Below are 57,671 nucleotides of genomic sequence, written 5' to 3' on the forward strand. Positions count from 1 at the left end.
CTCGTTGCCGAGGACCCCGCTATCGCCGAGTACTCCGGTGCCGGTGTTGGTGCCGGTTTCGAGAATGGTGGCACTGGCGTCAGTCACAGTCACCGGGACAGCGATCGCGCCCGTTTCTGCAACGCCAGTTCCACTGGTTCCGCCGACTGCTACGCCATCGACGAAGGCACCTGTATCGAGGCTGGCCACGCTGGCGTCTGCGCCGGTGGTGTCATTGCCCAGGACCCCGCCGTCGCCGAGTACTCCGGTGCCCGTTTCGAGGACGGTCACGTTGGCGTCCGTGACTGACGCGGGGGCGGCAATATCACCTGTTGTGAGAGTCGTATCCGCGTTGGCCGCGGTTGCGCCGAGGGCCAGAAGCCCTCCGGCGAAGAGGGTGCCAAGCAGCCCTCTTCGAATGTTGGAGTTCATATCGATTTCTCCTGAAAAACTAGTTGTTTGGGCATTCATCCAGAGATCGGAGTGCGCCCATAGGACCTTTTGCCGCAGCCGGAATATTCCAACGCGGCACGGTCAGGCAACTAGCCGGGAGAAGAACCGGGGTCGAACGATACCGGCTTGATATGTCGCTCGCCCTCTACGGACCCTGTAATGGTCCACGTTGGGGGTGGGCTGACAACGTTTTCCTGGATCCATGCTGCTGATGAAGCGGACGGATTCACGGCGCTGCTGCCGGATCCTGTGGCGTGGCCGTCAGGCAGAAGCGGCGGACCTGTAGGAGATCCCTCTTCCTGCAGTCGTGGCTCGGTAGGATGTACCGTCGTCGCCGGGCTGGCCCGTCCCGAATGGAAGACGCGATCAAAGGAATATCCGGGAACGCCCGCCGCGTTGGTGGCAGCCAAAACGGCGCCGACGGCGGAAGCGGAACCTGCCGTCAGCAGGGAGGGAACCGCCTCAGGGTGGCTAAATGACCGTTGCAAGAGTGGTTCGACGACGTCTTTAGCGGGGTCGGGAATAACATCAATGACCTGATCGACCAGCGGCTCGATCGCCTCATCGATCGCCGGAGCCAAAGTGCCTATTGTTTCGTCCACGGCCCCAAGCACAGGATCAGAGACGGGAGAAAGTACTTCGGAAACTTCCGGAACCACCTCATTGATGACCGGAGCTTCCGCGACGAGAAGATCTATCGTGCCTGCCAGCTCCGACACCACAGGCTGGAGTTCCGGCACGGGAATGCTCAACGGTACGACGGCGGGCAGTTCCGGGCGCGGAACTTGCTGGATCACTGACGGTGGCTGCGGGAGGGGACGCGGCTGCGGTGCGGGGGGCACGGCTGGCGCGGCCGGCTGTTCCTGCGTCACGGACGGAAGCTGGACCAGACCCTTGGGAATGGAGTCCCCAGAACGATGGACAGCCTGCGTGGCTGCAGACGTGACCGGCTTGAGCTCATCAAGAATTCCGGATCCGGAATCGGCGCTAGCGCCGTTCGCCGATAGGGCGAGCCACACAACACTCCCGGCTCCGGCGAGCAGGACTGAGCGGAGAATACGGAGAGCGCGCGGTCGTGTGCGCTCATCGTTCATCTCGACACCCCCCAGCGTCACCGGCAAACCGTCGGTCGCCTACATCCTAAGACCGGTGAAAATCGTTAGTCCAGAGGTTGCGGGCGTTCTGACGGAACTTTCTGAAGCAAACTTACTATTTCTGGTAACAACGCATACAGTGCCCGTTCCTAACGTGCGTCGTTAGGGTAACGGATGCCCAGCTGGGACCGAACACCGTCGAAGATGCGCATTGTGTTGACGGAGTGTTCCAAGGGCATCACAGGGCTTTCCGTGAGGCCTTGCTGGATGCAACGAGTCACTTCGCGGAGCTCATACGTGTAGCCGATGCCAACCACATCGAACCGTTCCGTCCGGGGCTCGTCCCAGCCCGAACGCACAGAGATTCCCCTCGGATTGTTGATGGATCCGTTGGTCTGAAGGAATCCGAGTGAACCGGCGACAGTAGCATTCCGTGGGCCATGGGCCAGCAGCGAGGAGGTCAGTTGCGCCTGGGCGCCATTCGCGTAACTCAGCGTCAGGGCATTCTGCGAGTCAACGCCGTCGTCGTTAAGGCTGGCGACGGCGGTGACCGCCTGTGGGAAGCCAAGGGTTCCCAGCGCCCACAGCATGGGGTAAACAGTGATGTCCAGCAGGGCACCGCCGCCGGCGGCCGGTGACCAGAGCCGCGCGGTGGGGGAGTAGGGCGCGGGAAAGCCGAGGTCGGCGCTGACCCATTGGACGTCGCCCAGTTCGCCGGATGCTGCAATGTGGAGGGCACGCTGGATGCTTGGCAGGAAGCGGCTCCAGACCGCCTCCATCAGGAAGAGCTTCTGCTCCTGGGCGAGTTTGGCCAGCGCGGCAGCTTCGCGCGCGTTGATGGTCAGAGCCTTCTCGCACAACACGTGTTTTCCGGCAAGCAGTGCGGCCTTCACAATTTCGAAGTGCTGGGCATGGGGAGTGGCGACGTAGACGACATCCACGGCCGGATCGTCGAACAGGCGCTGGTAGCCGGGCACACCGTCGTCGTCACTGTACGCCTTGCCAAAGCCTCGCGCAGTCGCGAAGGCAGTGGCTGCTTCCTGAGTGCGGGAGCTGACAGCGTACAGCTCAGCATCCTCCAGCTGCGACAGGTCCTCGGCAACCAAGTTGGCGATGGCGCCGGTGGCGACGATACCCCAACGCAATTTCTGTCCAGTGGCGGAACGGGGATCCTGGTTCAACTGACTGAACAACCACGGCTTGGGAATGTGCGCACTCATGCCGCCTATCCTGCCATTGCCCGGGTCCTTGGCGTCGACGGCGCCTTCAATATGAAGACCGCAACTGACTCGCAGTTGTTGTCGCTATGAGGGCTCATAACGACAACTAATGCGAGTCAGTTGGGTGGGGTACGGCGTTGGGTGGGGTACGGCAGTTGGGTGTGCTGCCTTATCCGGCACAGCCTCCGACACTTGCGGCCGTCCCTGCCTGGGCCGGAACTCCCTCGCTATCCAGGGAAGTTTCCCGTACACCGCCACGGACGGTTTCCTCCGACAGCCTGCCTTGTTGTAGGCGGAACCGGCGGTCGGTCTTGTTCGCCAGCCCCCTGTCGTGGGGCACCACGAGAATGGTGGTGTTGTGGTCCCGGCTGAGCGACTTGAGGAGCTCGACGATGTGTTCGCCGGTTTGCTCATCGAGGTTGCCTGTGGGTTCGTCCGCCAGGATGAGCTTGGGCTCGTTTGCCAGCGCACGCGCGATGGCAACGCGCTGCTGCTCGCCCCCGGAGAGCCTGTTGACGCGGCGGCCGTGCTTGTCCTGGCTGAGCTGCACCTGCTCCAGGAGCTCGCCTGCCCTTTGCCGCCTGGCCACCTTGCGGACGCCGGCGAACTCAATGGGGAGCATGACATTGTCCACGGCGGAAAGGTTGGGGATCAGGTTGAACTGCTGGAACACGAACCCGATATCCCGACGCCGGTACTCGGTCAGTTTGCCGTCCGGCAGCCCGGCGAGGCTCATGCCGTCGACGACGACATCGCCGCTCGTCGGTTTGTCCAGCGCCCCCAGGAGCGACAGGAGGGTGCTTTTTCCGCTGCCGCTCTTCCCCACGATAGAGGCCAGTGTGCCCCTCTCAAGTCCGAAACTGACGCGGTTGACGGGCTTGATGGTCCGGTCTCCGGATTTAAACTGGCGGACAAGGTCCTTGACGACAATCATGGCTACTCTCCTCGGAGGACTTCGATGGGGCGGATGCGGGCGGTCAGAAGCGCGGGGACCAGCGCGCCGATGATGGCGACGCCGAACACTGCGGCAATGCCGGCCGCGATGACGGGCGGGGAGGCATTGGCCGAGACCGACGTCAGGAGCTGTGTCGTGCCACTGAAGGGACCGCCTTGGGCGCCTCCCGGGAACCCGCCTCCCATACCCGCACCCCTCGGGGTGGCCGCTGCGGCCGTGGCGCTGTTGGAACTGATGAGGGCCGAGGCGATCCCGCCGCTGGCGAAGGATGCCACCGCGGCGCCCACGGTGCTTCCGAGGGCAACCAGGACCAGCGCCTCCAGGACGAACTGCAGTCCGATGGTGCGGTTGCGGGCGCCGATGGCTTTGAGGACGCCGATCTCGCGCCGACGCTCACGGACCAGCATCACCATGATGAGCAGGATGATGATCCCCGCGGTAGCGAGGGCCGCTACGAAGGCTATGAGCGAGATGCCCTTGACGCTGTTGAGCGAACTGGCGGCGGTCTCGAGGTTCCGCTGGCCCTGGGTGACATCGGCCTTGTCCGTGCCCAGTGCGTTCTCCAGCGCAGTCTTGGTGCTCTCGACGTTTTCCATGCTGTCGACGGTGACGATCATGCTGGAAAGTTCACCAGGCAGGGCGGCGAGGTGTTGGGCGTCAGCCAAGGACAAGTACAGGGCATTGTTCCCGAACGCTGTGCCGGAATCGAAGGTGCCGGCGACTGTGAAGGCCTGGCTGTTGATGGTGAAGGTGGAGCCGACCGTGAGCCCGTTCTTCTCAGCCAATGTGGTGCCGAGCAGGGCCTTGCCGGTTGTTGCGCTGTAGTCGCCCAGGCCTGTGCCATCGATGATGGTGAGGGCCTTGCCGGTGCTGTCGACCTCTGCGCCGATGCCCGTGGCCGTGATCGGCAGGGAGAAGGCAGGGGCGGTTTGCGTGCCTGTCGTCCCGGTGTTCGTGCCGGTGCCTCCGGCGCCGTTGCGGTTCCCGAGGGTTCCGGCGTCGATGGCCGCCTGCAGGCTGGTGGTTGCTGCCGCCGCCGACTGGCCTCCCGGTCCGCCACCGCCCGGTCCAGTGGGCGGGGTTCTCCCGGCGTTAGTTCCCGACGTCGTTGCCGTCTCAGTCCCCAGGCGCAGCGCCTTGGTGCCGACCACGGAGGCGACGTTGGGAACGGCGGCGGCCGTGGCGGCCTGTTCCTGGGTTAGGGGTTCGCCGCCCCCTTCGAAACCCTGGCCTCCTGCAGGGTTCACGGTCAGGACCGTGCCCACTGAGGCGTTGAGTTCCTGGACCTTGGCGGCGACGGCCTGGTTGGCGACGAGCATGGCCAAAGCCAGGCCGATAGCCACGGCGAGGACGGCCACAATCGCCGCCGTTCTGATCTTGTTACGGAAGGCATTGCCCACACTGCGCGCAAGGACGCTCACTGTACTCCTACGGAACCGGCGCCCGCACCTGTCCGGCGGGCTGTTGGCTCCAGGACTTCCGCGGCCTCCTGTGTGCAGGGGAGGGCGGAGCTATGTGTTGGCTGTGAAGGTCCGGCCCTCAGTTGGGCCCTTGACACGTGCGCCCCTTGTCGAACCGGGCCCTTGACACGGGCTTGAGGTTCCGGGACATAATGGATTCGCTGAGAAACCGTTTTCTCTCATTGCATTTCCCTGGTCGGGAAAACGGGAAGGCAAGCTGCAGCATAAGCACCTCCGCTCATTCACCCGCTCATCCTCAACCAGGCATGCGCGCTATTCGGCATGCCGGAAAACAGGCCAATGAAGTCCACACATGCACGTCCTAAACCCGGCAAGACCATGAGTCCAGTGAAGACTGTGAGCGCGACGGCGGCACTCGCCGTCGCGCTTGGAACACTCCTGGCGCCCGCGCCGGCAGGAGTCGCCGATTCTGGAACCACGGCCGGCTCAAGCACAGCGTCCGTCCACGATGCGGCGCCAACCGGCTGGGCCGCCGTCGGGCCCGGAACCAACGGCGGCTCCGAGGCGCCCCCGGAGAATATCTACGTGGTCAGCACGCTCGCCGAGCTCAAAGCTGCGGCGGCCAACCACGGCGCGCCGACCGCCCCGAAAGTCATCTACGTTCGCGGCACGATCAACGGCAATGAAGCTGCCGACGGCCGCATCCTGGGCGAGCAGGACTATGGCCCCGGCTACGACATCGCCAAGTACATGTCGTGCTTCCTCGACGGCGGCAGGACCTGGAGCGACCAGGCCTTCGGCTACTGCAAGAGGATGCGGCAGCTTCGCCAGCAGGGCAGCAATGCAATGAAGCGCCAGATCGAGGTGAACCTGCCTAGTAACACAACGCTCCTTGGACTTGGCGACGACGCCGGACTGATCGGCGCCAACGTGGTCCTGCACGTGGCCAGCAACGTGGTCATCAGGAACCTGAGCATGGAGGCTCCGGTGGACTGGTTCACATCCTGGTCTCCAGACGACGGCGACGGCGCCTGGAACGCCCGCTTCGACGCGTTCTCTGCGGTGACATCCGACCACATCTGGATCGACCATGTGCTGCTCAGCGACGGCCGCTTCCCGGACAGCGAAGCTCCGCGGGGCTTCCGGAACGAACCGGTCATTCGGCACGACGGGCTGCTTGACCTGAAGGACGGCACGGACTTCGTGACCATCTCCAACAGCCAGCTCCGCGACCACGACAAGACCAGCCTCCTTGGCTCCGGGGATGAACATGTGGACAAGGACGGCGGCAAGCTGCGCGTCAGCTACATCTCCAACCTCTTCCAGAACACCCAGCAGCGTGGACCGCGGGTACGCTTCGGGCAGGTGCACATGCTGAACAACTACTTCGTGGGCAGCACAGTGGACCCCGGCTATCCCATGATCAGCGAGGCCCAGGGCGGTCACAGCTACTTCATGGGAGCCGGCTACGAGTCACGGATCTTCTCCGAATACAACGCCTTCGATTACACGGGTCCGAACGCGGATGAATCGATCATGGTCAGCAGCTACAACGGACACATGTTCAGCGACCGTGGCTCCTGGTTCAACGGTGAGGCCGCCGACCTGGAAGCAATTGCCGGTGACTCCTTCGAGAAGCATAAAGCCGAAGCGATTGCCGAAGCCGAGGCGGCCGGCACCCCTGCTCCGGACTGGACGCAGCACTCGTTTACGTCCGACGTCGGGTGGGACCCCGCCGTCGAATACCGGTACCAGGCGCTGAAGTCGCCGTCGGCAGTGCGTAACGCCGTGCTGAACTTTTCAGGACCCGGCGTAATCAAGGTCGAGGAAGGCAAGTAGTCCCAGCTTGGACGGGGTCCAGCAACAAGAAGCCCCGGAGGCAAGAAGCCCCCGGGCAGGAAGCCCCGGTCCGCCAGGAGGCGGACCGGGGCTTCGGTGGTGCTGAGGGATTACTTGGTGATCGGGCCCAGGATCGGGTCGTCCACGTAGGCCGTCTTCACGTTTGCAGCGGTGACAATGACCGGTTCCAGAAGGTAGGCCGGAACGGTCTTGACGCCGTTGTTGTACGACTTGTCGTCGTTGATCTCAAGTTTCTTGCCCGCCTGGAGGTCCTTCACCATGGTGATGGCGTGCTCTACCAGCTTGCGGGTGTCCTTGTTGATGGTGGAGTACTGCTCGCCAGCGAGGATGGACTTGACGGACTCAACCTCGGAGTCCTGACCCGTGATGACCGGAACCGGCTTGCCGGCGGCCTTGACAGAGGTCAGGATTGCGCGGGCCAGAAGGTCATTCGGGGACAGCACACCATCTAGGGAGGCCGTGCCATAGCTGCCCGCCAGGAGGGTATCGGCGCGCCTTTGCGCGTTTTCGCCCTTCCATGCCTGGGTCACTGCCTGTTCAAAGGACGTCTGGCCGGACAGAACCTTCAGGGTGCCATCGTCGATCTTCGGCTTCAGGACGCTCATGGCGCCGTCAAAGAAGACCTTCGCGTTGGCATCGTCGGGGGACCCGGCAAATAGTTCGATGTTGTACGGTCCGTCGGGCTTCTTTTCCTTGAGTCCGTCCAGCAGCGCCTGGCCCTGCAGTTCACCGACCTTGAAGTTGTCGTAGGCCACGTAGTAGTCCACGTTCTCCGTGTTCAGGAGCAGGCGGTCATATGCGATGATGGTCGCGCCGGAGTCCTTGGCCTGCTTCAGCTGGCTGCCAAGCTGTGAACCGTCGATGGCTCCCACGATAAGGACCTTGGCACCCTTGGTGACCATGGCGCTGATCTGGTTCTGCTGCTCGGAAACGCCACCGTTAGCGAACTGTACGTCCGGCTTGAACCCTGCCTCGCTCAGTCCGTCATTGAACAGCTTTTCCGCCAGCACCCAGTTCTCACTGGTCTTCTGAGGAAGGGCGACGCCGATCGAGGAGTCCTTGGGGAAGGCTTCTCCGCCGCCCGTGGAACCGCCAGTTGTGCCGGTGTCCGTGCGACCGCAGGCAGTCAGCGCCAGTGCTGCGATTGCGGCTACTGCTGCAGCCTTTCCTGCTTTACGAAATGTTCGCATAACTTGGTTCACTTTCTTTGTGGGTGGGGTGGAGCAGTTGTTGCGGAAGCCGCTCATACTTCCTTGGAGATGACTTCCTTGGTTTTCGTCGTCTCGTCGGGCTGGAGCACGGTGGGGGTCCGGCCGAAGTTCTTCATCATCATGCCGATGATCGACTTCTTGCCCTGGGTTTTGTTGTAGACATCGAAGGCGACGGCCGCGAGGAGGACGAGGCCCTTGATGATCTGGGTGAGGTCGGCTCCGACGCCGAGCAACTGGAGGCCGTTGTTCAGGACGGCCATCACGAGGCCACCAACGATGGAGCCGATGACGGTGCCCACGCCGCCGGTCACTGCAGCGCCGCCGATGAATACAGCCGCGATCGCATCCAGTTCCCAGCCGACGCCGTCGAACGGACCGGAGGCTGTGGAGCGGCCGACGAAGATCATGCCGGCTAGTCCGGCAAGGATGGACATGTTCATCATGACCAGGAAGTTGACCTTCTTGGACTGGACGCCGGAGAGCTCCGCGGCGTGCCGGTTGCCGCCGACGGCGTAGATGTGGCGGCCGACGACTGTCTTGGAGGAGATGAAGCCGTAAATCAGCACCAGGACGGCGAGGATGAGGCCCGGAACGGGGAAGGACGTTCCCGGACGGCCGGTGGCGAACAAGTAGGTCGCGTAGAGGATGGCGCCGCAGATCAGGATCAGCTTCGTGGCCATCACCCAGCCCTCGGGGACCTCGGCGCCCAATGCCTTGGCGTTCCGGCGGGCACGCAGCTCGCCATAGACCACGAAGGCGACGGCGATCAGGCCGAGCAGCAGTGTCAGGTTGTTGTAGCCGGTGTTGGGCCCCACCTCAGGCAGGTACCCGGAGCCCAGGTACTGGAAGTCCTGCGGGACGGGGATGGTATTGGACTTGCCCACGAACTGGTTGAAGCCGCGGAAGAGCAACATGCCTGCCAGCGTTACGATGAACGCCGGAATTCCTACGTAGGCGGTCCAGAACCCTTGCCAGGCGCCGATCAGTGCTCCCAGGCCGAGGCCGAGAAGGACACCCATGTACCAGGGGATGCCCCAGTCGCGGATCGCGAGGGCCACCGTGACCCCGACAAAGGCGGCCACGGATCCGACGGAAAGGTCGATATGGCCGGCGATGATCACGAGGACCATTCCGATGGCCAGGATCAGGATGTAGGAGTTGCCGTTGAAGAGGTTGATGACGTTGCCGGGAGTGAGGGTGCGGCCTTCCGTGAAGATCTGGAAGAAGACGATCAGGGCAACGAGGGCGAATATCATGCCGAATTGGCGGGTATTGCCGCCAAACAGCTTCTTGAGCGCGTTCATTGTTTTGGGTCCTTGTGTCCGGAGTCGGGTGCTTGCCAGGGTCAGGCGGCTTTGCGGGAGGAAGTCATGAGTTTCATGAGGCTTTCCTGGGTGGCTTCGTCCTTGTTCAGTACGCCAGTGATGGCACCTTCAAAAATCGCGTAGATGCGGTCGGAGAGGCCCAGCAACTCGGGCAGCTCCGAGGAAATGACGATTACGCCTTTCCCTTGGTTGGCCAGTCGCTGGATGATGCCGTAAATCTCGTACTTGGCGCCGACGTCAATGCCTCGGGTAGGTTCGTCCAGGATGAGGAGCTCCGGCTCGGTGAACATCCACTTCGCCAGGACCACCTTCTGTTGATTTCCGCCGGAAAGTTTGGCCACGCCCTCCTGGACCGTGGGTGCCTTAGTGCGAAGCGACTTGCGGTACTGCTCAGCCACAGCGAATTCCTTGTTGGCGTCCACGACGAAGTTCTTGCTGATCTTCTTCAGGTTGGCCGAGACCGTGGTGGTCTTGATGTCATCGAGCAGGTTCAGGCCGAGGGTCTTGCGGTCCTCCGTCACATAGCCGAGTCCGGCGTCGATGGCCTGGCGGACGTTGTGCAGGTGGACTTCCTTGCCGTCAACGTAAATGTGTCCGGAGATGAATCGTCCGTAGGAGCGGCCAAACACCGAGCGGGCCAGTTCCGTTCGCCCGGCACCCATCAGGCCGGCGAAACCTACAATCTCGCCGCGGCGGACGTAGAAGCTGGAGTTTTTGCAGACGAGTCGGTCCGGGATCTGCGGATGTCCCACCGTCCAGTTCTTGACTTCGAAGAACACCTCGCCGATCTTCGGCTCGTGGTCCGGAAAGCGGGACTCCAGGGTACGTCCCACCATGCCCTTGATGATCCGGTCTTCGTCCACGCCGTCGGCCTTGACGTTCAGTGTCTCGATGGACTTGCCGTCGCGGATGATGGTGATCGAATCGGCGATCTGTTCGATCTCATTGAGCTTGTGGGAAATGATGATCGAGGTGATGCCCTTGGCCTTCAGCCCCAGGATCAGGTCCAGGAGGTGCTGGGAATCGGATTCATTCAGGGCAGCCGTGGGCTCGTCCAGGATGAGCAGCTTGACCGACTTGTTGAGCGCTTTGGCGATCTCCACGAGCTGCTGTTTGCCGACGCCGATTTCCTTGATCGGGGTATCGGGATCGTCACGCAGTCCCACTCGAGCCAGGAGTTCAAGGGAACGACGGCGGGCCTCGGCCCAGTCGATCACGCCGCGCTTGGTGGGCTCGTTGCCCAGGAAGATGTTCTCCGTGATGGAGAGTTCGGGGATCAGCGCCAGCTCCTGGTGGATGATGACGATGCCAGCGTGCTCGCTGGCCCGGATGTCCTTGAACTGCTGGACCTCGTTCTGGTAGATGATGTCGCCCGAGTAGCTTCCGTAGGGATAAACCCCTGACAGAACCTTCATCAGGGTGGACTTGCCGGCTCCGTTTTCGCCACAGATTGCGTGGATTTCGCCGGCCTTGACCTTCAGGTTCACGTTCGAAAGCGCCTTGACACCAGGGAATTCCTTGGTGATCGACCGCATTTCCAGGATGAGGGGCTCGCTCTGCGTTGTGGGGGTGGTCATACGCCCTTACGCCTCCAATGCGTGACGTCGTTGTCTCCCCAAGAAAAGGGGCTGTCTGATGAGAAAGTAAACTTGATCACAGGTCTTGTCGTCAAGACTTGAACGCAATAACGGGATAACGAATTGATGTACTTCGCTATCCTGCATGGCTATGCCCTCGCGATTCCGGCGTGCTGAAATACCAGGGCCGCGGCCCCCAAGGCTTCCGCCCGGGCGCCGAGGGAAGACATCGCAAGGTGTGTGGTCTCACCTACGACGGGCACGGCATGGCGGACCAGCCCCCTGTGGATCGGGTCCAGCAGCAAGTTGCCAAGTCCTGCCAAGGGGCCGCCCACAACGATGACCTCGGGGTTGATGAGGTTGGCCACATTCCCCAACGCGCGGCCGACGGCCAGTCCGGCGTCGTCCACCACCCGCAGGGTTGCGGAGTCCCTGGCAAGGGCGTCGCTGACGATCTTGTCGGGCCCGAAAGGCTCGCCGCGGCCACGGCTCAGGAGTTCGATCATGGTGGTGGTAGAGGCGATGGTTTCCAGGCACCCCCTGTTCCCGCAGCGGCAGACGAGGCCATGCTCGTGAATGGTGGCGTGGCCTATTTCGCCAGTGATTCCGACTGTGCCGTAGTAGGGGGCACCGTTGAGGATAAGGCCAGCGCCGATACCCGAGCCGATCTTGAGGAACATCAGGTTGCTGACCCCGCCATGGGGCCCCCACGTCACTTCCGACAATGCCCCGAGATTGGCGTCGTTATCAACGAACACGGGCATGTCCAAGGCTTTTTCGAGCCTCTCGAGGATGTGGATCCCCACCCACTCAGGCAGGATGGCGCCCTGGGCGACGGTACTGGACCGCCGGTCGATGGGCCCGGGAATGCCGGCACCTGCGCCCACCACGGCACTACGGTCCACCCCGCTTTCCAAGAGCAGTTTGTCCAGGAGGTCGACGGCGGCGGCGATGCCGTCCTCGGCGTGGTGGCCGAGGGGAAGTTCCACTGATTCTTCGGCGATGATGTGGTAGCTGAGGGAGGCGAGGACTACCCGCAGGTGTCGTCGGCCGAAATCGATTCCGACGGCGAGCGCTCCGTTGCTGTTCAGCCTCACGTTCAGTGCCCGGCGGCCGGAGCTGGTGGTCGGTTCCGTGGAAACGAGTCCCGCGCCCTGCATGATCCTGACGATGTTGGAGATCGTGGCAGTGGACAAACCTGTCTGGCGGGACAATTCTGCCTGGGTGGACGGGCCGTTGAGCAGGCATTCAATGATGCGCTGCTGGTTCAGGTGCCGAAGAGCTGATTGCGAACCAGGATTTGGGGGCCTGCTCTTCGTTGAGCGCGGTGTTGCGGGCATGACAAGAAGCGTGCACCATTCCATCGTTGTAGTCAAGAAGTTAACGCAAGTAACAGCCTTGGCGTGGACTTCTCGTCCGCATACAGCTTCGGCAGGGTGCTGGAAAAGGGGAGCGCCAGCCGGGTGCATTATGTCCTGGAGAGCAGTCCGCCGGGTCCAATCATCCACCGGCGCCGACGATGGCGGTGCCTACTCTGGAGGAACAAGCTCTGGAGGAACAAGGCGCCGCCGCACGGGGCGGCAGTGCCTCCGAGGAATTCCTAGACAAGGTGGTCATGATGCTGCTTGCCGTACTGCAGGCCAGTGCCGCGCCCCTGGATGTCGACGCCAACCTGAAGGTGATCGACTCCGCCGCGCAGCACGCCGCAGCCGCCGACGCTGCGATCCTGCTGACTCCTGAGCTCTTCCCTGTAGGGTACGAGCCCCTCGGAGTTAGGGCTGGGATTGATCCCATGGAGCTCCCTGCTATTAGGGGCGAGCTGGCCAGGATCGCGTCGACCTGCGGCATCGGACTGGTCTATAGCCTTCCTGCCGTGGGCCCGGAAGGAGACTGGCACATCACTGCCACCCTCCTGGATGCCTCGGGCGCCGTGCTGCTGGAATACGCCAAGGTCCATCTTTTTGGTGAGGAAGAGCGAAAGGCGTTCGTGCCTGCCGCGGCGCCTCCCGCCGCCGTCGATTTCAACGGCCTTAAAGTGTCCCTGCTGATCTGCTACGACGCCGAGTTTCCCGAGACCGTGCGCGCGGCGGCCGTGCGGGGCGCGAAGCTGCTCCTCGTTCCGACCGCCCTGGCGGAAGGTTTTGACTCGGTACCCCAGGTACTGCTCAGGGCGCGGGCGCTCGAGAGCCAGGTGTATGTGGCCTACGCCAACCATTGTGGAGGATCGTCTGGGGAGCGGTTCCTTGGCGGCAGCATCGTGGCTGGACCCGACGGGGCAGTCCGGGCCGAGGCCGGGGAGTCCGCGGAGCTCATCTTCGCGGAGGTCTCCCCGGACGCTGTCGCCTCAGCCCGAAACCTTGTACCTTACCTGCGCGAACGCCGTCCGGACCTCTACGCAGCTTGGGGACTGTAGCCGGCTACCGGGGCTGTAGCCGGCGCGGGCATAGTAGCCGGCTAACCAACCTCCCTGATCAGTACAGCTAGGCGGCCAGGAGCTCATCCACGTACTGAAGGGCGATCCACAGTTCTGCGCGCACCTGCGCCTGGTTCAGGTCAGTGTCGAGCAGTTCCGCGACGACGCCGATCTGGCGACGCACGCTGTTTCGGTGCAGGCCGAGCGCCTTCGCGGTACCGTCCCAGCTGCCATTTTCCCCAAGCCAGCCGCGCAGTACCGCCAACAGCGGGTCCCTGCGGTCAGGTTCCAGGGCAAGGATCGGTTCCAGCAGGCGGGCCGCGAGCATCGTGCCGGCCTCAGGCCCCAACAGCCCGGTGACGGACCAGCTTTCCTCACCAACGCGGGCGCTCGTCCCGCTGGACTTCACTCGTGCGCGGAGTGAAGCCGCCCGCCGATACGCCTCCGGCAGATCCGTGAGTTCAGCGGGATCGCCAATCACCAGGCGCCAGCCGAGGCGTTCGACGTCGGCCAGCAGGGCGTCGTCGACCTTGAGGCGGGTGATCGCGGCGAATCCGTACTCGGTAATCTCCACGAGCTTGGTATCGAACATGCGACGCCACTGCAGGAGTTCGCGGACGGGACTGTCTCCGGCAGGCCAGTCGGGTGCATCCACCTTGATGCCCTGCACCACGCGGATGGGGGCGGAACGGGTGGATGAGAGGCTTTGGGCCAGGAGGTCCTTGAGGCCGTTGATGTGGCGGGTCCCGCCGGTGATGAGGCTGTCCGGGTGCAGCAGCACCGCCGTCGCAAGCTGGCTGGGAGCCAGCGAACCGCTGGTGCGCTGCCTCACCAGGAGTTCCAGCAGTCCGACGGCTGACGAGACCACGCTGTTCTGCGCCGCCGTCAGTGGCGCGTCGGATCCCAGGATGAGCGCACCGAGGTTGGCATCCTTGGTGCTTCGCAGCGGATGTCCCATTACGAGGGTTGAGCCCGGGATGTCGAAGCTGTCCGTTTCCACCCTAGGGCCGCTCCCGGACAGGAGTCGGTCAAGGAGCGGTGCGAGGGTGGAGGGCTCGACGCCGGTGCGCCCGCCCGCCCGGTTGTGCCCGCGTGCACGAACGCGCCCGTCGGCACCGAAAAGCATCGCCCAGACCGGGACGCGCTGGACCAGCACGGCGAGCAGCTCATGTTCCGGGCGGGAGGAAAGCACCGCCCGCATAAGCTGCCTGTTGGTTTCCGCGAGCTGCCGGAAGACGCGAGCATTGTCCGACTCCAGCAGCTGCGAGAACTGGAGGCCGATCGCGGCAAACGGCAGCGATTCCGGGATTTCCAGCAGGGTCAGGTTGTGCTTGCGGCATGCGGCCAGAAGGTCCTGGGGGACGGCGTCGAAATACGGCTGGATGCCGAAGCCCAATGCCGCCACCCCTGCCCGGACCAAGCGCTCAACATAGGCATCCACCTTTCCGCGGCTGCCGCCTTCCCCCAAGAAGGGAAGCCCGGACGTCAGGACCAGCTCCCCGTCGACCAGGTACGGGGTGGGGTCTCCGAGCTCGCTGGGTTCAACCCACCGGAGCAGCTCGGCGCCGCTGCCGCCGTCGTGAAGGATCTTCAGCTCGGGCGGCAGCTGCGCCAGGAATTGCTCCAGGGTCACAAAGCTCAGGCGGCCGGCGGGGTCAGACTGCATGACCGCTCCGTTCGATCAGGGGCTCCTGGTAGTCGGGGCACTCGTGGACGTCGGACTCGTAAACGCGGGGGAGGCGCGGAGCAATCCTGTTGATGATTTCGTCACCGTGGCTTCCGATCGCGGCTCCCCATTCGTCCGCGCTGGCCGCGCCGCTGCCGGGGTCGCCAAATAGCACAGCTGTGTCACCAACTGCGATTTCGCCGACGTCGGGTCCAAGGTCAACCATGAACTGGTCCATGCAGACCTTGCCGATCACTGGAACCTGGCGATTGCCGATCCGCACCACGCTCCGGCCGCTGATGCCCTTGGGAATCCCATCCGCATAGCCGAGGGGTATCAGTCCCAGGAATCTTGGTTCGTAGGTGATTGCCTGGTGTTCATAGCTCACGCCCGTGCCGGCGGGAACCTTCTTCACCATCACGAGTGGCGCCGTGACGGACAAGGCGGGTCGCAGCCCGAAGTCGGCCGGGTCCAGGTGGCCCGCCGGTGCGAGCCCGTAGATGGCCAGTCCGGCCCGGACCATATCGAAATGGAAGCCCGGCCGTTCCAGGATGTTGGCTGAACTGCAGACGTGCCTGAGTTCCGGCCTGAGGCCGGCCACGCGGGCTACCTCGACGGCGGCCTCGAAGTCCGCGACGGCGGCAGCATTGCCGGGATGGGCGGGGACGTCAGCCCAGGCAAGGTGGGTCCAGACACCACGGACCCTTAGGGTTCCGTCCAGTTCGGCCTGCCGGGCTCGTGCCACCAGTCCGGGCCAGTCCTCAACCCTGGCACCGCCGCGGCTCAGGCCGCTGTCGAGCTCCAGGTGCACTGCGGCAGGCCGCCCCAGCTGCCGTGCAATGCCTGTCAGGACCTCCAGTTGGCCCACGCTTCCCAGCGAGAGGTCGACGTCGTATTCCAGGGCTTCCCGGATAGCCGCGCTCGTCTGGGATGCCAGATAGAGCCACGACAGGACCGGCACTGTAATGCCCGCCTTGCGTAGGGCCACCGCTTCGCTCAGTTGCGCGGTCCCCAGCCAGTCGGCCCCGGCTTCGACGGCGGTGCTGGCCACTTCGATCAGCCCGTGCCCGTAGGCATTGCCCTTGACTACAGCCATGAAATGCGGCGCCTTGCTGCGCTTCCTGAAGGCCCTGACATTGTCTGAAATAGCGGAGAGGTCGACGGTGACCTGGCCTGTGAGCGGCGTCTTTGCCGCAGTTTGTGATTGTGCATTCTGTCTCATGGTTGACCACTATAGGTCATTTTGCACAAGGTTGAGAGCTGCCTCACAGCCGTACTGTTGGACACGGGAACCACCAACTACCTAGAAGGGACGTCAACGGTGACTGTGCCTGTAACCACCAAAGAGCAAACGACCGAAAGCGCGGCAAGGCCGCGGCTCGGCGCGCAACTGCTCCGCCGCAAGCCCATCGCACAAATGGTCAACGAGGCCGGAAGCGGGGAAGGCGGCACGCCGCTGGTCCGCAGCTTCGGCGTGCTTCAGCTGACCATGATCAGCGTCGGTGCCACGCTCGGCACCGGCATTCTGGTCATCCTGGGCGAATCGGTGCCGCTGGCCGGCCCCGCCATCTGGATTTCCTTCGTCATCGCCGGACTCGCAGCACTGCTTTCGGCCGTGTCCTACGCCGAGATGGCCGGCCTGGTCCCCGTGGCGGGATCCAGCTACTCCTACGCCTACGCCACAATGGGCGAGGGCATGGCCTGGATCTGTGGCTGGTGCCTCGTCCTCGAGTACGCAGTGTCCGTAGCCGCCGTCGCTGTCGGTGCCGGGCAATACGTCAACGAGACACTTGCCGTCTTTGGCCAAGTGCTGCCGGATGCCATGTCGCAGCCTCCCGGTGACGGCGGCCTGGTCAACATCCCTGCCGTGGTGATTGTGCTCCTGGCCATGGTGCTGCTGGTTCGCGGCGCCCGCGAAAGCGCCTGGATCAATACCGCGATCGTCGTGATCAAGGTCGGCATCCTCGTGTTCTTCTGCGCCGTGGCCTTCACCGCCTTCAACGCCGGCAACTTCGAACCGCTGCTTCCCATGGGCGCCGCGGGCGTCTCCGCCGCCGCCTCCACCGTCTTCTTCTCCTACATCGGTTTCGACGCCGCCTCCACGGCCGGTGAGGAAGCCAGGAACCCGAAGAGGGACCTCCCGCGAGCCATCATGCTCTCCATGGTGATAGTCACCAGCATCTACGTCCTGGTAGCCGTGGCCGCAGTCGGTGCACGCCCCTGGGGCTGGTTCGACGGCACCGAAGCCGCCCTGGTGCAGATCCTTGAAGAAACCACCCAGCAGCCGTGGATCGCCCTCGTCTTCGCCGCCGGAGCTGTCCTGGCCATCGCCTCGATCGTCCTCACCGTGTTGTACGGCCAAACCCGCATCCTGCTCTCCATGTCCCGCGACGGTATGGTGCCCAGGATCTTCGGCCGCGTTTCCCGGCGCACCGGAACTCCCGTGGCCGGAACGATCATCGTGGGCATCGCCGTCGCTATCACGGCAGGACTTGTGCCGCTTGGAGCCTTGGCCGACGCCACCAGTATCGGCACGCTGTTCGCGTTCGCCCTCGTGAACGTCGCCGTCATCTACCTGCGGCAGAACCGGCCGGACCTGGAACGTACCTTCCGCGTCCCGCTCTACCCGCTGACTCCGGTCCTCGGCACCCTGATGTGCGCCTTCCTCATGGCCAACCTTGGCGCCGACACCTGGATCGTGTTCGGAGCCTGGATGCTGGTAGGAACCGCAATCTACCTCGGCTACGGACGCCGCAACTCCCGCGTGGCCGCTCTCAGTGAGCAGGACTACCGCGACCTGACCACCCGGGCTGCAAGCCCCGAACTCGTGAAGGCAGACCTTTCATGACCATCGCCACCGAGCTCATTCCGGACCAAGCTAGCCAGCCTGCCTTCGAAGGCCAGCCAGCCTTCGAAGCCGGCCACCCCGATGGCCGGGCCCCGATCACCATGCTGAACCCGGACTTCCCGTTCAGCTACGACCATTACCTCGCCCACCCCGCAGGGCTGGGCCAGGTACCGCCGGAGCTGTACGGCGCTGAGGTAGCAGTGGTGGGCGCCGGCTTGTCTGGTCTTGTCACGGCTTACGAACTCATGAAGCTCGGCCTCCGCCCGGTGGTCTACGAAGCGGAACAAATTGGTGGCCGGCTCCGCACCGCGGGCTTCCCCTCAGCTCCCGGCGTAGTGGCGGACCTGGGCGGCATGCGCTTCCCGGTGTCCGGCAAGGCGTTCTACCACTACGTGGACCTGCTGGGGCTGGAAACCAAGGCGTTCCCCAACCCCCTGGCCCCGGCCACGTCCAGCACAGTGATCGAACTCGCGGGAGAGAAGCACTTCGCCGAAACCCCAGCCGACCTCCCCGCCTTCTTCCATGAAGTTGCCGACGCCTGGAAGGCCGCGGTCAACGACGGTGCCAAGTTCAGCGAAATGCAGGAAGCCATTCGGGCACGCGACACCGCTCGGATCAAGGAACTCTGGAACGGACTCCTGCCGCTGCTGGACGAACAGACCTTCTACGGCTTCATCGCCGCCAGTGAGGCTTTCAAGCAGGCAGGATTCGCCCACCGGGAGGCATTTGGCCAAGTCGGCTTCGGAACAGGCGGCTGGGACACGGACTTCCCCAACTCCATCCTCGAAATCCTCCGCGTCGTGTACACCGACGCCGACGACCAGCATCGCCTCATCGAGGGCGGAGCGCAGCGGCTCCCCGAGGCACTTTGGAACCACGCGCCGTCGGGCATGGCTTACTGGCCGGACGGCACGTCCCTGGCATCCCTGCATTCCGGGTCGCCGCGCGGCGCGGTGGACCGGATCGCCCGGGCCGAAAACGGCGACCTCCTCGTCCGCGAACGCTGGGGCCGCGAGACGGCGTTCCCTGCCGTCGTCACCACCTGCCAGTCCTGGCTGCTCTCCACCCGTATCCATACCGAGGAATCCCTGTTCCCGGCTGAGCTGTGGACGGCGATCGAGCGCTCCCACTACATGCAATCCTCCAAGACCTTTGTCATGGTGGACCGCCCGTTCTGGAAGGACATCGACCCGGCGACCGGCCGCGAAAAGATGTCCATGACCCTCACGGACCGGCTGAACAGGGCTACCTACCTGCTGGACAATGGGCCGGACAAGCCCGCCGTCATCCTGTTGTCCTACACCTGGAACGACGACGCATTGAAGTGGCTGGCACTGGACGCCCACGAGCGCGTGGACCTGATGCTGCACTCCCTGAAGCAGATCTACCCGGATGTGGACATTGCCAGCCACATCGTGGGCCAGCCCATCACGGTGTCCTGGGAGGCAGACCCCAACTTCATGGGTGCCTTCAAGGCCAACCTCCCGGGGCATTACCGCTACCAGCAGCGCCTCTTCAGCCACTTCAAGCAGGACGAGCTGCCGGAAAGCCAGCGCGGTATCTTCCTCGCCGGGGATGATGTCTCGTTCACCGCGGGCTGGGCCGAGGGCGCCATCACCACCGGGCTGAACGCGGTCTGGGGTGTGGTGAACCATCTGGGTGGCTCATCCGCACCGGGCAACCCGGGACCGGGGGAGCTGCTGGACGAACTGGGCCCGATCAGCCTGGACTGACCTGCTGTTGGTAGGGCTTGTCGAAACCTGGAGTTCGACAGGCTAGATCATCGATTGTGGAGCTCGCGGTGCAATGCCGCGAGCTCCACGTAGCGGGCGGCGTTGGCCTTGACGCCGTCGAACTCTTCCTCGCTGAGCTCCCGGCGTACCTTTGCCGGAACACCGGCGACGAGTGACCGCGGCGGCACTACGGTACCTTCCAGCACGACGGCCCCGGCTGCGACCAGCGAACCCGTGCCGATCACCGCGCCATTGAGGACTGTGGCGCCCATGCCGATGAGGCAGTCGTCCTCCACTGTGCAGCCATGGACGACGGCGCCGTGCCCCACGCTGACTCCGGCGCCGACCGAGCAGGGAAAGCCCGGATCGGCGTGCAGCACCACGTTGTCCTGCAGGTTGCTGCCGTCGCCCACGGTAATGGCGGCCGTGTCCGCACGGACCGAGACACCGTAGAAGGCGCTGGCTTCCTGGCCGAGTGTGGCGTTGCCGATGATCGAGGCCGTGGGCGCCACAAAGGCGGTGTCAGGGATGACCGGGAAAGTGCCGGCAAATTCATAAACGGGAGCCATGGAGCCAGCCTAGTGGACTGCACCTTCCTAACTAGGACGGCGTCCTAAGGATCAGGTACTGGTAGTGCTGGACCCACTTTCCGCCTCCGGGTCCTGACTCCGTCCCCACACCCTCGGGCCAGGTTTCGAAATGCTCCACCGTGCCGTGTGCGCCGAAGATCCGCTTCACTGTCTCGTCGCTCCGGCGGCTGTGGAAGCGGCGCGGTTCCTCGATGTCTTCCGGATTCAGGACCTCCTCGTCGTTGCCTGACCAGAGTCCGACGGCGATCGGCGCCCCGGGCGCCGTCACCCGAACCATTTCGGCCAGGACGGCATCAATCTCCGAATTCGGAATATGCAGCAACGTGCTCATGGTCCACAGGGCCGGGAAGGCGCTGTCGGCGAACGGCAGGTCCCGGCCGCTTGCGACTGACGCGTCCAGCCCCCTGGCCCTGGTCAGGCGGACATGCTCCTCCGACAGGTCCACACCCGTGTAGTGGATCCCGGCCTGGACGAACTTCAGGCCGTCGATGCCGGGCCCGCAGCCAAGCTCCAGGATGCCGTGACGGTGTTCAGCCTTGAGGAATTTGATGAACTCTTCCTGGTGCTTCACCCGTTCCCTGGTCATTGGGCGGGTGTTCCGCACTGCCGCCTCAAGGTCGTAGAACGCCGCTAACCGGGCTTCGGCGTCGCTTCGCTTTCTGTCCCCGTCCATGCCCTCAGCGTACGGCTGCGGCAGGACGACTGAACAGGTTCGGCCTGGCTGAAGCCTTAGTTGAAGACCACCGTGCGGGTGTCGTCCAGGAGCACCCTGTGCTCGGCGTGCCATTGCACTGCCTGCGCCAGCGTTCGACCCTCCACATCGCGGCCCATCTGCACGAACTGCTCGGCCGTGCGGGCGTGGTTCACGCGGATGACTTCCTGCTCGATGATCGGACCCTCATCAAGGTCCCCCGTGACGTAGTGGGCGGTTGCGCCGATGATCTTCACGCCGCGGGCATGAGCCTGGTGGTACGGCTTGGCACCCTTGAAGGACGGCAGGAACGAGTGGTGGATGTTGATGGCCCGGCCGTTGAGCTTGGAGCAAAGATCATTGGAGAGAACCTGCATATACCGGGCCAGGACGGTGAGTTCGATGCCGTGTTCGGCAATGAGGTCCAGCAGTTGGGCCTCGGCCTCCGGCTTAGTCGCGGCCGTCACGGGAATGTGGTGGAAGGGAATGCCATAGAACTCAGCCAGGCCTTCAAGGTCCCTGTGGTTCGACACGATGGCAGGCACCTCGATAGGCAGGGTGCCAGAGCGCTGCAGGAAGAGCAGGTCGTTGAGGCAGTGTCCCTGCTTGGATGCCAGCAGCAGGGTGCGGACTTTCCGGCCCACCGGATTAATCTGCCAATCCATCCCAAAGCTCTCGACGACCGGACGCATCTTGGCTTCGACGTCGGCCTGGCTGGAGGGCGTAGTGACTTCCACCCGCATGAAGAAGTTGCCCGTGCTGGGGCTCCCGTACTGCTGGGAGTCGGCGATATTGCAGCCCGCCTCCAGCAGCGCTCCTGCGACGGCGTAGACGATGCCGGGACGATCGGGGCAGGACAGGGTTACAACAAATTCAGATGGGAGCGCGGATTCAGTCACACATAACAGCCTACCTGCGGCCCAAAGGTGCCCTGTTGTACTGTTAACCCTGTCGCAACTGGCGTTGGGTGGTGAACCACCAGGGAGCGGCATTCACGAAGACCACGGATCGTACGCCTGGGCCGAGGGTCATGTCTTGCCGGTTGTTTACCGTGCCCCGTAACCAGGGGGACGGTGCCATGCCCCAGCCGGTAGCCTGACCTGTAGCAGTACCCGTTGCCTAATCAGGAGATCTCCGTGACTACTCTCACCACTTCCGCGACTGTCAGCAACCAGTCGCTGGCCGAACTCGATCCCGAAATCGCGGCAGTCCTTGACCAGGAACTGGGCCGCCAGCGCGGCACCCTGGAAATGATTGCCTCCGAAAACTTCGCCCCCCGCGCCGTCATGGAAGCCCAGGGCTCGGTCCTGACCAACAAGTACGCCGAGGGTTACCCGGGTCGCCGCTACTACGGCGGCTGTGAGTATGTCGACGTCGCGGAGCAGCTTGCGATTGACCGCGTGAAGGCGCTGTTCGACGCCGAATACGCCAACGTCCAGCCGCACTCCGGTGCCCAGGCAAACGCCGCGGCCCTGTCCGCCATGATCACCCCCGGTGACAAGATCCTCGGCCTGTCCCTGGCCCACGGCGGCCACCTGACTCACGGCATGAAGCTGAACTTTTCCGGCAAGCTCTACGAAGTCGCCGCCTACCAGGTCGAAGAGGACACCTTCCGGGTGGACATGGACAAGCTGCGCGCGCAAGCCATTGCCGAGAAGCCCCAGGTCATCATCGCCGGCTGGTCCGCCTACCCGCGCCACCTCGACTTCGCTGCCTTCCGCTCCATCGCGGACGAGGTTGGCGCCCTACTCTGGACGGACATGGCCCACTTCGCCGGTCTCGTTGCCGCGGGCCTGCACCCGAGCCCTGTCCCGCACTCGGACATCGTCACCTCCACTGTGCACAAGACGCTCGCCGGCCCGCGTTCCGGCGTGATCCTGGCCAAGCAGGAGTGGGCCAAGAAGCTGAACTCCAACGTGTTCCCCGGCCAGCAGGGCGGCCCGCTCATGCACGTGATCGCAGCGAAGGCTGTTGCCTTCAAGATCGCCGGCAGCGAGGAATTCAAGGAGCGCCAGGAGCGCGTCCTGGAAGGCGCCAAGATCATCGCAGACCGCCTGAACCAGTCCGACGTCGCCGAAGCCGGCGTCTCGGTGCTGACCGGCGGCACCGATGTCCACCTGGTCCTGGTGGACCTGCGCAACTCGCAGCTCGACGGCCAGCAAGCAGAAGACCTCCTGCACTCGGTGGGCATCACCGTGAACCGCAATGCCGTGCCGTTCGACCCCCGCCCGCCGATGGTCACCTCGGGCCTGCGTATCGGTACCCCTGCGTTGGCCACCCGCGGCTTTGGCGCTGCCGAATTCACCGAGGTTGCCGACATCATCGCCACTGCCCTAAAGGCCGGCTCGGCCACGAACGTTGAGGCCCTGCAGGCCCGCGTGGACAAGCTCGCTGCTGACTTCCCGCTCTACCCGCAGCACGAGCAGTGGTGACCGATGGCTGAAACCACAAAAACGGCGCAGGTCCTTGACGGCAAGGCCACGGCCGCTGCCATCAAGTCCGAACTGACCGAACGCGTCGCCGCCCTCAAAGCCAGGGGTGTCACGCCGGGGCTGGGAACCGTCCTCGTGGGATCGGACCCGGGTAGCACCTGGTATGTGGCCGGCAAGCACAGGGACTGCGCCGAGGTGGGCATCCAGTCGATCCGGCGCGACCTGCCGGAGGAAACCACGCAGGAAGAGCTCCTCGCCGTCGTCCGCGAACTGAACGAGAACCCGGAATGCACCGGTTACATCGTCCAGTTGCCGCTTCCCAAGCACATTGACCAGGACGTCATCCTGGAGGCCATGGATCCCGACAAGGACGCCGACGGCCTGCATCCGATGAACTTGGGCCGCCTTGTGGCCAACGTCAGCGGGCCCATGAAGTCCCCGCTGCCGTGCACTCCCAAGGGCTGCATAGAGCTGCTGACCCGTCACGGCATCGACCTCAAGGGCAAGCGCGTCCTGGTGGTTGGCCGCGGCGTAACCATCGGCCGGCCCGTCGGCCTGCTGCTCACCCGCAAGGAGGTCAACGCCACGGTTGTCCTCGCGCACACGGGCACGGTGGACCTTCCGGCGGAACTCCGCCAGGCCGACGTCGTTATTGCCGCCGCCGGGCAGCCTCACATGATCAAGGCGGAGGACCTGAAGCCGGGCGCTATTGTGCTCGACGTCGGCGTCAGCCGGGTCGACGACGGCAACGGTAAGGCCGTAGTCACCGGAGACGTCGACCCGGCCGCGGCCGACGTCGCCGCATGGCTGTCGCCGAACCCGGGTGGAGTCGGCCCGATGACGCGTGCCATGCTGCTGGCCAACGTCGTAGAGACCGCGGAACGGCACTTGGCAGAAAAGGGCACGTCAGGCATCGCCTAGCCAACCCCAACTGACTCGCATTAGTTGTCGCTATGAGCCCTCATAACGACAACAACTGCGAGTCAGTTGGGAGGTCCTCCAGTTACTTCAGCTGGCCCCGGACCTCGCCTCCCAGGAAGGTGGGTGTGTGCACGTTGACGTAGTAGTTCCTGGGGTTGCTGGAGATGGCGTCAAGATCAGCCTGTGAGAGATCTCCCTCGCCCGCCTTGATGCAATCTTCGACGGTCCAGCTGGTACCGGCGCGGGTATCTAGGGTCACCTCAATGCGGCCGGCCTCGCGCCTCAGGCCTATATGGATATGTGCGCCAGTGGCCGAGCCGGAAAGGTTGCTCACGGAGAGCGTGTAGCAGAGCTCATCATCGTCGATGGTGTAGCTGAAGAATCCATGGGCCCCGGTATTCGAGCCAGTAACCTCCTGCCCGACGTTCAGGGGAATGGCTGGAACCCCGCCCGGAGCGGCTGCGGCGGATCCGGCGCTGGTTGCCAGAAGGGCTGCTGCCCCTAGTGTTGCGAAACTGCGGATTCTGGCGCGGCTCGTGATGTTCATGATTGGTCCTTCCATGGGAAAACCCGGATCTGACACACCCAGCTGATTTCAACCTACGCCGCAGGCTTATACGGCACAACCGCTCGCCAGCGCCGCTTTGCCCGCCTCATTCATGAGGCTGCAGGTACCGAATGAAATGTTTCATTTAATAGCCTGCGCCCTCTGTCGCAGCCGGCTTTGCTGCACTAGTCTTCTGGAGTGCACGATGAAGCAACCCGGTCCGCCCACGCCACAGCCAGCATCCCGATGAAGCCCGACGTCGTCATCGCTGCCCACAAACTGACCAAGAAATACGGCGACCTGGCCGCCGTCGACGGTATCTCCTTTGAAGTAAGTGCGGGGGAGTCCTTCGGCCTGCTTGGCCCCAACGGGGCTGGAAAGTCCACCACGATGAAGATGATCGGCGGTGTGTCCCAGCGGACGTCGGGGCAGCTGAGCATCATGGGGCTCGACCCCGAGAGCCATGGTCCGGAAGTTCGGGCCCACCTTGGCGTGGTGCCTCAGCAGGACAACCTGGACGAAGAACTGAAGGTCCGCGAAAACCTGCTCGTGTACGGCCGCTACTTCGGACTGCCGCTGAGCTACCTCAGGCCCAAGGCCGACGAGCTCCTCGAATTCGCGCAACTGACAGAGAAGGCGAAGTCAAGGGTGGACGATCTGTCCGGCGGCATGAAGCGCCGGTTGACCATTGCCCGCTCGCTCATCAATGAACCACGCATCCTGCTGCTGGACGAGCCGACCACGGGCCTGGATCCGCAGGCGCGGCACATTCTCTGGGACCGCCTGTTCCGCCTCAAGGAGCAGGGAGTAACCCTCATCCTCACCACGCACTACATGGACGAGGCGGAACAGCTCTGCGACCGCCTCATCGTGGTGGACAAGGGCCGGATCATGGCCGAGGGGTCGCCGTCGAGCCTGATCCGGGAGCACTCCACGCGAGAGGTGCTGGAATTGCGGTTCGGTTCCGAGCGCAACACCAGGATCGGCGCGGAACTCCAGGGCATCGGCGAACGCCTGGAAACCCTTCCGGACAGGGTGCTCATTTATGCCGACGACGGCGAGGCGGCCCTGGAGCAGGTTACCGCCCGGGGCCTGCACCCCCTGACATCGCTCGTGCGCCGATCGTCACTGGAGGATGTCTTCCTGCGGCTGACCGGACGGAGCCTCGTTGACTGAGCTGCATAGTGAACGGGATGCACCACTGACTGGGACGACGGCAGGGCGGGCACACGCTCCTGGGACCTCAGCTGCAAAGGCACGCCGTTGGGGGTCTTTCTACTACGCGGAGCACGTCTTGAGGGTATTCCGCGGCTACGCCATGTCCATCTTGTTGTACAGCGTGGGCATGCCGGTGGCCTACCTCTTTGCGATGGGAGTGGGACTGGCAACGCTCGTGGACGCCAATCAGGCGGCTGCTTTTGGCGGAGTCAGCTACCTGGCCTTCATTGCGCCTGCCCTGTTGGTTTCCGCGGCTGTCATGACATCATCCGGGGAGTTCTCCTACCCTGTCATGGCAGGCTTCAAATGGCGCCGCACGTACTACGGGCCACACGCCTCCCCCCTTGTTCCCCAGCAAATCGCTGTGGGACACATCATGGCCGTTACGCTGCGGTTGCTGTTCCAGTCGGCAGCCTATTTGGGCATTATGGCCCTGTTCGGGGCCTCGCCCAGCCCTTGGGGTTGGGTTTCCATCCCGGTGGCAACCCTCTCGGGCCTCGCCTTCGGACTGCCGCTCATGGCCTACTCCGCGAGCCTCAAGCAGGACAAGGGGCAGTTCGCCCTGGTCCAGCGTTTCATCGTCACCCCGTTGTTCCTGTTCTCCGGCACCTTCTTTCCGCTGGACACGCTTCCCCTCGCTGTCCGCTGGATCGGCTGGATTTCCCCGGTGTGGCACGGGACGGAACTCGGCCGGGTCTTTAGCTATGGCTATGACGAGGATCCGCTGCTGACCATCGGGCATGTGGTGTTCCTGCTGGCCTGCGCAGGCGTTGGCTGGACCCTGACCCAGCGCTGCTTCGTGCGAAGGATGGGGACATGAGCAGGACCGGCCAATGAGCAGGATCGGCCAATGAGGGGGATCGGAGCATGAGCGTCATGGCAGAGGGCCACGAGGCTACCGAAGCGGCACGCGCCCGGAAGTTCGGTTCGTTGTACTCCCGGAACGCCTCAGCAGTGGTATCCCGAGGCCTGATGGCGACCAGGAGCAGCAACTGGCTGGTGATGGCTTCGGGATTCCTTGAGCCGGTGCTGTTCCTGGTGTCCATGGGGGTTGGCCTGGGTTCGATTGTGGGCCCGGTCCAAGGACCATCGGGGCAGGAGATCAGTTACGCCGCGTACATCGCACCGGCGCTCCTGGCAGTATCCGCCATGAACGGCGCCATCTATGACTCCACATGGAACGTCTTCTTCAAAATGAACTTCGCCAAGCTCTACCAGGGGATGCTCTACACCTCCCTGGGGCCCCTTGATGTTGCCATGGGGGAGATCTTCCTGGCCCTCCTCCGCGGACTTCTCTACGCCACGGGCTTCACGGCGGTCATGGGAATGATGGGCCTGCTCACCACGCCCTGGGCGCTACTCATGATGCCGGCGTCAGTCCTGATCGCCTTTGGCTTCGCAAGCTTTGGCATGGGCGTCACGAGCTTCATGAAGACGTTCCAGCAGATGGACTGGGTGAATTTCTTCCTGCTCCCTATGTTCCTGTTCAGCGCCACCTTCTACCCCCTGAGCGTGTACCCGGAGCCCATCCAGTGGCTGGTCCAGGCAATGCCGCTCTGGCACGGAGTGGAACTGCTGCGGCAAATCAGCGTAGGCAGCTTTGGCCCGGCCACCGTCGTGCACATCGGCTACTACCTGGTGATGATCCTGGTCGGCATCCTGCTGACCACGGGAAGGCTCAGGGCCCTCTTCCTCAAATAGGCCCGCTTCCTCATGTAGCGCACGCACTGTCACCCCGTTACCTTTCTTATGGCCCCTAAACGAGCAAGAATCGGGGTTGCTGGCCTGTCGGCCCCGGCATGATCTTTTCCCCCAGTCGATCATGATCCGGGGGGTGTTGTCACCGAGGTCCGATAGGCGCCAGGGGATCGCTAATGGGGACCAGACCAGCCGCAGACTTGCCGCGGGAGGCCGGCCGTAACGTGGATGCCGAACTCTGGAGCCGCAGGACACGCCAGCGCTGTTGGATCAGACCGGACTTCTGGAGGTTATGCGTGATCAGGGACCACGAATCCGTCGATGTCTTCATCGGCGTCGACGTCGGCAAGACCAACCACCACGCGGTGGGCCTGGACCGGAACGGCAGGAAACTGCTCGACAAGGCCCTGCCCCAGGACGAGGCGAAACTGCGGGCGATCATCGACAGTCTCACAAAGCACGGAACCCTGCTGCTGGTCGTGGACCAGCCCGCCACCATCGGCGCGCTGCCGGTCGCCGTCGCTCAGAGCGCAGGCATCCTGGTCGGCTACCTGCCGGGCCTGGCCATGCGCCGCATCGCGGACCTGCACCCGGGCGAGGCGAAGACGGACGCCCGAGACGCTTACATAATCGCTGAAGCAGCCCGGACCATGCCGCATACCCTGCGTTCCATCGCCGTGGCCGATGAGCAGGCCGCGGAACTGTCGATGCTCTGCGGTTTTGATGACGACCTCTCCAAGCAGGCCACGGCAGCCTCGAACCGGATCCGCGGACTCCTCACCCAGATCCACCCCGCCCTGGAACGGGCCATCGGCCCGCACCTGGACCACCCCGTGATGGCCGAGCTGCTGCGGAAATACCCGGCCCCGGAGGCCCTGCGCAGAGCCGGCCAGAACAGGGTCAGCGCGTTCATGATCAAGTCGGCGCCGCGGGCAGGCAAGCGCTGGGCCGAAGAGATCTTCGCGGCCCTGGACCAGCAGAGCGTGGTGGTTGCCGGCACCGGCGCCGCCGGCATCGTCCTGCCCCAACTCGCCGCGCAGCTGGCCCAGCTGCGCGCTTCCCGTGCCGAGGTCTTCACGCAGGTGGAGAAACTCGTGGAGGCCCACCCTCTTCATCAGCTCCTGACGTCCCTACCGGCGGTCGGCGTCAGGACGGCAGCCCGGATCATCACCGAGGTGGTCGGTAAGGACTTCAAGACCGCCGGGCACCTGGGCTCCTACTCCGGGCTCGCGCCCGTGACGTGGCGCTCCGGCACCTCCATCCGCGGCGACCACTCCTCGAGGAAGGGCAACAAGATCCTCAAACGGGCGTTCTTCCTCTCCGCGTTCGCGGCACTGAAAGACCCGGTCTCGCGGGAGTACTACGACCGCAAACGGGCCGAGGGCAAACGGCACAACCAGGCGCTGATCGCCCTGGCCAGACGCCGCTGTGACGTCCTGTTCGCAATGCTGCGCGACGGAGTGCTATACGAGGCACCCCAAATCAAAGCGGCCTGACAAGACCGCACATCAGCCGTCGTCCTCCGGGACGTCGGCCACTACTCTGCGCCCAAAAACCTCGCCAAACGGCGGCAGAGAAAAGCTGCTCCCACAGCTTGACAAAGAACATAGGGACACCCCCCTGCTGTTCGCCCCCGGTGGAAGGGGGCTATTCCAGTCCAGCAGGTTTGCGACAATTGGCATATGCAATCTCTCGGTGGTCCCCGCCCGTCCGCATCGTCTCCCGGCTCCAAAGGTCCCCTGAAGGGCTTCCGCATTGGCGGGCTTGGGATGACCGTGGTGATCATCGCCTTCCTCGTGGCGGTCATCTTCGCGGCCAACCAGAACGACGTCGTGGGCTGGGTTGTCGCCGTCGTCTCCTTCGGCTGGCTGGCCCTGGCCACCTTCGTGGTGCTCAGCATCCAGAGGGCGGCAAGGCGGGCCGGGGCGAAACTGGCCGAGGCGCAGGATGCCTTCAACGCCGCAACCGGCCGGGCGCCGTCGTCGTCCAGCGCCGACCACGGCGGCACCAGGGTCGTAACCCAGCGTAATGCCGCCGACGGGGTTCGGGACCTCAAGCTGGACCATTCCTTCAAGATCGTGCAGGTCCAGGCCCGCGTTGTGGAAGAGGAACGCGCCAAGGGGGCGGCCGCCAACCAGGACACGATCGATCGCGCACTGGAAACCATTGCCATTACAGCCACCAACGCCCGCGACATGCTCAAGTCCTCCGGCGCCGGGGACGAGCCGGTCAGCGGCACCATCATCGACTAGAGTGGACCGGGTGAGCTTGGCATTGAACAAGGATTTCCTCCGCATCGCATCGGTCAACGTCAATGGCCTCCGTGCCGCCTACAAGAAGGGCATGGGGGAGTGGCTGGAACCCCGCGATGTGGACATCCTCTGCATGCAGGAAGTCCGGGCCCCTGACGACGTCGTCCGGCAGCTCATCGGCGAAGGCTGGTTTATCCTCCATGCCGAGGCGGAGGCCAAGGGCCGCGCCGGCGTGGCTATCGCGTCCCGGAAGGAGCCCGTGGCTACCCGTGTGGGAATCGGAGATGACTACTTCGCCACGGCCGGCCGTTGGACCGAGGCCGACTTTCTGGTCAAGAATGCCTCGGGAGAAGATGCCACCCTCACCGTAGTGAGCGCGTATGTCCACTCCGGTGAGGCAGATACGCCCAAGCAGGTGGACAAGTACCGCTTCCTTGACGTGATGCTCAAGCGGCTTCCGGAACTCGCCAAACATAGTGACCACGCGCTGGTGGTAGGCGACCTCAACGTCGGCCACACTGAGCTGGACATCAGGAACTGGAAGGGCAACACCAAGCGCGCGGGCTTCCTTCCGGACGAGCGTGCCTATTTTGACCGTTTCTTCGGCGAAGAGATCGGATGGAGGGATGTCCACAGGGGCCTGGCGGGAAATGTCGATGGCCCCTACACCTGGTGGTCCCAGCGCGGAAAAGCCTTTGACACGGACACTGGCTGGCGTATTGACTACCACATGGCAACGCCTGCGCTCGCTGCGGCCGCTTTCTCGGCCGTTGTTGACCGGGCGGCGTCATGGGATACCCGTTTCTCCGACCATGCACCGCTGGTAGTCGACTACCGGCTCTAGGCCCCCGAAAGTCTATTTCATGACCCTCCCCTCCACGACAGAAGCCGACGCCGCGACCCTCATGCAGAACGCACCGGATTCCCGCCCCGCCCCCGGGACCAAACAGCGTGTGCTCTCCGGTATGCAGCCCTCCGCCGACTCCTTGCACCTGGGCAACTACCTTGGTGCGCTGGTGAACTGGGTCCGCATGCAGGAGGAGTACGACGCCGTCTTCTTCATCCCGGACCTGCATGCCATCACTGTTCCGCAGGACCCGGCAGAACTGGCGCATCGCACCCGCGTTACGGCGGCCCAGTACATCGCAGGCGGTGTTGATGTGGACAAGTGCACTCTCTTCGTCCAGTCCCAGGTTCCGGAACACGCCCAGCTTGCCTGGGTGCTGAACTGCATTACCGGCTTCGGCGAGGCCTCGCGCATGACGCAGTTCAAGGACAAGTCGCTGCGGCACGGCTCGGACCAAGCCAGTGTGGGGCTGTTTACGTACCCGATCCTGCAGGCCGCAGACATCCTCCTCTACCAGCCGCAGGGCGTACCCGTGGGCGAGGACCAGCGCCAGCACGTCGAACTCAGCCGCGACCTGGCCATCCGCTTCAACAGCCGCTTCGGTGAGACGTTCACGGTGCCCGAGCCCTTCATCCAGAAGGAATCGGCCAAGATCTACGATCTCCAGAACCCTGTCGGCAAGATGTCCAAGTCGGCGGAATCGCCGAACGGCCTGATCAACCTGCTGGACGATCCCAAAATCACTGCCAAGCGCATCAAGTCTGCGGTGACCGACGCCGAGACCGAGATCCGCTTCGACCGGGAAAACAAGCCCGGCGTGTCGAACCTGCTGACCATCTACTCCGGAATCTCCGGCCTGCCGGTCGAAAAGATCGTCGCCGACTATGAAGGCAAGATGTACGGCCACCTCAAGGTGGATCTGGCTGAACTGGTCACCGAGCATCTGGCGCCCATCAGGGAACGCGCCCATGAGTTCCTGGCCGATCCCGCCGAACTGGACAAACTGCTGGCCCACGGTGCCGACAAGGCACGCGAAATCGCTTCCGCCACACTGCGGGATGTGTATGCCAGGGTGGGCTTCCTGCCTTACGCGGGAACCCAGGGAAGCCTCTAAACGGATGTGTGTAACAGGCAAGCTCGGCATCCTGGCCGGTTCCGCTACCGCGGAAACCGGCCCTGATGTGGATGCCCGCCTGGCTGCCCGTAACGTCAGTGAGTGCGGGGCAGGCGACAGCATCTGCATCGGCGTCATCCTTGGTTTCCCGCCAAGGGTTGCCAGGGAGCTGCAGCAGTGGCGCGCCTCTTTCGGGGACCCCATGGCCGGGATCATTCCGGCCCACATCACCCTCATCACCACCACTCCCACGCGGGATTGGGAAGCCACCAGGGATCACGTGCGGGATATCGCCCGACGACAGAGCCCCTTCACGATCACCATTTCGGGAACCGGATCATTCCGCCCGGTGTCGCCGGTGGTGTTCCTCAACGTGGAAGAGGGCTATGGCGAATGCGTGAAGCTGCATGAACAGCTCCAGACCGGTCCCCTCGAGCGGGACCTTCCCTTTCCGTATCATCCCCACGTGACCGTGGCCCACGATGTTTCCCCCGAAAGCCTCGACGCGGCCGAGATCGCGCTCAGTGACTACAGCGCCACGTTCCCCGTGGTTAGCATGGGACTCTACGAGCACGACAGCAACGGCATCTGGCAGCTACGGGAAGAGCTCGATTTTGGCAGCGATACTGACGAGGAACGCGAAACGCAAGGGACAGCAGCCGGACGCAGCTCCGCCGCTTCCGACTGACCTGGCCAAGCTGAAGCTCCAGGTCATCCACCGCAAGGTCGAATGGGGCAAGGCCAGGAGGTCCGGGGAAAGCCAGCCAGCGAAGGCAATGGCCCTGCTCCAGCTGTTCCTCGCCAGGCTGACTGCCCTGCGGCCAGTGAGGGTGGTGCAGCATTACAACCTGCAGCACGGCCCGCTCATGAGTGCCGGCATCGGCTTCAACATGTTCTTCTCCATCACCGGTCTGCTCACTACCGGCTTCGCCGTCGCGGGCCTGGTGCTGAGCGGCCAGCCGCTCCTGGTCGACTCGGTGATTGCCAATGTTTCGGCCAGCGCCCCGGGATTGTTGAAGGTCGACGGCGGAGAGGGCCTGGTGGACCCGAACGACCTGCTGAATCCTGAGGGCCTCGGCCTTACGGCCATCATTGCCGCGGCTGTCACCGTTTTCACATCGCTGCGCTGGATCGACAGCGTGAGAGCCGGACTGCGCGGCGTCGTGGGCCTGCCCCCGCTGAAGCGAAACCCCGTCCTGCTGAAGCTGTTCGACGCCGGAACCCTCCTCCTGCTCGGCGTGGCGCTTGTGCTGAGCGCAGGCGTGTCCCTGGTCTTCGGCACGGCAGCCAGATGGTTCATAGACCTGCTTGCGGTGGACCCCCGGGTGGCCGATCCGTTCCTGTGGCTAATGAAGACCACCGTTCCGCTGCTGTTGAACTGGACGACCGCGGTTATCATGTTCCGGCTGGCCGGGGGCCTTGAGCTCCGCCGCCAGGCGTTCCTCGAGGGAACCATCCTCGCCGGCATCGGCACAACAGTCCTGCAGATCTTCAGCACGGAACTTCTGGCCCACGCCGGTCGGAACCCGCTCCTGGCCTCGTTCGCCGTCATCATTGGCCTGCTGATCTGGTTCAACCTTGTCAGCCAGGTCTACCTCATGTCCGCTTCCTGGGCGGCCATCAGGGAAGGGGACCGGAAGTCCGAAGGGCACCCGCGCAAGCCGACGCTGGGCTCCCGGCACCAGCCGCCGCGCCAGCTCTCTTAGCCGGCCGCGTCGAGGTACTGGTCCGCCCAGGCGGAGATGATCTTCGCTACCCGCGCTGCCTGGCCCTTGGCGGTGAGCAGGTGGTCGCTGCCTTCCAGGGACACAAAACTGCGGGGATGCCTTGCTGTCTGGAAGATGGTGCTGGCGTTTTCGATTCCCACAGTGTTGTCGGTGGGGGAGTGGAGCACCAGGAGCGGCTTGTGCAGCGTCCTGATGCAGTCGCTGAGGTCTGCGTTCTGGAGGTCTTCAACGAAATGCCGGCGTATTTCCACGCGCTTGCCGCCCAGGTCCACCTCGGCGCTGCCTTCGCTCAGGATTTTGTCCATGGCCGAATCGAAGACGTGCTCCACATGCTTGGGCGAGAAGGGCGCTCCGACCGTAGCGACGGCATCGAGTTCGGGAATGTCGCGGGCCGCAGCGAGCACGGCAGCGCCGCCAAAGGAATGTCCTACCAGCAGCGAGATCGGTTTTCCCATGGAGCGCATGAATTCGGCGGCGCGAACGGTATCTGCGACCTTGTGGCTGAACGATCCTTTGGACCATTCGCCGCCGGAGCCGCCAAGTCCCACGTTATCGAAGCGCAGCATGCCCACCCCGGCGTCCGCCAGCCCCTTACAGATGCGCGAGGCGGCCGGACTGTCCTTGCCCAGGGTAAAGCCATGGGAGAACACTCCCCAGCCTCGGACCGGGCCTTCGGGAACGTCAAGGATTCCGGAAAGGATTTCTCCAGTGGTTCCTTCGAAGGTGACCTTTTCGGAGTGGTGCATCTTTTCCGCCTTTCAGTAGGGGTTCTGAAACGACGACGACGGCGCCGTCCCCCAACATTCCCTACCCTCGCAAGCTCGGGCAGGGGACCCTATGTAGGTGGGCCCTGTTGGGGAAGCGGCGCCGTCGTCGTACTTCCTGCTAAAGCCTGCGATCCTAGATCTTGCGGGCCAGGATTGCCTGCTTGACCTCGGCGATGGCCTGGGTGACCTGGATGCCACGGGGGCAGGCCTCCGAGCAGTTGAAGGTGGTGCGGCAACGCCACACGCCTTCCTTGTCGTTGAGGATCTCCAGGCGCATGTCTCCGGCGTCGTCGCGGGAGTCGAAGATGAAGCGGTGGGCGTTCACGATCGCCGCCGGGCCGAAGTACTGGCCGTCCGTCCAGAACACCGGGCAGGACGAGGTGCACGCGGCACACAGGATGCACTTGGTGGTGTCGTCGAAGCGCTCACGGTCCTCGATGGACTGCAGGCGTTCCTTAGTGGGCTCGTGGCCCTTGTTGATCAGGAACGGCATAACCTCTCGGAAGGACTGGAAGAACGGTTCCATGTCCACGATGAGGTCCTTTTCGACCGGCAGGCCCTTGATGGGCTCGACGGTGATGGGCTTGGAGGTGTCCAGGTCCTTCAGCAGGGTCTTGCAGGCCAGGCGGTTGCGGCCGTTGATGCGCATGGCATCGGATCCGCAGATACCGTGTGCGCAGGAGCGGCGGAAGGAGACGGAACCGTCAATCTCCCACTTGACCTTGTGCAGGGCATCCAGGACACGGTCAGTGCCGTACATGGTGAGTTTGTAGTCGTCCCAGCGTGCCTCTTCGGAGACCTCGGGATCGTACCGGCGGACACGGAGGGTGATGTGGAAGGTGGGGATTTCCCCGTCCCCGGCCACGCTCGCGGGAAGCTCGACCTTGGAGGCGGGCTCAGCCATTTCGGTAGTCATTAGTACTTACGCTCCATTGGCTCGTAACGGGTAAAGACAACGGGCTTGGTTTCAAGACGGATGCCCGCAACAGCTTCCGCAGACAATTCGGCCGTTACCGAGGAATCCCTGTAAGCCATGGAGTGCTTCATGAATTTTTCGTCATCGCGGTCGGGGAAGTCCTCGCGGTAGTGTCCACCGCGCGACTCTTCACGGTGCAGTGCACCGACGGTCATGACCTTCGCCATGTCAAGGAGGAAGCCCAGTTCCACAGCTTCGAGGAGATCCAGGTTGAAGCGCTTGCCCTTGTCCTGGACCACCACGTTCTTGTAGCGCTCCTCGAAGGAAGCGATGTCCTTCAGGACCTTCTCCAGGGACTCCTTGGTGCGGAATACCTGCATGTTGGCGTCCATGGTGTCCTGCAGTTCCTTGCGGATCTGTGCAACGCGCTCAGTGCCCGTACCGTTCAGCAGGTTGTCCAGCAGGCCCCGGGTCTCCAGTTCCGGGTTTTCCGGGAGCTCCACGAAGTTCGCCGTCTTGGAGTATTCGGCGGCGGCAATGCCGGCCCGCTTGCCGAACACATTGATGTCCAGGAGGGAGTTTGTGCCGAGGCGATTCGAACCGTGGACGGATACGCAGGCCACCTCACCGGCGGCGAACAGGCCCGGAACCACGGTGTCGTTGTCCTGCAGGACCTCGGTGGAGATGTTGGTGGGGATGCCGCCCATGGCGTAGTGCGCCGTCGGGAACACGGGCACCGGATCGGTGAACGGCTCCACGCCGAGGTAGGTACGGGCGAACTCCGTGATGTCCGGCAGCTTGGCCTCGATGTGTGCCGGCTCAAGGTGCGTCAGGTCAAGGAGGACGTAGTCCTTGTTCGGACCGCAGCCGCGGCCTTCACGGACTTCGTTGGCCATGGCACGGGCAACAATGTCACGGGGTGCAAGGTCCTTGATGGTGGGGGCGTAGCGCTCCATGAAGCGCTCACCTTCGGAGTTACGAAGGATGGCACCTTCACCACGCGCACCCTCGGTCAGGAGGATGCCGAGGCCGGCGAGGCCGGTCGGGTGGAACTGGAAGAATTCCATGTCCTCCAGCGGGATGCCGCGGCGGAACGCGATGCCCATGCCGTCGCCGGTCAAGGTGTGGGCGTTGGACGTGGTCTTGAAGACCTTGCCGGCGCCGCCCGAGGCGAACACTACGGACTTGGCCTGGAAGACGTGCAGCTCACCCGAGGCGAGGTCGTAGGACACGACGCCGGCAACGCGCTTCTGCTTGTACGCCGTGCCGTCTTCGCGGACTGCGTCTTCTTCGACGATCAGCAGGTCCAGGACGTAGTACTCGTTGTAGAACTCGACGTTGTGCTTAACGCAGTTTTGGTAGAGCGTCTGCAGGATCATGTGGCCGGTACGGTCGGCTGCGTAGCAGGCGCGGCGTACGGGCGCCTTGCCGTGGTCACGGGTGTGGCCGCCGAAACGGCGCTGGTCGATCCGGCCCTCGGGCGTGCGGTTGAACGGCAGGCCCATCTTCTCGAGGTCCAGCACGGCGTCGATTGCTTCCTTCGCCATGACCTCTGCGGCGTCCTGGTCAACCAGATAGTCGCCACCCTTGATGGTGTCGAAAGTGTGCCATTCCCAGTTGTCTTCTTCGACGTTGGCAAGGGCCGCACACATGCCGCCCTGGGCCGCCCCTGTGTGGGACCGGGTGGGGTAGAGCTTGGTCAATACCGCTGTTCGTGCGCGCTGGCCGGATTCGATGGCTGCGCGCATGCCCGCGCCACCGGCGCCGACGATCACGACGTCGTACTTATGGACCTGCATACCGGATGCTCTTTCTCTCTAATTCAGATGGTCGGCGGAGCTGACTCCGCTAAATTGAGCACTGCAGGAGCTACTCCTGCGGTGCCGCGGTAGCCGCTACGGCGCGGGGCAGAAGCCGCCCGGCAGCTGGACGCCGTCGACGACGGGGCAGGGGTTGAACGTGAAGATCACCAGGGTGCCCAGAATGATGATGACGGCGGTTGCCGCGTAGAGGACCATCTTGAGCCAGAAGCGGGTGGAGTCCTTCTCGGCGTAGTCGTTAATGATGGTGCGGACACCGTTGGTGCCGTGCAGCATGGCCAGCCACAGCATGGCCAGGTCCCAGAACTGCCAGAACGGATCGGCCCACTTGCCGGCAACAAAACCGAAGTCGATGGCGTGGATGCCCTCGCCGACGAGCAGGTTGACGAACAGGTGGCCGAAGATCAGCACCACCAGCGCGATGCCGGAGAGCCGCATGAACAGCCATGCGAGCATTTCAAAGTTACCGCGGCTGCTGCCGGTGCGGTTGTACCTGGGCAAAACCTTGCCCGAACGCGGGGCCTGAATCGTACTCATGGCTTAGTGGCCTCCCAGTGCGAGGGACAGGTGACGGATTGAGAACGCCACCATCGTGACGAGCCATAGTGCCAGCACGATCCACAGCATCTGGCGGTGGTACTTGGCGCCCTTCTTCCAGAAGTCGACGGCGATGATGCGCAGGCCGTTGAAGGCGTGGAAGACGATTGCTGCGACGAGGCCCGTTTCTCCGAGGGCCATAATCGGGTTCTTGTAAGCGCCGATGACGGCGGTATAGGCCTCAGGGGACACGCGCACCAGTGAGGTGTCCAGCACATGGACCAACAAGAAGAAAAAGATCACTACACCGGTAATACGATGTCCAACCCAGGACCACATGCCTTCACGGCCGCGATACAAGGTACCAGCTGGTTTTGTCGGCACTGAATAAACCTTCCTGCAACACAGCGGCGCTGGCACGGGATCCATGCGGGGGGAACGCCTGCTGCGAGAGCACTCGTAGCTCAGGCCTAAATCTAGGCTTCGCTCACAGCTTATTCAATTTAGGACGGCCTTGTCGGCCTTGATTTACGGCCGGATATCCCGTATTTCCGGCATTTCAGGAGGTAGATGAGACGAATGCCACACTGCCCGTACTTCAGCCAGTCCCGCTGTGGCCGCTCCGGATCCCCGACATGGCCCGCGTCGGTGCTGCAAACCGTGGCGACTGGCGGGTACTTTACCGCCGTCGGATACAGTAATTTGCGTGACTACAGACAACGTGACAAGCCAGGACTCGCCACTGCGCCGCTTTATCGCGGTCATTCCGGCCGGCGGAGTGGGGACCCGCCTATGGCCTCTGTCGCGCGCCGCAGCCCCCAAATTCCTCCACGACCTCACGGGTTCAGGGAGTACCCTGCTGAGGGCAACTTACGACCGCCTGGGGCCGCTGGCGGACAACCGCGTCCTCGTAGTGACGGGCCAGGCGCACGAGGCTGCTGTCTGCCTGCAGCTCCCCGAACTCCAGGAATCCGACCTGGTCCTTGAGAGCGAGCCCAAGGATTCCGGGGCCGCCATCGGCTTGGCTGCCGCCATCCTGCACCGTCGCAACCCGGAGACCATCATGGGCTCCTTCGCAGCGGACCAAGTGATTAGCCCTGAGGAGCTGTTCCAGGAGGCCGTCCGTGAAGCTATCCACGTCGCCGCCGCCGGGAAGATCGTCACCATCGGTATCAAGCCCACCCACCCGTCCACCGGCTTCGGCTACATCCGTACGGGGGCTCGCCTGGACATAGAGGGTGCCCCGAACGCGCATGACGTCGCAGTCTTCGTGGAGAAGCCCAGCGAAGAGGTTGCCCGGAAGTACGTAGAGTCCGGAAACTACGTCTGGAACGCAGGCATGTTCGTGGCGCCGGTTGCCCTGATGCTCAAGCATCTCGAGGCCAACCAGCCGGAGCTCTTTAAGGGGCTAGATGAGATTGCGGCGGCCTGGGACACCCCGGACCGCGACGAGGTCACAGCCCGGGTCTGGCCCACGCTGCCAAAGATCGCAATCGACTATGCAGTGGCCGAGCCGGCCGCGGAGGCCGGCGATGTCGCCGTCGTCCCCGGTACCTTCCGCTGGGACGATGTGGGTGACTTCGCTGCGATCGGCCGGCTGAACAGCGCCCGCGAAGTGGACGAGGTAACGGTGCTGGGAGAGGGCGCACGCGTTTTCACCGAAAACGCCAGTGGTGTGGTTGTCTCGGATACCAAGCGTGTGATTGCCCTGATTGGTATCAAGGACGTCGTGATCGTGGATACTCCCGACGCGCTCCTGGTAACCACCAAGCAACACGCCCAGCGGGTCAAGGGTGCCGTTGACGCCCTCAAGGCCAGCGGCGATACCGACGTCCTTTAGGCCGCTTCGTCAGGGACAGTTCCCTCCCTGGGTCGCCCTCGTGGCGTAACCAAGAGCAGTCAATCACTCTTTGCGCTGCAGGGGTGGCTAGAGTTGTGACGTGCGCAATTACACGACCGAAACCGAGCCGACCCCCGTCGTGGGTCCTTGGCTCGAAGAACTGCTCCCGGAGATCATTGAGTTTCGACGGGACCTGCACGCGCACCCGGAACTGTCCTTCAAGGAATACCGCACCACAGACAAACTTGCCGAACGCCTTGAGGCGGCCGGGCTCAAGCCCCGCCGCCTCGAAGGCACCGGCCTGACGGTGGACATCGGAGCAGGGCCCATCGCCACCGCCCTCCGTGGTGATATCGACGCCTTGCCCATCATTGAGGAAACCGGCCTGCCGTTTGCCTCCAAGAACCACGGCGTCACCCATGCCTGCGGCCATGACATCCATACAGCCACCATGCTGGGAATTGCGCTGGTGCTGCACAGGATGCACCTGGATGAGCCGCTGGGTGGAACTGTACGCATCATCTTCCAGCCCGCAGAGGAAACCATGCCCGGCGGCGCGCTGTCATGTATCGAACAGGGCGTGCTCGACGGCGTTCCCCGCATCATGGCGCTGCACTGCGATCCGCGGATCAACGTGGGCCAGATCGGCACACGCATCGGGGCCATCACCTCAGCCTCGGACACGATCAAGATCGAGCTCACCGGACGGGGCGGCCACACCTCCCGGCCGCACCTGACCGAGGACCTTGTCTTCGTCCTCGCCCAGATCGCCGTCAACGTCCCCGCGGTCCTGTCGCGGAGGGTGGATGTGCGCAGCGGCGTCTCCGTTGTGTGGGGGCAGGTGTCAGCGGGCTCGGCACCCAACGCCATCCCCGGCACCGGCTTTATGGCCGGCACGATGCGTTGCCTCGACCGCGACGCGTGGCATAGCGCCGGGGAACTGCTGGACGACGTCGTCCGCCAGGTTGCGGCGCCCTACGGCGTGGAGGTGCACCTGGAACACACCCGCGGCGTCCCTCCGGTAGTTAACTCGGAGCACGAAACGGCGATCATCGAAGCTTCGGCACGCGCCGAACTCGGCGAACACGCCGTCGTCCTGACGCCGCAGTCCATGGGCGGCGAGGATTTCGCCTGGTTCCTGGCGGAGCTGCCGGGCGCCATGATGCGATTGGGCACCAGGACCCCGGGAGGCGAGGAGTACGACCTCCATCGCGGCGACTACATCGTCGATGAGCGCGCCCTCGGCCACGGCATCCAGGTGCTGGCGGCCGCGGCCCTGCGCACCATTCGAGACCTCTAGCCCCCACTCAACTGGCTCGCAGTTGTTGTCGTTATGAGGACCCATAACGACAACGAATGCCAGTCAGTTGGGGAAAATACTCGTTGGTAACAAAGGCCCAACAATCTGCGGATTGTTGGGCTTTTGTGACTATTGGCTGTGTCGCACGCCACTAGTGTTGATTACATCAGCGCGCCCCCAAGCGCAGTGCTGCGAACCATCAGTGAAAACAGAATTTCAGTGTGGAGCATTCGAAACGGACACTCATTGACCATCCGTCGTAGCGCGTACCACTTTCTTCCTGGAGGAAAATTGAAGAACTCACTGCGTGCCACCCTCAAACGCGGTTCAATGGCAGGCGTTGCCACCGCCAGCGCTGCCGGGCTCCTGCTTACCGGCTGTGGAGCGCCTCCCGAAGCGGGCCCGGGCGGGAACACTGCAAGCGCCTACACCGGCTGCATTGTCTCTGACTCCGGCGGCTTTGACGACCAGTCGTTCAACCAGTCTTCCTTTGAGGGCCTCAAGAAGGCCGAGAAGGACCTTGGAATTACCGTCAGGTCAGCCGAATCCAAGTCCAACAGCGATTTCGAAACCAACCTCAACGGCATGGTCGCAGCAGGATGCAACCTGACGGTCACCGTCGGCTTCCTCCTGGGTGATGCCACCAAGGCAGCGGCAGAGAAGAACCCGGACAAGCACTTCGCCATCGTCGACTTCTCCTACGACCCGCCGGTCCCCAACGTAAAGCCCGTGGTTTACGACACCGCACAGGCCGCCTACCTGGCCGGCTATGTTGCGGCCGCCACGTCCAAGACCGGCAAGGTGGGAGCCTTCGGCGGTGTCAAGCTTCCCACAGTGACCATCTTCATGGACGGCTTCTACGACGGTGTCCAGGCGTACAACAAGGCCAAAGGCGCCAACGTCCAGGTGGTCGGCTGGGACAAGGCCAGCCAGGACGGCTCATTTACTGGCGACTTCGAAAAGCAGGACACCGGCAAGCAGGTCACGCTGAACCTCCTTGACCAGGGCGCGGACATCATCATGCCCGTCGCCGGCCCTGTCGGCTTGGGTTCAGGCGCTGCCTTGAAGGAAGCCAAGGCTGCCGGCAAGGACGTCAAGCTCATTTGGGTCGACGCAGACGGCTACCTCACGGCACCGGAATACAAGGACCTCATGCTCACGTCCGTGGTCAAGAAAATGGACCAGGCCGTGGAGGCCGTTGTAAAGGATGACAAGGAAGGCACGTTCTCCAACGAGGCCTATGTCGGCACCCTGGAGAACGACGGCGTCGCGATCGCCCCGTTCCATGACTTCGAGTCCGCCGTCCCGGCCGAGACCAAGTCCGAGCTGGAAACGCTGAAGTCGGACATCATCTCCGGCAAGCTCGTGGTTGAGTCCCAGGCCAGCCCGAAGAAGTAACACTCCTCAGGACGCGCCGCCGGTACCGTGCACACGGTACTGGCGGCGCGTTTTTGCCCTAACTAGGCTGTGCTCAAGCAGATCGGAAGTTGAGCTGTCCAGCCGTCCCTTCGGACCAACAGAACGGTGGGGAGTTGTGAAACTCGAATTGAAGGGTATCTCGAAGGCTTTCGGGACCTTTTACGCCAATCAAGACATTGACCTCGTGGTCGAACCCGGACAGATCCACTGCCTCCTTGGGGAGAACGGAGCCGGTAAATCCACCCTCATGAACGTGCTCTACGGATTGTATGAGCCAACGGCCGGCCAGATCCTGCTGGATGGCAGGCCCGTGAACTTTCGCGGACCAGGGGATGCCATGGCAGCCGGGATTGGCATGGTGCACCAGCACTTCATGCTGGTTCCGGTGTTCACTGTTGCCGAGAACGTTGCCCTTGGAGCCGAAACCACCACCTTCGGCGGCGTCCTCAGTATCGAGGAGACCCGGAAGAAGATCCGCGAAATCTCCGCACAATACGGCTTCCACGTCGACCCCGACGCCCTCGTGGAAGACCTCCCTGTCGGTGTGCAGCAACGAGTGGAAATCATCAAGGCCCTCGTACGGAAGGCCAAAGTCCTCATCCTGGACGAGCCGACGGCGGTGCTGACGCCCCAGGAAACCGACGAGCTGCTCGACATCATGCGCCAGCTCCGGGACGGCGGCACGTCAATCGTTTTCATCTCCCACAAACTGCGGGAGGTCAAAGCCGTTTCGGATGTCATCACCGTTATCCGCCGCGGCAGGGTGGTGGGCGACGCCCCGCCCACGGCTCCCACCACGGAACTGGCCTCGATGATGGTGGGGCGCCCGGTGAGCCTGACCCTGAACAAGGACCCTGCCGCGCCCAGGGAGACCACCTTCGTGGTCACGGACCTGACAGTGCGCGCCCCCAACGGGACCACGGTGGTGGATGGCATCAGCTTCGACATCGCCCAAGGTGAGATCCTCGCGGTTGCAGGTGTGCAGGGCAACGGCCAGACGGAACTGACGGAGGCAATCCTTGGGATCCAGGAACACGTAACCGGTTCGGTGACGCTCGACGGCAAGGAGTTGCTCGGGCTCCCCGTCAAAGACGTCCTGGGAGCCGGCGTGGGCTTCGTGCCTGAGGACCGCAGCGTAGACGGACTCGTGGGGCCTTTCTCCGTGGCGGAAAACCTTGTGCTGGACCTCTATGACAAGGCTCCCTTCGCCAACGGCATCAGCATGAACCCTTCGAAGGTCCATGAACACGCGAGGACCAAGATCGAGGAATTCGACATCCGCACGCCTTCCCCGAACGCGGCAGCCGGAACCTTGTCCGGCGGCAACCAGCAGAAGGTGGTCATGGCCCGGGAACTGTCACGGCCGCTGCGGCTCTTCATTGCCAGCCAGCCCACCCGCGGCGTCGACGTCGGCTCCATCGAATTCCTGCACCGCCGGATCGTCGCAGAACGCGACGTCGGAACCCCGGTCATGATCATTTCCACCGAACTGGACGAAGTCATGGAACTCGCGGACAGGATCGCAGTGCTTTACAAAGGCAAACTGGTGGGCATCGTCCCGTCGGGAACCCCGCGGGACACCCTCGGGCTCATGATGGCCGGAGTCGGCCCGGAAGGAGGGCACCATGGCCACTGAGGATGGCAAGATTCCCGACAGCTCAGCCCCCGAAGGCACCGCTCCAGGCGACTCCGTTCCAGGCGCAACGGTTCCAGCCAAAGCTGCTCCCGCCGAATCCCCCCAGGACGTGCAGGCTGCCGACGTCGCGCTGGACACCGCGGGCGGACTGCACGAGCCGTCCCTGGTTCCCGTCTCGTCACAAAGCGGCGACGTCGGCCACAAGCAGGGTAACGTCCTCCAGCAGATCATGATGGGCAGCGGCTTCGTTTCCATACTCGCCGTCGTGGTGGCACTGGTGCTTGGCGGACTGCTAATCGCCAGCACTGACAGCGATGTAGCACGTACCGCCGGATATTTCTTCGGCCGACCCTCCGACTTCCTGGGCGCACTCTGGAGCGCCATGACGAGCAGCTACGTGGCCCTCTTCCAAGGCGCCGTCTTCAACCCACGCCAAGGCTTCCTGCCGCTACTGGAGACCATGACCGTGGCTACGCCCCTCATTTGCGCGGCCCTTGGCGTTGCCCTGGCCTTCCGAGCCGGGCTCTTCAACATCGGCGCCCAGGGCCAGGTCATCATCAGTGCCACTGCAGCTGCCTACGCCGGATTCGCCTGGCATCTTCCCTCGGTTGTGCACCTGATCGTGGTGATCGTCATGGGCATCGTGGGAGGCGCGATCTGGGGTGCGATTGCCGGGGTACTCAAGGCCAGGACTGGGGCGCATGAGGTGATTGTGACCATCATGTTGAACTACATCGCCCTGTTCTTCCTGGACTTCCTGCTTAACACTCCGGCGTTTCGCCGGCCCGGAGAGAACACGCCGATTTCGCCGCGAATCGACGAATCGGCCGCTTACCCGCCACTCATCCCCGGCTCCAGGCTCCATTTCGGCTTCATCGTGGTGGTGCTTCTGACCATCGCCGTCTGGTGGCTGCTGAACCGCTCCACCATCGGCTTCGAGTTCCGGGCAGTAGGCGCCAACCCTGCCGCCGCACGGACAGCCGGGGTCAAGGTGCCGCTTGCGATGATCCTGGCCATGGCCTTCGCCGGCGCGCTTGCGGGCTTCGGCGGGGTGGCGCAGGTCGCCGGTACGGAAAAGGTGCTGACGGGAGGTATCGCTGCGCAGATTGGCTTTGATTCCATTACAGTAGCGCTGCTGGGACGCAGCACGCCCTGGGGAACATTCTTTGCCGGCCTCCTGTTTGGTGCCTTCCGCGCCGGTGCAGTGCAGATGCAGATCCAGACCGGCACTCCCATCGACATCGTCCTTGTGGTGCAGTCGCTGATCGTCCTCTTTATCGCGGCCCCGCCGCTCATCCGGTCGATCTTCGGCCTCAACCCCGGCAGGAAGAAGAACAAGCCGGCCAGGCCAGCCCGCCGCTCCGCCGTCGCCACTGCTACAGGAGGTGCCAAATGAGCGCCGCAACCACAGCCCCCAGGCCGCCCGCTTCAGGTTCGGCAATAGCGACGGCGGAACGCCCTCCCTTGAAAGTCCCCATCGCCCTCAGCACGCTGTCCCTCATTGCCTTGGTGTTCTTCGGACTCCTTGGACCGGGCCAAACCGCGGAAATGAGGATCAGCGACCCGGGCGACGCCTGGATGCTGCCCGACCTGCTGATCCCCGGCCAGGCAGGTGGCATCGTCCTGGGGGTCCTGCTGCTGGCCATGGCGGCCTACTCCGTCTATCTCTGGACCCGCGGCGAGCGGTCCCCAAAGTGGCTGCCCATCGTCTTCACGGCAGTGTTCGTGTTCGCCCTCCTCGTCTGGATCGTGGCCGGGGCGCGTCAGCCGTCCATTTCGCTGGCAGGCCTGATAGCGGGGTCCGTCACCCTCGCCGTACCCCTCGTGTTCGGCTCGCTTTCAGGGGTGCTGTGCGAACGGGTGGGTGTGATCAACATCGCGATCGAGGGCCAGCTCCTGGGCGGCGCCTTCACCGCCGCACTTGTAGCCACGATCACGGGCAGCCCCTATATCGGCCTGCTCGCGGCTGCGGGGGCCGGAGCCCTGGTCTCCATGGTCCTCGCAGTTTTCAGTATCAAGTACCTGGTGAACCAGATCATCGTGGGCGTGGTCCTGAACGTGCTGGTCTCGGGCCTCACGGGCTTCCTGTTCGGAACGCTCATGGTTCCCAATAAGGCCCAGTTCAACACCCCCGGCCGGCTGGACATCCTGCCGATCCCGCTGCTGGCGGATATCCCGATCATAGGGCCCATCCTGTTCCGGCAGTCGATCGCAGGCTACCTGATGTACATCGCCGTGGCCGTCGTCTGGTTCGCGCTGTTCAAGACCCGCTGGGGCCTGCGGGTTCGCGCCGTCGGTGAACATCCACAGGCTGCCGACACCCTGGGCGTCAACGTCAACGCAACGCGGTTCTGGAATGTCACCCTCGGCGGAGCCATCGCAGGTATCGGCGGAGCGATCTTCACCCTGGTCACCATCGATTCCTTCACAAAGGAAATTTCCGGTGGCCGCGGCTTTATCGCACTGGCTGCCCTGATCTTCGGCCGGTGGAACCCGATCGGCGCTTTCCTGGCCTCCCTGCTCTTCGGTTTCGCCTACAACCTGCAGTCGATCCTAGGCATCATCGGCACCCCCGTTCCGAGCCAGTTCATGGCCATGCTGCCGTACCTGGTGACCATTTTCGCCGTCGCCGGAGTTGTCGGCCGGTCCAGGCCGCCGGCGGCAAGCGGCATACCGTATGTGAAGGGGTGAGGCGTGAGCGGATTTATTCACAACCATGCCGACGTTGACTGGGAGGCCCTGCAGGCCGCCGCCGTCCAGGCGATGGAGCGCGCGTACGCCCCTTACTCGGAATTTCCTGTCGGGGCTGCGGCGCTTACCCATGACGGCAGGATCGTCAGCGGCTGCAACGTGGAAAACGCCAGCTACGGCCTGACCCTGTGCGCGGAATGCGTCATGGTCGGCAACCTGCAGATGACCGGCGGCGGGAAGCTGAGGGCCTTCTACTGCGTGGACTCCAACGGCAAAGTGCTCATGCCCTGCGGGCGCTGCCGCCAGCTGCTGTACGAATTCCGTGCCCCCGGCATGCAACTCATGACAAGCCAAGGCATCAGAAGCATGGACCAGGTGCTGCCAGACGCCTTCGGTCCCGAACACCTGGAGGAGCAGCTATGACACAAGGCTCACCACAAGGAATGACGCAAGGAAGCGCGACACAAACAACAAGAACTACGGCCGAGGCGTTTGACGCTGTCGACATTATCCGCACTAAACGGGACAAAGGCACGCTTAGTCCCGAACAGATCGACTGGACGATCGATGCTTACACAAGGGGCGTCATCGCCGACGAGCAGATGGCAGCACTGAACATGGCCATCCTGCTCAACGGGATGGACAGGTCCGAAATCTCCCGCTGGACGGCGGCGATGATCGCCTCGGGAGAGCGGATGGACTTCTCCGGGCTTCGCAACCCCGACGGCAGTGTGAAGCCCACGGCCGACAAGCATTCCACGGGCGGCGTAGGCGACAAGATCACCCTGCCCCTGGCGCCGCTGGTGGCGGTCTTCGGCGTCGCCGTGCCGCAGCTTTCCGGACGGGGCCTTGGCCATACGGGCGGCACGCTGGACAAGCTCGAATCAATCCCGGGGTGGCAGGCGTTTCTGAGCAACGAGGCGATTATGGCCCAGCTCCAGGATGTCGGGGCAGTGATTTGCGCCGCCGGAGCCGGCCTCGCGCCGGCAGACAAGAAGCTTTACGCACTGCGGGACGTGACCGGGACGGTGGAGGCCATTCCGTTGATCGCCTCGTCGATCATGAGCAAGAAGATCGCGGAGGGAACCGGATCGCTGGTCCTGGACGTCAAGGTCGGTTCGGGTGCCTTCATGAAGGATGAGGCGAAGGCCCGGGAGCTCGCCGAGACCATGGTTGCGCTGGGGCAGGACGCCGGCGTCAACACTGTCGCGCTGCTCACCAACATGGACACGCCCCTCGGCCTCACCGCCGGGAACGCCATCGAGGTAGAGGAGTGTGTGGAAGTGCTGGCCGGGGGCGGCCCGGACGACGTCGTCGAACTGACCGTTCGGCTCGCGGAAGAGATGCTTGCTTGCGCTGGAGTGCACGACGCCGACCCGGCCGCTGCGCTTAAGGACGGCCGTGCCATGGACGTCTGGAACCGCATGATCCGTGCACAAGGAGGCGATCCGGGAGCAAGGCTTCCGGTTGTCAAGGAGTCCGAAACGATCTATGCGGAGGCGGACGGCGTCCTCGTGCAACTCGATGCCCTGTCGGTCGGTGTCGCCGCCTGGCGACTGGGGGCCGGCCGGGCACGCAAGGAGGATGCAGTGCAGGCGGGAGCCGGTGTTCGCCTGCATGCGAAGCCCGGCGCGCTGGTCAAGGCCGGCGAACCCCTCATGACGCTGCTGACAGACACCCCGGAGAAGTTTGACCGCGCCCGGGAGGCCCTTGCCGGGGCCACGGTCATTGCCCCCGAGGGGTCCCGGCCGGCGCAGCAGCTCATTATTGACAGGATCGCATAGGCTTACCTCCCGGGCTGCTTTCGCCGGCGCCCGGGAGACCGGCCGGCCACGTGTGAGGAAAAAGTGCAGGCAATCAACGAATTCATCCTTGCTGCGGCCGGGCAGCCCTGGGTCCTCCTGCTCGTATTGGCCTGCTGCATCATCGATGGCTTCTTCCCACCCATCCCCAGCGAATCGGTAGTGGTGGGCCTCGCTGCGGTCTCGGCTACCGCCGACGTCCCCAATCCCTGGTTTCTTGGTGTGCTTGCTGCGGTGGGTGCCTTTACCGGGGACAACATCGCCTACCTGATCGGCCGTAGGGTAGGCACCCAGCGCTGGCATTGGATGCGGTCCCAGAGGATGCAGGCAGCCTTCCGCTGGGCGGGCCGGGAACTGAAACGACGCGCGGCTTCCCTCATCATGGTCGCGCGGTTCGTTCCGGTGGGAAGGGTAGCGGTGAACCTGACGGCTGGAGCTACCCTTTTTCCGCATGGAAAGTTCATCGCCCTGACTGCCCTGTCCGGCGTGCTGTGGGCCACTTATTCGGTCATTATCGGGCTCTTCTTCGGGCAATGGTTCGAAGACAACCACTTGCTGGGCGCGGTGATTGCGATCGTCTGCGCAGTAATGATCGGCATCATCATCGACCGCGTCGTGAGCAAGGTTCGCGGACCCCTTCCCGAAGAGGAAAAGTCAGTCCCACGGAGGACGCCGGAACCACCGGTGCACGGCTAGCGTTGAACTGTTATTCCGGAGGCTTGGGGCGTAGCGAATGACGCCTTGGCCGTGGGACACTGAGAAGCGATTTCTGTCAATTTTTGCCCGTGTAATTTTCGTCTAGGAGCAATGCCCGCGTGGAGTTTATTAATGAGGCCGTGCTCCATGCAGCTGGTCAGTGGTGGATTTACCCGCTCCTGCTTGTTTTCTTCTTCGTTGACGGCTTCGCCATGGTGGTTCCGAGCGAAACCCTGATCGTTGCGCTGGCCGCATTTTCCCGACACAGCGGGGAACCGAATCTTTGGATCCTGGGCCTCACGGCGCTCGCTGGAGCAATGGCCGGGGACAACATGGCCTATCTCCTCGGGCGGAAAATCGGGCTCGAACGCTGGCGTTGGATGCGCAAGCCCAAAGTCCAGAGGGCCTTCGCCTGGGCACGGTATGAACTCGAGAAGCGCGGCGCGGTGCTGATCTTCACAGCGCGCTACATTCCTTGGGGCCGTGTGGCCGTGAACTACGTGGCTGGAACCACGGGTTTTCCGCACCGCAAGTTCTTCTGGCTGGACGCCTTCGCCTGCGTCACGTGGGTGGGCTACTCCATCGGCATTGGAATCATCGCCAGTTCCTTCCCCTGGCTTCACCACAATCCGCTGCTCAGCGCCGGAATCGCCGTGGTCTTCGCCGTCGTCCTCGGCATTGTGATCGACCACGTGCTGCGCTGGTGGCACAAGCGGCTGGGGCGCAACGACGTCACCATTGATGAGGCCGAGGAAATGCTCGACGAACAAGAGGACAGGTTCACCCAGGAAGAGGACAGGTTCACCCAGGAAGAGGACAAGGACCCCCTCTCCGCGTAGGTCCGTCCGTATCCGGGAGGCAACTAGCGCCCGCCCGATGCCAACCCTAGAGTTGGTACGTGACTGAGCCTATTGTTGACGCCGCCCCTGCCATCGATTTCGACCTGAAGAGCCTCCCGAAGGTCTCCCTGCATGACCATCTGGATGGGGGACTTCGGCCCGCCACCATCATCGAGCTCGCCGAGGCCGTTGGCCACACGCTCCCTTCCACGGACCCCGTGGCGCTGGGGGAGTGGTTCCGTGAGTCCGCGGACTCCGGCTCCCTGGTGCGCTATCTCGAAACGTTCGACCACACCGTTGCCGTGATGCAGACCAAGGAGGGCCTCTTCCGGGTCGCCAAGGAATTCGTCGAGGATCTGGCGGACGACGGCGTTGTGTACGGCGAGGTGCGCTGGGCACCCGAGCAGCACCTCCAGAAGGGGCTGACCCTGGATGAAGTGGTGGAGGCCGTCCAGGCAGGACTTGATGCCGGCGTCGACGCCGTGGAAGACAGCGGCCGCCAGATCCAGGTGGGTCAGCTCATCACGGCTATGCGCCACGCCGACCGCGGCCAGGAGATCGCAGAACTGGCAGTGCGCCACCGTAGCTCCGGTGCAGTCGGCTTCGACATTGCCGGTGCCGAAGACGGCTTCCTCCCCGCCCGTTTCCGTGAGGCCTTCACCTACCTGGCCGAGCACAATTTCCCGGCCACTGTGCATGCAGGCGAGGCCGCCGGGTTGGAGAGCATCCAGTCGGCCCTCGTGGACGGCCGCGCGCTTCGCCTCGGCCATGGTGTCCGGATTGCCGAGGACATCAACGTCGAATTCGAAGACGGTGCCGACGAGGATGGCGAGGAGACTGTCGGCATGGTCAGCCTGGGCGAACTTGCCTCCTGGGTCAGGGACCGCGGCATCCCCTTGGAGATCTGCCCGTCGTCGAACCTGCAGACCGGGGCGATCGCCGGTTTTGGTGAGGGAATCGAAAGCCACCCGGTGGACATGCTCTACCAGATCGGCTTCAACGTCACCATCAACACCGACAACCGCCTCATGAGCGGTGTGACCCTGACGGACGAATTCGAGCTGCTCGTGGAGACGTTCGACTACGACCTCGATGACCTGCTGGAACTGACCCTGAACGCCGCCGAGGCATCCTTCCTGCCGCTTGACGAGAAGGAAGCGCTGGTGGAGTACATCAACGACGCCTACACGAACCTTGGCTGACGACACCCCCAGGAACGCCGCCGCCGTCGGGCGGCTCGTGGAGGTGATCGCAGCCCTGCGCGACCACTGTCCCTGGATGGGTGCCCTCACCCACGAATCGCTGGTGGAGTACCTGATCGAGGAAGCCTACGAAGTGGTTGAGTCGATCGAGGGCGAAGCCGCCGGTTCGGGCACTCCGGACGAACTCCTCGGCGAGCTCGGGGACGTGCTGCTGCAGGTAGTGCTCCACGCCCGGCTCGCCGAGGAGCACGGGCGCTTCAACTTTGACGACGTCGTACAGACCCTCACGGCGAAGATGATCCGTCGCAACCCGCATGTGTTCAAATCCGACGGCACACTGCAGGAGAGCTTCCCCGCAACCGTGGACGAAATCGTGCAGAAGTGGGATTCCATCAAGCTGGCTGAGAAGCCGGCCCGCAGGGATGCCTTCGAAGGCATCCCTGCAAGGCTCCCGGCGCTCGCCCGGGCCCAGAAGTCCCTGGACCGCGCAGCCCGATCTCGACAGGCTCGATCACCGGAGGCGGCTGAGCTTGCCGGATCTGGACAGGCTCGATCACCAGAGTTCGCCACCGAGGAGGATCTCGGCGAGCTGCTGTTCGCCGTCGTGGCCTCCGCGCGGGAGCGGGGTTTCGACGCCGAAAGGGCCCTCCGCGGGGCCGTCACCAGATACCAGGGGAGCCACCGCGACCCAACATGACGTGAGGCGCCGGAAGCCGTTCCGTAACCTCTGCCACTCTCGACTACGCTAGTAGCGACGAGGACGTCCAGACTTTCCCTCTAGATTCCCAGTAGATCGCTTCACCATAAGGAGCAAATCCATGGCGCTTATCGATGCCATCCACGCCCGCGAGATCCTCGATTCCCGCGGCAACCCGACTGTAGAAGTTGAGGTCCTGCTTTCCGACGGCCAGATCGGCCGCGCAGCAGTTCCTTCCGGTGCCTCCACCGGTGAGCACGAGGCCGTTGAGCTCCGCGACGGTGACAAGGGCCGTTACCTCGGCAAGGGTGTCCAGAAGGCCGTCGACGCAGTCATCGACGAGATCTCCCCGGCACTGATCGGCTTCGACGCCACCGACCAGCGCAGCATCGACCAGGCCATGATCGACCTCGACGGCACGGCCAACAAGGCGAAGCTTGGTGCCAACGCGATCCTCGGCGTTTCCCTGGCCGTTGCCAACGCCGCAGCCGCCTCCGCCGACCTCCCGCTGTACAAGTACCTGGGCGGCCCGAACGCCCACGTCCTTCCGGTTCCGCTGATGAACATCCTCAACGGTGGCTCCCACGCCGACTCCGACGTCGACATCCAGGAATTCATGATCGCCCCGATCGGCGCCGAGACCTTCTCCGAGGGCCTGCGCTGGGGCGTTGAGGTCTACCACAACCTCAAGTCCGTGCTGAACGAGAAGGGCCTTGCAACCGGCCTGGGCGACGAGGGCGGCTTCGCCCCGAACCTGCCGTCCAACCGCGCAGCCCTGGACCTCATCCAGGAGGCCATCACGAAGGCCGGCTACACCCCGGGCAGGGACATCGCCCTGGCCCTGGACGTTGCCTCCTCCGAGTTCTACAAGGACGGCGCCTACCAGTTCGAAGGCAAGGCCTTGAGCTCCTCGGAGATGAGCGCCTACTACGCCGAACTGGTTGCCGACTACCCGCTGGTCTCCATCGAGGACCCGCTGGACGAGAACGACTGGGAAGGCTGGAAGACCCTCACCGACACCATCGGCGACAAGGTCCAGCTGGTTGGCGACGACCTCTTCGTCACCAACCCGGAGCGCCTGCAGCAGGGCATTGACGCCGCCACGGCCAACTCGCTGCTGGTCAAGGTCAACCAGATCGGCTCCCTGACGGAAACGCTCGACGCCGTGTCCCTGGCCCAGCGCTCGGGCTACACCACCATCACCTCGCACCGTTCAGGCGAAACCGAGGACACCACCATCGCCGACATCTCGGTCGCCACCAACGCCGGCCAGATCAAGACCGGTGCCCCGGCACGCTCTGAGCGCGTGGCCAAGTACAACCAGTTGCTGCGCATTGAAGAGGAACTCGACGACGCCGCACGCTACGCCGGCCGCGGCGCATTTCCGCGTTTCAAGGGCTAATACCCGCGAAATTGACTGACCGGTGGCTATGGTGGAAAAAACCATAGCCACCGGTTCTGTTTAACCCGCCGGTCTTCGACGCCGGTTGCGGACCGCGAAGATCGCATCGGAAACTGAACCGCAGGCACCACGCAAACGAGCATGTGCAGCAAACTGCCAGGCAAGCACCGGGCATTACAGGAGTGTCATGGCCACCCGTCGTCCCAAGGTTCCCAAGGCAAGTGCCCTGTCCGGGCAGCCCAGGAACGAGAGCGACGGCGGCGACGTCATCCGGGCCGATTTCGGGGCCGGCAGGGGAGCGTCCGCGGGCACGGGGAAGCCTGGCGCTGGAGATTCCGGCGTAAAGCCCCACTACCGGGCCACTCCGAACCGGACTGCACCAAACCGCACTGCCCCGAACCGCACTGATCTGAACGAGCGAACTGCCCCGAACCGCACTGCCGCGGGCGCGCGGACCACAGCGGAGGCGGGAACCACGTGGAAGGCAGGGACCACCTCGAACCCGGGAACCAGGAACCGGGGCGAGGACCATGCACCCGTGCCGGCACGGGCCTTCTCAGGGCGCATGCTGGCCCTTGCCGTCGTGATGATCGCAATCACCGTCATGCTTGCGCCAACCGTCAAGATCTTCTTCGAGAAGCGGGCGGAAATTGCGGCGTTGGAGGATGAAATCGCGAGCCGGAAATCGGAGCAGGAGGACCTCCGCCGGCAGGTGTCGCGTTGGCAGGACCCCAACTATGTGAAACAGCAGGCTCGCGACCGCATTAACATGGTTATGCCGGGTGAAACGAGCTACTGGGTGTTTGGCGGGGAAGAGACCGTCGGCACAGCACGAGACAGCACTGGCACAGGAGCTTCCGGAAACCCGGCAAACCTGCCTTGGGTGGATGCGCTGTGGGAGTCCATCAGACGCTCGGCAACTGACTAGAACGCGGTGCCCGCCGCCGTCGTGCCCCCAGGGACACGGCCACAGGGAAGGAAGGACGGCAGCGCAGTGGACGGGAATGCAGTGGAAGAAAACAGCACCAGACCCCAGGAGGCCCGCCAGCCATCGGCCCACGACCTTGAGGTCCTCAGCCGCCAGCTAGGGCGGCCGGTGCGCGACGTCGTCGAGATCCCCGCGCGCTGCGTCTGCGGCAATCCACTCGTAGCGGCAACGGCGCCGCGCCTTAGTAACGGAACACCGTTCCCCACCACGTTCTACCTTACGCATCCAGTCATTACGTCTGCTGTCTCGAGGCTGGAAGCCGGCGGCCTCATGAATGAGATGAACGATCGTCTCCTGGCCGACGAGCCGCTAGCCGCCGCCTATGCCGCGGCCCATGAGGCGTACCTGGAGGCCCGGAATGCCATCGCAGCGCGCTCCGGCACTGGGGACGTACCGGAGATTGCCGGAGTCTCGGCCGGTGGCATGCCTACCCGCGTCAAGTGCCTGCATGTCCTCGTGGGGCACTCACTGGCGGCGGGGCCGGGCGTGAATCCCCTGGGCGACGCGGCACTTGAAGCCATCGCGGAATGGTGGACCAAGGACCTTTGCTACTGCGACGGCGCCTGGGACACCGCCGGGGAGGCGCCCTCGCGCGACCTGAGCAGGCACGGCCCGCAGGGCCTGCCCGAAATTGTGGGGCGCGAGGCACCGGTCCGGAAGTCCAAAAGCGCGACGCCGAACGAGCCAACCATAGGGGAGGTCAACGAATGACTCGAGTAGCGGCCATTGACTGCGGAACGAACTCGATCCGCCTGCTGATTGCGGATGCCAACGGACAGGCTGGCGGTCCGGCATTGGCTGGGGATTCCGGGCAGGAGACAGGGGGTGAGTCCGCCAAAGTTGCGCAGCCCGGCCCCCTCACCGACATCGTCCGCGAGATGCGGGTTGTACGCCTCGGCCAGGGAGTGGACGCCACGGGCGAGCTTGCCCCGGAAGCCCTTGAACGTACCTTCGAAGCGACGCGGGACTATGCGGAGCTGATCCGCCGCCATGGAGCAGTGCGTGTGCGCTTTGCCGCAACGTCCGCTACCCGGGATGCGCGCAACCGCCAGGTTTTTGTCGACGGCATCCGCGAACTCCTTGGAGTTGAGCCGGAGGTGATTTCGGGCGACGAGGAAGCTGCGCTGTCCTTCGCCGGTGCCAGCAGCGTCCTGCCGTCGCGTGGCAAGGAGCCTGTGCTGGTGGTGGACCTCGGGGGCGGTAGCACTGAATTCGTCCTTGGCGACGCCGAAGGTGTTATCGCCGCAAAATCGGTTGACATCGGCTGCGTGAGGATGACCGAGCGGCACCTCCTGGATGATCCTCCGACTCCTGACCAGATCGCGGCAGCCGAGGCCGACGTCGACGCCGCCATTGACCTTGCAGCCGAAACCGTTCCGCTCGGGCAGGCTGCCGTGGTCGTCGGCGTCGCCGGATCGATTACAACCATTACCGCGCACGCCCTGGGCCTGGACCGCTATGATCCACGGGCCATCCATGGCGCTTCCTTGGATCTCGGAACCATTAGCGACGCCTGCACCAGCCTGCTTGAGATGAGCCGTGAAGAGCGTGCGCGACTGCCGTACATGCATCCCGGACGCGTTGACGTCATCGGTGCCGGTGCCTTGGTGTGGCGGAGGATCCTCCAGCGCGTGGCAGAGGCAACGGACGGCACCGTCTCGGGAGCCATTGCCAGTGAGCACGATATTCTGGACGGCATTGCGCTGAGTATCCGCTAGTGGCGTTGCCGCACGTTGACAGCAAACTGCCAGACGTACAGCTGAATGGACCACTAATGACCAAGCGATACCCCTTACGCCGCAGGGTGGCCTCGGCCGCCCTCGCTGCGCTGATCGCAGGCGGAAGCCTCGCCGGCGCCTTGGCCGGCGAATTGTCCGGAGCCCCCGCCGCCTATGCCGACTCTTGGCGTGACAAGGAGTACTGGCTCAAGGAATCGGGAATCACCAGCGCCTGGAAGTCCTCCAAAGGCGCCGGCGTAAAGGTGGCCATTATCGACAGCGGCGTCGACGGCCAGCATCCCGACCTTAAGGGGGCCGTCGTCGGAGGGTCCGACGCCTCCGGTGCAGGGAGCCTGGACGGACAGAAGGGCCTCGGCTCCAAACCCGAACACGGCACGCTCGTGGCAACCCTCCTGGCGGGCCGGGGGCATCAGCCGGATGACTCCACCCCGAGCCCCGGCGCTGACAGGTCGAACGGCGTCATGGGAGTGGCTCCCGAGGCCCAGATTCTAGCGGTGTCCACGTGGCTCGGTTCGCCGAATCCCGGTGGCAGGAGTGATCAGGAACAGATTCCCGCCGCCGTCCGCTGGGCAGTGGACAACGGCGCCAAAGTGATCAATATCTCCCTGGGAAGCACCTCGCCCGGCTGGCCGCAAAGCTGGGACGCTGCGTTTCTCTATGCCGAACAGAAGGACGTCGTGATCGTCGCGGCGGCTGGGAACAGGCTGGCTGGAAACGTCCAGGTCGGTGCGCCTGCAACGATCCCCGGCGTCCTCACCGTCGCGGGCCTGGACCGGGAAGGCAAGGCCAGCTTTGACTCATCCTCCCAGGGCATCACCATAGGGGTTGCCGCACCTGCCGAGAACCTCGTTGGCGGCATGCCCGGCGGGGGATATGCCGACTGGGCGGGAACGTCCGGCGCAGCCCCCATCGTCTCCGGAGTGGCGGCGCTGATCAGGTCCAAATGGCCCGAGATGAGCGCAAAGCAGGTCATCAACAGGATCGTCAGCACCGCCAAGGACACTGGTCCGGCCGGGAAGGACCCGATCTACGGCTTCGGCATCCTCAATGCAGAGGCGGCATTGAGCGCGACTGTACCAGTGGTCGACGTCAACCCCCTCGGATCCATCGCTGACTGGATTCGGGTACATCGACGCGGAGATCTCAGGGCACCTGCGCCACAGCCGACTGCCCCACCGACAAGTGCCCCGCCCACCCTGCCGGAAGCCACGATCCCCGTGGCCAAGCCTCCCTCCCAAGTAGACAACGCGCTTCCCGCGGCCGTGGTCATCGGGTTCGGCTGCATTTTCGCGGCTATCCTGGTCGGCGCCGGAGTGCACCTCAGGCGCGCCGTCAAGAACCCGCCGGAGGCTCCCAAGGAACCCGAAACAGGGGTGGTGGAAGTGGCGGACAAGACAGCCCCCAAGTAGTTAGTGAAGATTTTCACAAAGTACTGTATTCTGGATTTATGGCAACCACTCCAGAGCTCCAGGACCGTCCCCGTGTACTCGTCGTCGGCGGCGGATACGTCGGCCTGTACGTAGCACTCAAACTGCAGAAGAAGATCGCGAATGCAGGTGGCATCGTCACTCTCGTGGATCCACTGCCC

The 57,671-nt window shown here is 63.8% G+C and carries 52 protein-coding genes and 1 pseudogene (1 of these 53 running past the window's edge); 33 read left to right on the top strand and 20 right to left on the bottom strand.

All coding sequences use genetic code 11. The annotated features are described in order from the left end of the window. The 5 genes and pseudogenes from J7E82_RS16495 to J7E82_RS16515 all read right to left on the bottom strand — a co-directional run. A pseudogene (locus J7E82_RS16495) lies at nt 1-411 on the bottom strand (hypothetical protein); the annotation flags it as partial. A 110-nt stretch (nt 412-521) separates the two neighbouring features. Further along, entirely contained in the window at nt 522-1,526 is a 1,005-nt protein-coding gene (locus tag J7E82_RS16500) for a hypothetical protein (RefSeq protein ID WP_214864567.1), read from the bottom strand. A 149-nt stretch (nt 1,527-1,675) separates the two neighbouring features. After that, on the bottom strand, nt 1,676-2,746 hold the full coding sequence (locus tag J7E82_RS16505) for a Gfo/Idh/MocA family protein (protein WP_214864568.1): 1,071 nt from the start codon (nt 2,744-2,746) through the stop codon (nt 1,676-1,678). 169 nt (nt 2,747-2,915) lie between these two features. Further along, nucleotides 2,916-3,680 carry an ABC transporter ATP-binding protein gene (locus J7E82_RS16510; RefSeq protein WP_214864569.1) on the bottom strand — a complete coding sequence of 255 codons (765 nt, stop codon included), beginning with the start codon at nt 3,678-3,680 and terminating at the stop codon, nt 2,916-2,918. A 2-nt stretch (nt 3,681-3,682) separates the two neighbouring features. Further along, nucleotides 3,683-5,122, bottom strand: coding sequence for an ABC transporter permease (locus J7E82_RS16515; RefSeq protein WP_214864571.1), 1,440 nt, complete (start codon nt 5,120-5,122; stop codon nt 3,683-3,685). Between the two features lie 339 nt (nt 5,123-5,461). On the opposite strand from J7E82_RS16515, the gene J7E82_RS16520 reads away from it, so the two are divergent. Next, the gene (locus J7E82_RS16520; protein ID WP_251042020.1) at nt 5,462-6,961 is read left to right on the top strand and encodes a polysaccharide lyase family 1 protein; all 1,500 of its coding nucleotides are present in this window, start codon (nt 5,462-5,464) and stop codon (nt 6,959-6,961) included. A 110-nt stretch (nt 6,962-7,071) separates the two neighbouring features. Here the strand turns inward: J7E82_RS16520 and J7E82_RS16525 are convergent, their stop codons facing one another. The 4 genes from J7E82_RS16525 to J7E82_RS16540 all read right to left on the bottom strand — a co-directional run bounded on the left by J7E82_RS16525 (nt 7,072) and on the right by J7E82_RS16540 (nt 12,435). Next, nucleotides 7,072-8,172 carry a sugar-binding protein gene (locus tag J7E82_RS16525; RefSeq protein WP_214864573.1) on the bottom strand — a complete coding sequence of 367 codons (1,101 nt, stop codon included), beginning with the start codon at nt 8,170-8,172 and terminating at the stop codon, nt 7,072-7,074. Between the two features lie 53 nt (nt 8,173-8,225). Next, entirely contained in the window at nt 8,226-9,497 is a 1,272-nt protein-coding gene (gene mmsB / locus J7E82_RS16530; RefSeq protein WP_214864575.1) for a multiple monosaccharide ABC transporter permease, read from the bottom strand. Between the two features lie 41 nt (nt 9,498-9,538). Continuing rightward, entirely contained in the window at nt 9,539-11,095 is a 1,557-nt protein-coding gene (gene mmsA / locus J7E82_RS16535; RefSeq protein ID WP_214864577.1) for a multiple monosaccharide ABC transporter ATP-binding protein, read from the bottom strand. 149 nt (nt 11,096-11,244) lie between these two features. Next, nucleotides 11,245-12,435 (bottom strand): ROK family transcriptional regulator, encoded by a 1,191-nt coding sequence (locus J7E82_RS16540; protein ID WP_214864579.1) that lies wholly within the window; start codon nt 12,433-12,435, stop codon nt 11,245-11,247. A 278-nt stretch (nt 12,436-12,713) separates the two neighbouring features. Between J7E82_RS16540 and J7E82_RS16545 the strand changes: the two genes are divergently transcribed. Continuing rightward, nucleotides 12,714-13,508, top strand: a complete 795-nt coding sequence (locus J7E82_RS16545) for a nitrilase-related carbon-nitrogen hydrolase (protein WP_214864697.1) — start codon at nt 12,714-12,716, stop codon at nt 13,506-13,508. A 67-nt stretch (nt 13,509-13,575) separates the two neighbouring features. Here J7E82_RS16545 and J7E82_RS16550 read toward each other — a convergent pair whose 3' ends face one another. Then, nucleotides 13,576-15,174: a PucR family transcriptional regulator gene (locus J7E82_RS16550; protein WP_214864581.1), complete on the bottom strand. Its 1,599-nt coding sequence runs from the start codon at nt 15,172-15,174 to the stop codon at nt 13,576-13,578. Then, entirely contained in the window at nt 15,164-16,396 is a 1,233-nt protein-coding gene (gene alr, locus J7E82_RS16555) for an alanine racemase (protein WP_214864583.1), read from the bottom strand. Before alr ends, J7E82_RS16550 begins: the two co-directional genes overlap by 11 nt. A 195-nt stretch (nt 16,397-16,591) precedes the next feature. Here alr and J7E82_RS16560 point away from each other — a divergent pair, with 195 nt between their 5' ends. Further along, a complete protein-coding gene (locus tag J7E82_RS16560) occupies nt 16,592-18,022 on the top strand; it encodes an amino acid permease (protein ID WP_251042026.1) in 1,431 nt (476 codons plus the stop codon). Continuing rightward, a complete protein-coding gene (locus tag J7E82_RS16565) occupies nt 18,019-19,755 on the top strand; it encodes a flavin monoamine oxidase family protein (protein ID WP_374223630.1) in 1,737 nt (578 codons plus the stop codon). Before J7E82_RS16560 ends, J7E82_RS16565 begins: the two co-directional genes overlap by 4 nt. Nucleotides 19,756-19,802: 47 nt before the next feature. On the opposite strand, the gene J7E82_RS16570 is transcribed toward J7E82_RS16565, so the two are convergent. The 3 genes from J7E82_RS16570 to purU are packed head-to-tail and all read right to left on the bottom strand — an operon-like array spanning nt 19,803 to nt 21,935. Then, on the bottom strand, nt 19,803-20,324 hold the full coding sequence (locus tag J7E82_RS16570) for a gamma carbonic anhydrase family protein (protein ID WP_214864587.1): 522 nt from the start codon (nt 20,322-20,324) through the stop codon (nt 19,803-19,805). A gap of 31 nt (nt 20,325-20,355) precedes the next feature. Beyond that, the gene (locus J7E82_RS16575; RefSeq protein ID WP_214864589.1) at nt 20,356-21,018 is read right to left on the bottom strand and encodes a class I SAM-dependent methyltransferase; all 663 of its coding nucleotides are present in this window, start codon (nt 21,016-21,018) and stop codon (nt 20,356-20,358) included. 56 nt (nt 21,019-21,074) lie between these two features. Beyond that, on the bottom strand, nt 21,075-21,935 hold the full coding sequence (purU, locus tag J7E82_RS16580) for a formyltetrahydrofolate deformylase (RefSeq protein ID WP_308113908.1): 861 nt from the start codon (nt 21,933-21,935) through the stop codon (nt 21,075-21,077). 237 nt (nt 21,936-22,172) lie between these two features. Between purU and glyA the strand changes: the two genes are divergently transcribed. Together glyA and J7E82_RS16590 are read left to right on the top strand one after the other, a co-directional pair. Continuing rightward, the gene (gene glyA / locus J7E82_RS16585) at nt 22,173-23,468 is read left to right on the top strand and encodes a serine hydroxymethyltransferase (protein ID WP_214864593.1); all 1,296 of its coding nucleotides are present in this window, start codon (nt 22,173-22,175) and stop codon (nt 23,466-23,468) included. Between the two features lie 3 nt (nt 23,469-23,471). Then, complete coding sequence (locus J7E82_RS16590) at nt 23,472-24,389, top strand: bifunctional methylenetetrahydrofolate dehydrogenase/methenyltetrahydrofolate cyclohydrolase (RefSeq protein ID WP_214864595.1); 918 nt, start codon at nt 23,472-23,474, stop codon at nt 24,387-24,389. An 82-nt stretch (nt 24,390-24,471) separates the two neighbouring features. Here the strand turns inward: J7E82_RS16590 and J7E82_RS16595 are convergent, their stop codons facing one another. Continuing rightward, nucleotides 24,472-24,936, bottom strand: a complete 465-nt coding sequence (locus tag J7E82_RS16595; RefSeq protein WP_214864597.1) for a CHRD domain-containing protein — start codon at nt 24,934-24,936, stop codon at nt 24,472-24,474. A 246-nt stretch (nt 24,937-25,182) separates the two neighbouring features. On the opposite strand from J7E82_RS16595, the gene J7E82_RS16600 reads away from it, so the two are divergent. The 9 genes from J7E82_RS16600 (at nt 25,183) to J7E82_RS16640 (ending at nt 33,771) form a co-directional block, all read left to right on the top strand. Further along, nucleotides 25,183-26,112: an ABC transporter ATP-binding protein gene (locus tag J7E82_RS16600; RefSeq protein ID WP_214864701.1), complete on the top strand. Its 930-nt coding sequence runs from the start codon at nt 25,183-25,185 to the stop codon at nt 26,110-26,112. Between the two features lies 1 nt (nt 26,113). After that, nucleotides 26,114-26,974, top strand: coding sequence for an ABC transporter permease (locus tag J7E82_RS16605; RefSeq protein ID WP_214864703.1), 861 nt, complete (start codon nt 26,114-26,116; stop codon nt 26,972-26,974). 47 nt (nt 26,975-27,021) lie between these two features. Beyond that, nucleotides 27,022-27,855, top strand: coding sequence for an ABC transporter permease (locus tag J7E82_RS16610; protein ID WP_214864599.1), 834 nt, complete (start codon nt 27,022-27,024; stop codon nt 27,853-27,855). Nucleotides 27,856-28,121: 266 nt separating this feature from the next. Then, nucleotides 28,122-29,348, top strand: a complete 1,227-nt coding sequence (locus J7E82_RS16615; RefSeq protein ID WP_374223632.1) for an IS110 family transposase — start codon at nt 28,122-28,124, stop codon at nt 29,346-29,348. A gap of 186 nt (nt 29,349-29,534) precedes the next feature. Beyond that, a complete protein-coding gene (locus J7E82_RS16620) occupies nt 29,535-30,104 on the top strand; it encodes a hypothetical protein (RefSeq protein ID WP_214864601.1) in 570 nt (189 codons plus the stop codon). 10 nt (nt 30,105-30,114) lie between these two features. Beyond that, complete coding sequence (locus tag J7E82_RS16625) at nt 30,115-30,948, top strand: exodeoxyribonuclease III (protein WP_214864603.1); 834 nt, start codon at nt 30,115-30,117, stop codon at nt 30,946-30,948. Nucleotides 30,949-30,967: 19 nt separating this feature from the next. After that, nucleotides 30,968-32,065, top strand: coding sequence for a tryptophan--tRNA ligase (gene trpS / locus J7E82_RS16630; RefSeq protein WP_214864605.1), 1,098 nt, complete (start codon nt 30,968-30,970; stop codon nt 32,063-32,065). A gap of 4 nt (nt 32,066-32,069) precedes the next feature. Then, nucleotides 32,070-32,753, top strand: a complete 684-nt coding sequence (locus J7E82_RS16635; RefSeq protein WP_214864607.1) for a 2'-5' RNA ligase family protein — start codon at nt 32,070-32,072, stop codon at nt 32,751-32,753. Then, a complete protein-coding gene (locus tag J7E82_RS16640; RefSeq protein ID WP_214864609.1) occupies nt 32,680-33,771 on the top strand; it encodes a YihY/virulence factor BrkB family protein in 1,092 nt (363 codons plus the stop codon). The genes J7E82_RS16635 and J7E82_RS16640 overlap by 74 nt, the downstream gene beginning before the upstream one ends. Here the strand turns inward: J7E82_RS16640 and J7E82_RS16645 are convergent. The 5 genes from J7E82_RS16645 to sdhC form a co-directional block, all read right to left on the bottom strand. Next, complete coding sequence (locus tag J7E82_RS16645) at nt 33,768-34,538, bottom strand: carboxylesterase (RefSeq protein WP_214864611.1); 771 nt, start codon at nt 34,536-34,538, stop codon at nt 33,768-33,770. The genes J7E82_RS16640 and J7E82_RS16645 overlap by 4 nt on opposite strands. 154 nt (nt 34,539-34,692) lie before the next feature. Then, the gene (locus J7E82_RS16650) at nt 34,693-35,475 is read right to left on the bottom strand and encodes a succinate dehydrogenase iron-sulfur subunit (protein ID WP_214864612.1); all 783 of its coding nucleotides are present in this window, start codon (nt 35,473-35,475) and stop codon (nt 34,693-34,695) included. Further along, the gene (gene sdhA / locus J7E82_RS16655) at nt 35,475-37,274 is read right to left on the bottom strand and encodes a succinate dehydrogenase flavoprotein subunit (protein WP_214864614.1); all 1,800 of its coding nucleotides are present in this window, start codon (nt 37,272-37,274) and stop codon (nt 35,475-35,477) included. Before sdhA ends, J7E82_RS16650 begins: the two co-directional genes overlap by 1 nt. 96 nt (nt 37,275-37,370) lie before the next feature. Continuing rightward, nucleotides 37,371-37,832, bottom strand: coding sequence for a succinate dehydrogenase hydrophobic membrane anchor subunit (locus J7E82_RS16660; protein ID WP_214864616.1), 462 nt, complete (start codon nt 37,830-37,832; stop codon nt 37,371-37,373). Between the two features lie 3 nt (nt 37,833-37,835). Further along, nucleotides 37,836-38,216, bottom strand: coding sequence for a succinate dehydrogenase, cytochrome b556 subunit (gene sdhC, locus J7E82_RS16665; protein WP_214864618.1), 381 nt, complete (start codon nt 38,214-38,216; stop codon nt 37,836-37,838). 322 nt (nt 38,217-38,538) lie between these two features. Here sdhC and J7E82_RS16670 point away from each other — a divergent pair, with 322 nt between their 5' ends. The 18 genes from J7E82_RS16670 to J7E82_RS16755 form a co-directional block, all read left to right on the top strand. Beyond that, nucleotides 38,539-39,672 (top strand): mannose-1-phosphate guanylyltransferase, encoded by a 1,134-nt coding sequence (locus J7E82_RS16670; RefSeq protein WP_214864620.1) that lies wholly within the window; start codon nt 38,539-38,541, stop codon nt 39,670-39,672. A gap of 100 nt (nt 39,673-39,772) precedes the next feature. Further along, nucleotides 39,773-40,972: an amidohydrolase gene (locus tag J7E82_RS16675; RefSeq protein ID WP_214864622.1), complete on the top strand. Its 1,200-nt coding sequence runs from the start codon at nt 39,773-39,775 to the stop codon at nt 40,970-40,972. A 330-nt stretch (nt 40,973-41,302) separates the two neighbouring features. Further along, on the top strand, nt 41,303-42,370 hold the full coding sequence (locus tag J7E82_RS16680) for a BMP family protein (RefSeq protein ID WP_214864707.1): 1,068 nt from the start codon (nt 41,303-41,305) through the stop codon (nt 42,368-42,370). Between the two features lie 136 nt (nt 42,371-42,506). Continuing rightward, nucleotides 42,507-44,027 (top strand): ABC transporter ATP-binding protein, encoded by a 1,521-nt coding sequence (locus tag J7E82_RS16685; protein ID WP_214864624.1) that lies wholly within the window; start codon nt 42,507-42,509, stop codon nt 44,025-44,027. Continuing rightward, nucleotides 44,017-45,423 carry an ABC transporter permease gene (locus J7E82_RS16690; RefSeq protein ID WP_214864626.1) on the top strand — a complete coding sequence of 469 codons (1,407 nt, stop codon included), beginning with the start codon at nt 44,017-44,019 and terminating at the stop codon, nt 45,421-45,423. Before J7E82_RS16685 ends, J7E82_RS16690 begins: the two co-directional genes overlap by 11 nt. After that, nucleotides 45,420-46,718 carry an ABC transporter permease gene (locus J7E82_RS16695; protein ID WP_214864628.1) on the top strand — a complete coding sequence of 433 codons (1,299 nt, stop codon included), beginning with the start codon at nt 45,420-45,422 and terminating at the stop codon, nt 46,716-46,718. Before J7E82_RS16690 ends, J7E82_RS16695 begins: the two co-directional genes overlap by 4 nt. A gap of 3 nt (nt 46,719-46,721) precedes the next feature. After that, a complete protein-coding gene (locus J7E82_RS16700; protein WP_308113910.1) occupies nt 46,722-47,141 on the top strand; it encodes a cytidine deaminase in 420 nt (139 codons plus the stop codon). A 20-nt stretch (nt 47,142-47,161) separates the two neighbouring features. Further along, complete coding sequence (locus J7E82_RS16705; RefSeq protein ID WP_214864630.1) at nt 47,162-48,502, top strand: thymidine phosphorylase; 1,341 nt, start codon at nt 47,162-47,164, stop codon at nt 48,500-48,502. A 63-nt stretch (nt 48,503-48,565) separates the two neighbouring features. After that, the gene (locus J7E82_RS16710) at nt 48,566-49,216 is read left to right on the top strand and encodes a DedA family protein (RefSeq protein ID WP_214864632.1); all 651 of its coding nucleotides are present in this window, start codon (nt 48,566-48,568) and stop codon (nt 49,214-49,216) included. A gap of 119 nt (nt 49,217-49,335) precedes the next feature. Continuing rightward, complete coding sequence (locus tag J7E82_RS16715; RefSeq protein ID WP_214864634.1) at nt 49,336-50,055, top strand: DedA family protein; 720 nt, start codon at nt 49,336-49,338, stop codon at nt 50,053-50,055. A 59-nt stretch (nt 50,056-50,114) separates the two neighbouring features. Beyond that, nucleotides 50,115-51,257, top strand: coding sequence for an adenosine deaminase (locus J7E82_RS16720; RefSeq protein ID WP_214864636.1), 1,143 nt, complete (start codon nt 50,115-50,117; stop codon nt 51,255-51,257). Between the two features lie 76 nt (nt 51,258-51,333). After that, on the top strand, nt 51,334-51,954 hold the full coding sequence (locus tag J7E82_RS16725) for a MazG nucleotide pyrophosphohydrolase domain-containing protein (RefSeq protein WP_214864711.1): 621 nt from the start codon (nt 51,334-51,336) through the stop codon (nt 51,952-51,954). 121 nt (nt 51,955-52,075) lie between these two features. Continuing rightward, nucleotides 52,076-53,356, top strand: a complete 1,281-nt coding sequence (eno, locus tag J7E82_RS16730) for a phosphopyruvate hydratase (protein ID WP_214864638.1) — start codon at nt 52,076-52,078, stop codon at nt 53,354-53,356. Between the two features lie 187 nt (nt 53,357-53,543). Beyond that, nucleotides 53,544-54,284, top strand: a complete 741-nt coding sequence (locus tag J7E82_RS16735) for a septum formation initiator family protein (RefSeq protein ID WP_214864641.1) — start codon at nt 53,544-53,546, stop codon at nt 54,282-54,284. Nucleotides 54,285-54,350: 66 nt separating this feature from the next. Further along, the gene (locus tag J7E82_RS16740) at nt 54,351-55,055 is read left to right on the top strand and encodes a DUF501 domain-containing protein (RefSeq protein WP_374223631.1); all 705 of its coding nucleotides are present in this window, start codon (nt 54,351-54,353) and stop codon (nt 55,053-55,055) included. After that, complete coding sequence (locus J7E82_RS16745) at nt 55,052-56,062, top strand: Ppx/GppA phosphatase family protein (RefSeq protein WP_214864643.1); 1,011 nt, start codon at nt 55,052-55,054, stop codon at nt 56,060-56,062. The genes J7E82_RS16740 and J7E82_RS16745 overlap by 4 nt, the downstream gene beginning before the upstream one ends. Nucleotides 56,063-56,118: 56 nt before the next feature. Next, on the top strand, nt 56,119-57,492 hold the full coding sequence (locus J7E82_RS16750; RefSeq protein ID WP_214864645.1) for a S8 family serine peptidase: 1,374 nt from the start codon (nt 56,119-56,121) through the stop codon (nt 57,490-57,492). Nucleotides 57,493-57,530: 38 nt separating this feature from the next. Next, nucleotides 57,531-57,671 carry the 5' portion of an NAD(P)/FAD-dependent oxidoreductase gene (locus J7E82_RS16755; protein ID WP_214864647.1) on the top strand. Its footprint extends 1,311 nt past the window's final position, so 141 of the gene's 1,452 nt are visible here — the first part of the coding sequence; the start codon lies at nt 57,531-57,533; its stop codon lies beyond the right edge, outside the window.

This window comes from Arthrobacter sp. ISL-30 (assembly GCF_018613855.1).
Lineage (GTDB): Bacteria > Actinomycetota > Actinomycetes > Actinomycetales > Micrococcaceae > Arthrobacter.

Bases quoted from the DNA above. Each gene is read 5' to 3' on its own strand.
- J7E82_RS16635 (WP_214864607.1), top strand. From the start codon at position 32,070: ATGTGTGTAACAGGCAAGCTCGGCATCCTGGCCGGTTCCGCTACCGCG.
- alr (WP_214864583.1), bottom strand. From the start codon at position 16,396: ATGAGACAGAATGCACAATCACAAACTGCGGCAAAGACGCCGCTCACA.
- J7E82_RS16610 (WP_214864599.1), top strand. From the start codon at position 27,022: ATGAGCGTCATGGCAGAGGGCCACGAGGCTACCGAAGCGGCACGCGCC.
- J7E82_RS16560 (WP_251042026.1), top strand. From the start codon at position 16,592: ATGGTCAACGAGGCCGGAAGCGGGGAAGGCGGCACGCCGCTGGTCCGC.
- J7E82_RS16595 (WP_214864597.1), bottom strand. From the start codon at position 24,936: ATGAACATCACGAGCCGCGCCAGAATCCGCAGTTTCGCAACACTAGGG.
- J7E82_RS16660 (WP_214864616.1), bottom strand. From the start codon at position 37,832: ATGAGTACGATTCAGGCCCCGCGTTCGGGCAAGGTTTTGCCCAGGTAC.
- mmsA (WP_214864577.1), bottom strand. From the start codon at position 11,095: ATGACCACCCCCACAACGCAGAGCGAGCCCCTCATCCTGGAAATGCGG.
- J7E82_RS16680 (WP_214864707.1), top strand. From the start codon at position 41,303: ATGGCAGGCGTTGCCACCGCCAGCGCTGCCGGGCTCCTGCTTACCGGC.
- J7E82_RS16620 (WP_214864601.1), top strand. From the start codon at position 29,535: ATGCAATCTCTCGGTGGTCCCCGCCCGTCCGCATCGTCTCCCGGCTCC.
- mmsB (WP_214864575.1), bottom strand. From the start codon at position 9,497: ATGAACGCGCTCAAGAAGCTGTTTGGCGGCAATACCCGCCAATTCGGC.
- J7E82_RS16745 (WP_214864643.1), top strand. From the start codon at position 55,052: ATGACTCGAGTAGCGGCCATTGACTGCGGAACGAACTCGATCCGCCTG.
- J7E82_RS16500 (WP_214864567.1), bottom strand. From the start codon at position 1,526: ATGAACGATGAGCGCACACGACCGCGCGCTCTCCGTATTCTCCGCTCA.
- J7E82_RS16510 (WP_214864569.1), bottom strand. From the start codon at position 3,680: ATGATTGTCGTCAAGGACCTTGTCCGCCAGTTTAAATCCGGAGACCGG.
- J7E82_RS16565 (WP_374223630.1), top strand. From the start codon at position 18,019: ATGACCATCGCCACCGAGCTCATTCCGGACCAAGCTAGCCAGCCTGCC.
- J7E82_RS16705 (WP_214864630.1), top strand. From the start codon at position 47,162: ATGACGCAAGGAAGCGCGACACAAACAACAAGAACTACGGCCGAGGCG.
- J7E82_RS16545 (WP_214864697.1), top strand. From the start codon at position 12,714: ATGCTGCTTGCCGTACTGCAGGCCAGTGCCGCGCCCCTGGATGTCGAC.
- eno (WP_214864638.1), top strand. From the start codon at position 52,076: ATGGCGCTTATCGATGCCATCCACGCCCGCGAGATCCTCGATTCCCGC.
- J7E82_RS16695 (WP_214864628.1), top strand. From the start codon at position 45,420: ATGAGCGCCGCAACCACAGCCCCCAGGCCGCCCGCTTCAGGTTCGGCA.
- trpS (WP_214864605.1), top strand. From the start codon at position 30,968: ATGACCCTCCCCTCCACGACAGAAGCCGACGCCGCGACCCTCATGCAG.
- J7E82_RS16650 (WP_214864612.1), bottom strand. From the start codon at position 35,475: ATGACTACCGAAATGGCTGAGCCCGCCTCCAAGGTCGAGCTTCCCGCG.
- J7E82_RS16725 (WP_214864711.1), top strand. From the start codon at position 51,334: ATGGGTGCCCTCACCCACGAATCGCTGGTGGAGTACCTGATCGAGGAA.
- J7E82_RS16600 (WP_214864701.1), top strand. From the start codon at position 25,183: ATGAAGCCCGACGTCGTCATCGCTGCCCACAAACTGACCAAGAAATAC.
- J7E82_RS16645 (WP_214864611.1), bottom strand. From the start codon at position 34,538: ATGCACCACTCCGAAAAGGTCACCTTCGAAGGAACCACTGGAGAAATC.
- J7E82_RS16550 (WP_214864581.1), bottom strand. From the start codon at position 15,174: ATGCAGTCTGACCCCGCCGGCCGCCTGAGCTTTGTGACCCTGGAGCAA.
- J7E82_RS16575 (WP_214864589.1), bottom strand. From the start codon at position 21,018: ATGGACGGGGACAGAAAGCGAAGCGACGCCGAAGCCCGGTTAGCGGCG.
- J7E82_RS16525 (WP_214864573.1), bottom strand. From the start codon at position 8,172: ATGCGAACATTTCGTAAAGCAGGAAAGGCTGCAGCAGTAGCCGCAATC.
- J7E82_RS16540 (WP_214864579.1), bottom strand. From the start codon at position 12,435: ATGCCCGCAACACCGCGCTCAACGAAGAGCAGGCCCCCAAATCCTGGT.
- J7E82_RS16570 (WP_214864587.1), bottom strand. From the start codon at position 20,324: ATGGCTCCCGTTTATGAATTTGCCGGCACTTTCCCGGTCATCCCTGAC.
- J7E82_RS16520 (WP_251042020.1), top strand. From the start codon at position 5,462: ATGAAGTCCACACATGCACGTCCTAAACCCGGCAAGACCATGAGTCCA.
- J7E82_RS16735 (WP_214864641.1), top strand. From the start codon at position 53,544: ATGGCCACCCGTCGTCCCAAGGTTCCCAAGGCAAGTGCCCTGTCCGGG.
- J7E82_RS16690 (WP_214864626.1), top strand. From the start codon at position 44,017: ATGGCCACTGAGGATGGCAAGATTCCCGACAGCTCAGCCCCCGAAGGC.
- J7E82_RS16750 (WP_214864645.1), top strand. From the start codon at position 56,119: ATGACCAAGCGATACCCCTTACGCCGCAGGGTGGCCTCGGCCGCCCTC.
- sdhA (WP_214864614.1), bottom strand. From the start codon at position 37,274: ATGCAGGTCCATAAGTACGACGTCGTGATCGTCGGCGCCGGTGGCGCG.
- J7E82_RS16590 (WP_214864595.1), top strand. From the start codon at position 23,472: ATGGCTGAAACCACAAAAACGGCGCAGGTCCTTGACGGCAAGGCCACG.
- J7E82_RS16505 (WP_214864568.1), bottom strand. From the start codon at position 2,746: ATGAGTGCGCACATTCCCAAGCCGTGGTTGTTCAGTCAGTTGAACCAG.